Origin of the sequence: Acidovorax sp. sic0104, from assembly GCF_019219095.1 — a bacterium.
Taxonomy (GTDB): domain Bacteria; phylum Pseudomonadota; class Gammaproteobacteria; order Burkholderiales; family Burkholderiaceae_C; genus Acidovorax.
On sequence record NZ_JAHUWH010000023.1, the window covers coordinates 1 to 57,671 of the forward strand.

Annotated in this window: 47 protein-coding genes, 4 tRNA genes and 3 pseudogenes; 21 read left to right on the forward strand and 33 right to left on the reverse strand. The window is 66.1% G+C overall.

The features are described 5' to 3' along the window. The 5 genes from KW835_RS24105 to KW835_RS24125 all read right to left on the reverse strand — a co-directional run. A partial coding sequence (locus KW835_RS24105; RefSeq protein WP_229827326.1) for a GTP-binding protein occupies positions 1–123 on the reverse strand: 123 nt, incomplete at its 3' end. Positions 124–197: 74 nt separating this feature from the next. Continuing rightward, positions 198–272 (reverse strand) — tRNA-Thr (locus KW835_RS24110). Between the two features lie 63 nt (positions 273–335). Beyond that, a tRNA-Gly gene (locus tag KW835_RS24115) sits at positions 336–409 on the reverse strand. 67 nt (positions 410–476) lie between these two features. Continuing rightward, positions 477–562, reverse strand: a tRNA-Tyr gene (locus tag KW835_RS24120). Between the two features lie 378 nt (positions 563–940). Then, a complete protein-coding gene (locus tag KW835_RS24125) occupies positions 941–1,387 on the reverse strand; it encodes an EamA family transporter (RefSeq protein ID WP_218387201.1) in 447 nt (148 codons plus the stop codon). 78 nt (positions 1,388–1,465) lie between these two features. Between KW835_RS24125 and KW835_RS24130 the strand changes: the two are divergent. Beyond that, positions 1,466–2,080: pseudogene (locus tag KW835_RS24130) on the forward strand (ABC transporter permease subunit); the annotation flags it as partial. A 175-nt stretch (positions 2,081–2,255) separates the two neighbouring features. On the opposite strand, the gene KW835_RS24135 reads toward KW835_RS24130, so the two are convergent. Together KW835_RS24135 and KW835_RS24140 are read right to left on the reverse strand one after the other, a co-directional pair. After that, positions 2,256–2,331 (reverse strand) — tRNA-Arg (locus KW835_RS24135). 92 nt (positions 2,332–2,423) lie between these two features. Beyond that, positions 2,424–3,077: a TetR family transcriptional regulator gene (locus KW835_RS24140; RefSeq protein WP_218387107.1), complete on the reverse strand. Its 654-nt coding sequence runs from the start codon at positions 3,075–3,077 to the stop codon at positions 2,424–2,426. A 191-nt stretch (positions 3,078–3,268) separates the two neighbouring features. On the opposite strand from KW835_RS24140, the gene KW835_RS24145 reads away from it, so the two are divergent. The 4 genes and pseudogenes from KW835_RS24145 to KW835_RS24160 form a co-directional block, all read left to right on the forward strand. Next, positions 3,269–4,567, forward strand: coding sequence for an efflux RND transporter periplasmic adaptor subunit (locus tag KW835_RS24145; RefSeq protein ID WP_218387108.1), 1,299 nt, complete (start codon positions 3,269–3,271; stop codon positions 4,565–4,567). A 13-nt stretch (positions 4,568–4,580) separates the two neighbouring features. Beyond that, positions 4,581–7,736: an efflux RND transporter permease subunit gene (locus tag KW835_RS24150; protein ID WP_218387109.1), complete on the forward strand. Its 3,156-nt coding sequence runs from the start codon at positions 4,581–4,583 to the stop codon at positions 7,734–7,736. Next, positions 7,729–9,150, forward strand: coding sequence for an efflux transporter outer membrane subunit (locus KW835_RS24155; RefSeq protein ID WP_218387111.1), 1,422 nt, complete (start codon positions 7,729–7,731; stop codon positions 9,148–9,150). Before KW835_RS24150 ends, KW835_RS24155 begins: the two co-directional genes overlap by 8 nt. Before the next feature lie 158 nt (positions 9,151–9,308). After that, positions 9,309–9,872, forward strand: a pseudogene (locus tag KW835_RS24160) (cytochrome c5 family protein); the annotation flags it as partial. A 228-nt stretch (positions 9,873–10,100) separates the two neighbouring features. Here KW835_RS24160 and KW835_RS24165 read toward each other — a convergent pair. From KW835_RS24165 to KW835_RS24175, 3 genes are all read right to left on the reverse strand, one after another. Further along, positions 10,101–10,658, reverse strand: coding sequence for a DUF2946 family protein (locus KW835_RS24165; RefSeq protein ID WP_218387114.1), 558 nt, complete (start codon positions 10,656–10,658; stop codon positions 10,101–10,103). After that, positions 10,651–11,679, reverse strand: coding sequence for a YheT family hydrolase (locus KW835_RS24170; RefSeq protein ID WP_218387116.1), 1,029 nt, complete (start codon positions 11,677–11,679; stop codon positions 10,651–10,653). The genes KW835_RS24165 and KW835_RS24170 overlap by 8 nt, the downstream gene beginning before the upstream one ends. Positions 11,680–11,745: 66 nt before the next feature. Then, positions 11,746–12,189 (reverse strand): nuclear transport factor 2 family protein, encoded by a 444-nt coding sequence (locus tag KW835_RS24175; RefSeq protein ID WP_218387117.1) that lies wholly within the window; start codon positions 12,187–12,189, stop codon positions 11,746–11,748. 246 nt (positions 12,190–12,435) lie between these two features. On the opposite strand from KW835_RS24175, the gene KW835_RS24180 reads away from it, so the two are divergent. From KW835_RS24180 to KW835_RS24200, 5 genes are all read left to right on the forward strand, one after another. Then, positions 12,436–13,041 (forward strand): LemA family protein, encoded by a 606-nt coding sequence (locus KW835_RS24180; protein WP_218387118.1) that lies wholly within the window; start codon positions 12,436–12,438, stop codon positions 13,039–13,041. A 30-nt stretch (positions 13,042–13,071) separates the two neighbouring features. Continuing rightward, positions 13,072–13,998: a YgcG family protein gene (locus KW835_RS24185; protein WP_218387119.1), complete on the forward strand. Its 927-nt coding sequence runs from the start codon at positions 13,072–13,074 to the stop codon at positions 13,996–13,998. 1 nt (position 13,999) lies between these two features. Further along, complete coding sequence (locus KW835_RS24190) at positions 14,000–14,560, forward strand: TPM domain-containing protein (RefSeq protein WP_218387121.1); 561 nt, start codon at positions 14,000–14,002, stop codon at positions 14,558–14,560. Positions 14,561–14,854: 294 nt separating this feature from the next. Next, positions 14,855–15,142 carry a DUF4148 domain-containing protein gene (locus KW835_RS24195; RefSeq protein WP_218387123.1) on the forward strand — a complete coding sequence of 96 codons (288 nt, stop codon included), beginning with the start codon at positions 14,855–14,857 and terminating at the stop codon, positions 15,140–15,142. 83 nt (positions 15,143–15,225) lie between these two features. Then, the gene (locus tag KW835_RS24200; protein ID WP_218387125.1) at positions 15,226–15,519 is read left to right on the forward strand and encodes a DUF4148 domain-containing protein; all 294 of its coding nucleotides are present in this window, start codon (positions 15,226–15,228) and stop codon (positions 15,517–15,519) included. Positions 15,520–16,110: 591 nt separating this feature from the next. Here KW835_RS24200 and KW835_RS24205 read toward each other — a convergent pair. The 9 genes from KW835_RS24205 to KW835_RS24245 all read right to left on the reverse strand — a co-directional run bounded on the left by KW835_RS24205 (position 16,111) and on the right by KW835_RS24245 (position 23,308). Further along, complete coding sequence (locus KW835_RS24205; RefSeq protein ID WP_218387126.1) at positions 16,111–16,527, reverse strand: F0F1 ATP synthase subunit epsilon; 417 nt, start codon at positions 16,525–16,527, stop codon at positions 16,111–16,113. A gap of 99 nt (positions 16,528–16,626) precedes the next feature. Then, on the reverse strand, positions 16,627–18,033 hold the full coding sequence (gene atpD, locus KW835_RS24210; RefSeq protein ID WP_218387128.1) for a F0F1 ATP synthase subunit beta: 1,407 nt from the start codon (positions 18,031–18,033) through the stop codon (positions 16,627–16,629). 33 nt (positions 18,034–18,066) lie between these two features. Then, entirely contained in the window at positions 18,067–18,933 is an 867-nt protein-coding gene (gene atpG / locus KW835_RS24215; protein WP_218387130.1) for a F0F1 ATP synthase subunit gamma, read from the reverse strand. A gap of 18 nt (positions 18,934–18,951) precedes the next feature. Next, complete coding sequence (atpA, locus tag KW835_RS24220) at positions 18,952–20,505, reverse strand: F0F1 ATP synthase subunit alpha (RefSeq protein WP_094285961.1); 1,554 nt, start codon at positions 20,503–20,505, stop codon at positions 18,952–18,954. 42 nt (positions 20,506–20,547) lie between these two features. Further along, positions 20,548–21,090, reverse strand: a complete 543-nt coding sequence (locus KW835_RS24225) for a F0F1 ATP synthase subunit delta (RefSeq protein ID WP_218387131.1) — start codon at positions 21,088–21,090, stop codon at positions 20,548–20,550. Between the two features lie 10 nt (positions 21,091–21,100). Continuing rightward, positions 21,101–21,571 carry a F0F1 ATP synthase subunit B gene (locus KW835_RS24230; RefSeq protein ID WP_007847746.1) on the reverse strand — a complete coding sequence of 157 codons (471 nt, stop codon included), beginning with the start codon at positions 21,569–21,571 and terminating at the stop codon, positions 21,101–21,103. A 34-nt stretch (positions 21,572–21,605) separates the two neighbouring features. Then, positions 21,606–21,875, reverse strand: coding sequence for a F0F1 ATP synthase subunit C (atpE, locus tag KW835_RS24235; RefSeq protein WP_099657604.1), 270 nt, complete (start codon positions 21,873–21,875; stop codon positions 21,606–21,608). 59 nt (positions 21,876–21,934) lie between these two features. Then, entirely contained in the window at positions 21,935–22,813 is an 879-nt protein-coding gene (gene atpB / locus KW835_RS24240) for a F0F1 ATP synthase subunit A (RefSeq protein WP_218387136.1), read from the reverse strand. A gap of 21 nt (positions 22,814–22,834) precedes the next feature. Further along, a complete protein-coding gene (locus KW835_RS24245) occupies positions 22,835–23,308 on the reverse strand; it encodes an ATP synthase subunit I (RefSeq protein WP_218387137.1) in 474 nt (157 codons plus the stop codon). 276 nt (positions 23,309–23,584) lie between these two features. Here KW835_RS24245 and KW835_RS24250 point away from each other — a divergent pair, with 276 nt between their 5' ends. From KW835_RS24250 to lipA, 3 genes are read left to right on the forward strand one after another with little or no spacing between them, the layout of a single operon-like run. Further along, positions 23,585–23,905 (forward strand): YbeD family protein, encoded by a 321-nt coding sequence (locus tag KW835_RS24250; RefSeq protein ID WP_218387138.1) that lies wholly within the window; start codon positions 23,585–23,587, stop codon positions 23,903–23,905. Between the two features lie 19 nt (positions 23,906–23,924). Then, complete coding sequence (gene lipB / locus KW835_RS24255) at positions 23,925–24,617, forward strand: lipoyl(octanoyl) transferase LipB (protein WP_370633684.1); 693 nt, start codon at positions 23,925–23,927, stop codon at positions 24,615–24,617. Positions 24,618–24,641: 24 nt separating this feature from the next. Next, the gene (gene lipA / locus KW835_RS24260) at positions 24,642–25,634 is read left to right on the forward strand and encodes a lipoyl synthase (RefSeq protein ID WP_218387140.1); all 993 of its coding nucleotides are present in this window, start codon (positions 24,642–24,644) and stop codon (positions 25,632–25,634) included. Positions 25,635–25,736: 102 nt separating this feature from the next. Here lipA and KW835_RS24265 read toward each other — a convergent pair whose 3' ends face one another. Continuing rightward, positions 25,737–27,239, reverse strand: coding sequence for a TolC family outer membrane protein (locus tag KW835_RS24265; protein WP_218387142.1), 1,503 nt, complete (start codon positions 27,237–27,239; stop codon positions 25,737–25,739). A gap of 165 nt (positions 27,240–27,404) precedes the next feature. On the opposite strand from KW835_RS24265, the gene KW835_RS24270 reads away from it, so the two are divergent. Together KW835_RS24270 and KW835_RS24275 are read left to right on the forward strand one after the other, a co-directional pair. Further along, entirely contained in the window at positions 27,405–28,109 is a 705-nt protein-coding gene (locus tag KW835_RS24270) for a transglutaminase-like cysteine peptidase (RefSeq protein WP_255593901.1), read from the forward strand. Between the two features lie 27 nt (positions 28,110–28,136). Further along, positions 28,137–30,050 carry an EAL domain-containing protein gene (locus KW835_RS24275; protein ID WP_218387144.1) on the forward strand — a complete coding sequence of 638 codons (1,914 nt, stop codon included), beginning with the start codon at positions 28,137–28,139 and terminating at the stop codon, positions 30,048–30,050. Positions 30,051–30,208: 158 nt separating this feature from the next. Here KW835_RS24275 and KW835_RS24280 read toward each other — a convergent pair whose 3' ends face one another. The 5 genes from KW835_RS24280 to KW835_RS24300 form a co-directional block, all read right to left on the reverse strand. Then, positions 30,209–40,096, reverse strand: a complete 9,888-nt coding sequence (locus KW835_RS24280; RefSeq protein WP_218387152.1) for a retention module-containing protein — start codon at positions 40,094–40,096, stop codon at positions 30,209–30,211. Positions 40,097–40,237: 141 nt separating this feature from the next. Then, positions 40,238–40,468 carry a hypothetical protein gene (locus KW835_RS24285; RefSeq protein WP_218387154.1) on the reverse strand — a complete coding sequence of 77 codons (231 nt, stop codon included), beginning with the start codon at positions 40,466–40,468 and terminating at the stop codon, positions 40,238–40,240. Between the two features lie 2 nt (positions 40,469–40,470). Further along, the gene (locus KW835_RS24290; RefSeq protein ID WP_218387156.1) at positions 40,471–41,136 is read right to left on the reverse strand and encodes a response regulator transcription factor; all 666 of its coding nucleotides are present in this window, start codon (positions 41,134–41,136) and stop codon (positions 40,471–40,473) included. A 5-nt stretch (positions 41,137–41,141) separates the two neighbouring features. Then, entirely contained in the window at positions 41,142–42,557 is a 1,416-nt protein-coding gene (locus tag KW835_RS24295; RefSeq protein WP_218387158.1) for an HlyD family type I secretion periplasmic adaptor subunit, read from the reverse strand. A 9-nt stretch (positions 42,558–42,566) separates the two neighbouring features. Then, a complete protein-coding gene (locus tag KW835_RS24300) occupies positions 42,567–44,729 on the reverse strand; it encodes a type I secretion system permease/ATPase (protein WP_218387160.1) in 2,163 nt (720 codons plus the stop codon). 163 nt (positions 44,730–44,892) lie between these two features. Here KW835_RS24300 and KW835_RS24305 point away from each other — a divergent pair. After that, positions 44,893–45,604 (forward strand): annotated as a pseudogene (locus tag KW835_RS24305) (AraC family transcriptional regulator). 110 nt (positions 45,605–45,714) lie between these two features. After that, positions 45,715–46,548 carry a DMT family transporter gene (locus KW835_RS24310; protein WP_218387161.1) on the forward strand — a complete coding sequence of 278 codons (834 nt, stop codon included), beginning with the start codon at positions 45,715–45,717 and terminating at the stop codon, positions 46,546–46,548. A 40-nt stretch (positions 46,549–46,588) separates the two neighbouring features. On the opposite strand, the gene KW835_RS24315 is transcribed toward KW835_RS24310, so the two are convergent. From KW835_RS24315 to KW835_RS24340, 6 genes are all read right to left on the reverse strand, one after another. Continuing rightward, the gene (locus tag KW835_RS24315) at positions 46,589–47,824 is read right to left on the reverse strand and encodes an MFS transporter (RefSeq protein WP_218387163.1); all 1,236 of its coding nucleotides are present in this window, start codon (positions 47,822–47,824) and stop codon (positions 46,589–46,591) included. A gap of 66 nt (positions 47,825–47,890) precedes the next feature. Beyond that, the gene (ptsP, locus tag KW835_RS24320) at positions 47,891–49,660 is read right to left on the reverse strand and encodes a phosphoenolpyruvate--protein phosphotransferase (protein ID WP_218387165.1); all 1,770 of its coding nucleotides are present in this window, start codon (positions 49,658–49,660) and stop codon (positions 47,891–47,893) included. Between the two features lie 52 nt (positions 49,661–49,712). Continuing rightward, the gene (locus KW835_RS24325; RefSeq protein WP_056164752.1) at positions 49,713–49,982 is read right to left on the reverse strand and encodes an HPr family phosphocarrier protein; all 270 of its coding nucleotides are present in this window, start codon (positions 49,980–49,982) and stop codon (positions 49,713–49,715) included. Then, entirely contained in the window at positions 49,951–50,403 is a 453-nt protein-coding gene (locus KW835_RS24330; RefSeq protein ID WP_218387167.1) for a PTS sugar transporter subunit IIA, read from the reverse strand. Before KW835_RS24330 ends, KW835_RS24325 begins: the two co-directional genes overlap by 32 nt. Further along, the gene (locus KW835_RS24335) at positions 50,400–51,680 is read right to left on the reverse strand and encodes an MFS transporter (RefSeq protein WP_218387169.1); all 1,281 of its coding nucleotides are present in this window, start codon (positions 51,678–51,680) and stop codon (positions 50,400–50,402) included. The genes KW835_RS24330 and KW835_RS24335 overlap by 4 nt, the downstream gene beginning before the upstream one ends. Then, the gene (locus tag KW835_RS24340; RefSeq protein WP_218387170.1) at positions 51,677–52,225 is read right to left on the reverse strand and encodes a hypothetical protein; all 549 of its coding nucleotides are present in this window, start codon (positions 52,223–52,225) and stop codon (positions 51,677–51,679) included. Before KW835_RS24340 ends, KW835_RS24335 begins: the two co-directional genes overlap by 4 nt. Positions 52,226–52,459: 234 nt before the next feature. Between KW835_RS24340 and KW835_RS24345 the strand changes: the two genes are divergently transcribed. Next, positions 52,460–52,963, forward strand: a complete 504-nt coding sequence (locus KW835_RS24345; RefSeq protein WP_218387172.1) for a TlpA disulfide reductase family protein — start codon at positions 52,460–52,462, stop codon at positions 52,961–52,963. Positions 52,964–53,198: 235 nt separating this feature from the next. Here the strand turns inward: KW835_RS24345 and KW835_RS24350 are convergent, their stop codons facing one another. After that, positions 53,199–53,654, reverse strand: a complete 456-nt coding sequence (locus tag KW835_RS24350) for a cytochrome c (protein WP_218387174.1) — start codon at positions 53,652–53,654, stop codon at positions 53,199–53,201. A gap of 365 nt (positions 53,655–54,019) precedes the next feature. Between KW835_RS24350 and KW835_RS24355 the strand changes: the two genes are divergently transcribed. From KW835_RS24355 to KW835_RS24365, 3 genes are all read left to right on the forward strand, one after another. After that, positions 54,020–54,721, forward strand: coding sequence for a cytochrome b/b6 domain-containing protein (locus tag KW835_RS24355; protein ID WP_218387176.1), 702 nt, complete (start codon positions 54,020–54,022; stop codon positions 54,719–54,721). Positions 54,722–54,770: 49 nt separating this feature from the next. Further along, a complete protein-coding gene (locus KW835_RS24360; RefSeq protein ID WP_218387178.1) occupies positions 54,771–55,262 on the forward strand; it encodes a GNAT family N-acetyltransferase in 492 nt (163 codons plus the stop codon). 279 nt (positions 55,263–55,541) lie between these two features. Next, positions 55,542–57,107: a reverse transcriptase family protein gene (locus KW835_RS24365; protein WP_339385493.1), complete on the forward strand. Its 1,566-nt coding sequence runs from the start codon at positions 55,542–55,544 to the stop codon at positions 57,105–57,107. 6 nt (positions 57,108–57,113) lie between these two features. On the opposite strand, the gene KW835_RS24370 is transcribed toward KW835_RS24365, so the two are convergent. Next, the gene (locus tag KW835_RS24370; RefSeq protein ID WP_218387179.1) at positions 57,114–57,623 is read right to left on the reverse strand and encodes a peroxiredoxin; all 510 of its coding nucleotides are present in this window, start codon (positions 57,621–57,623) and stop codon (positions 57,114–57,116) included. Between the last annotated feature and the right edge of the window lie 48 nt (positions 57,624–57,671).

Here is a 57,671-nt window from a genome sequence, read left to right on the forward strand (position 1 = left end):
GCCGAACTTGGCGGACAGCACCGTGGCGATCGCTGCCGTCAGCGTCGTCTTGCCATGGTCCACGTGGCCGATCGTGCCCACGTTGACGTGGGGCTTGGTACGTTCGAACTTACCTTTTGCCATTTTTCCGACTCCGAAAAAAATCTATACCAACACAACAGGATCTCGGAGCGCCCAGAACCGGACGCACCCAAAAGTGGTGCCCATGGCGGGAATCGGACCCGCGACCTCTCCCTTACCAAGGGAGTGCTCTACCACTGAGCCACATGGGCAACTTGAGGCCGCTTGCGCGGCATCAAAATTTCTAACTCAACAAACCAGCAACAACCAAGCGATGGAGCGGGAGACGGGAATCGAACCCGCGTCATTAGCTTGGAAGGCTAGGGTTCTACCATTGAACTACTCCCGCATCGGCCAACTACCTTTGCGACCGCCCCACACAAGCAGGGCAGCAAACACTCTCAACACTTACTCACTGGTGGAGGGGACTGGATTCGAACCAGTGTAGGCGTAAGCCAACAGATTTACAGTCTGCCCCCTTTAGCCACTCGGGCACCCCTCCGGAGAATTTAGGATTCTAGCACCGAATTTTCACGCCGCGCAAAAGCGCACCGAAAAATTCAATTTGCGAAACCTTCCTCTGGGACCTTGCTGTGCCCCGTGCAAGCACCACGCATTGTTTCCAGAGACTTAGATTTTATGCCAGCCTCAAATGTCCTGACAGCTTGGTCGTGCATCTAGCGTCAAAAAAACATGATGTGCGTCCACGCTGAAGCGCCGAATCGGCAACGGACGCAGGTGGGCAGCTACTTGATTTATCTCGCTCCCGAGAAAGATTGCAACACTGCGGACAGATGAAAATGAGGCAGGCCGACGCAAGCTTACAACCCGCCATCCGCGCCGGGCCACACCCGGCGCCGGTCTTGCGACGCACACCAGATCATCGCTGCGGAGCCTGCGAAATGATCCGCGTCCACAGGCGTGGCCCGAGCATCACGGCGACCAAGGCTGCCACCACGCAGGCGCTTCCAGCCCACTGCAAAGCTGACATGGTTTCACCCAGCAGCAGAATGCCCGCAGCCAGGCCAATCACGGGAACCCCGAGGCTGAACGGAGCCACACTGGCCGCGGCATGGCGCTTGAGCAAGCCGGTCCACAATGCATAGGCGGCGATGGTCGCAAACCAGCCCAGGTAGGCGACCCCCAACCAACCCACTGGGCTGGCCTGCATCCATTGCCAGCGTGTGACTGCCGGCTCGCACCACCAAGCCAGGGCAGCGAATGGCCCTATGGGCACAAGGGAGCTCCAGACAACGAACTGCAGCGCGTCGTACCCTGGCTGCGCCGCCTGTGCCTTGCGCGCCACAATGTTGGACGTCGCCCACATGGTGGCGGCAAGCAGGTTCAGCACCAGGCTCAGCAGCGTGATACCGCCGGTACCGCTGCTGAAGTTCAGTGCCAGGGCCAGGGCGGCAAGCCGCTGCTGGAGCACTTCCTGTGGAGCATGGGGCGCGTGTTCGGCGCCTTCGCGCTGGCCTGTCTGACCGCCGTACCCATCGGCATCATGATGGGCGTATCGCGCCGGGTACGGGGCGTCTTCGACCCCCTGATCGAGTTCTACCGACCGCTGCCCCCGCTGGCCTATCTGCCGTTGGTGATCATCTGGTTCGGCATCGAAGAGACCTCCAAGGTCGTGCTGATCTACCTTGCTTGCTTCGCACCGCTGGCGGTGGCGGCGCGCGCAGGCGTACGGTCAGTGGGCAGTGAACAGATCAACGCCGCGCTGTCGCTGGGTGCCCGCCGCTGGCAGATTGTTCGCCATGTGATCCTGCCGGCCGCATTGCCCGAGATCCTGACCGGCATGCGCATCGCCATCGGCTTCGGCTGGACCACGCTGGTGGCCGCCGAAATGGTTGCAGCCACGGCCGGTTTGGGCCGGCTCGTGCTCAACGCCAGCAATTTTCTCCGCACCGACGTAGTCGTCATGGGGATCATCGTGATCGGCATGGTCGCCCTGCTGTTCGACATGATGATGCGCAGGACGGAAACACTGCTGGTTCCCTGGAAAGGCAGGATGTAGGTCTGCCAAGCCACTGACACCTCCTGGGATTCAGCGCTGAACATCCACCACCTTGAATCTGCGCCGAGCCTCGAGGCCTGTCTTTGCTGAAGGCGGTGCGAGTTCCCTCACCGCGCGGAGGAGGGTATGCAGGGCGCTAAGGCAATTGCCGCTTCAGGCCCTACCTAAGAGACGATGGCGCGGCTGGCGGGGATCGAACCCACGACCCTTGGCTTCGGAGGCCAATACTCTATCCACTGAGCTACAGCCGCGTGACTGCATCAATACAGCCCAGGATTATCGCACGCGCCGCAGCGGCGCCCAACAAGCCCGCCCCCGCAGGCGGCCACCGCACGCAATCCCATCAGGCCCGCGCACCGCACTCGCCGCCCCCAGCCGGCAAGGACAACCCCAGCCCCACCAGGAATGCATCGGTGCTGACTCGCCCCACCCTCACCAAGTCAAAGCCGCCTTCGCTGAGGATCCAGTTGCGGATCAAGCCGTCAAACAGTGCATGCAACCCCACGGCCGCCTCCGCAGGTGTCACAGGCAACTCCACGCCCTGGGCCAGTGCACCCAGTTCGAAGTCCCGCGCCAACTGCCGGGTGAACCCCTCGGAAGCGGCAATATGGCGCTCACGCACACCCACCATTTCACTCACGTACTCGACCTTGTACAGCGCCACCTCAAATACCCTGCGGGTGCGCTCGTCAAACGCCACCCCCTGGAGCACCATGGCCATCACGGCCCGCAGACGCTGGACCGGGTCGGGGCAGGTGCTGCTCTCGAACTCGCCATACCCCTGCTCCAGGGGCAGCGTCACACGGTCCATCATGGCGTTGAAGAGATCCACCTTGTCCTTGAAGTGCCAGTAGATGGCGCCGCGCGTGGCACCCGCAGCCTGGGCGATGTCGCTCAGCGATGCCCGCGAGACCCCCTTGTCGCCAAAGACCTGCTCGGCGGCATCGATGAGACTGTTGCGGGTGGCAATGGCATCTTCTTTGGTTCGGCGTGCCATGGTGGCTTGTCTCCTCTGTTCCTGTCCGAATGCCCCTGCAAGAACGCAAGGGCATGCAAGCCGTCAATTATACATTCATGGTTGTATGTATAATCGCGCACTTGTTTGGTCGGGATCTCCCGGGAATGTCCGTGCCAGGCCTCCCATCCCCTACAACCCCCCTTTCCTTGACGCACATCAGAAGGACTCTCATGCGCACACTGCGTGACCCATCCGTCAGCCTCTACCTCCCGCACGCCCTCTCCCTTCGCACGGCACGCACTTTCGTGGCCGTGAGCGCGGTGGCCGTGCTCCTTGCGGCCTGCGGAAAAACCGACGGCAAGGCTGCTGGCGGCGCACCGCCACAGATGCCCCCGCCTGAAGTGGGCGTGGTCACCGCCACCCCGGGAGATGTGGGGCTGGTCACCGAATTGCCAGGCCGCGTCGAGGCATCGCGCATTGCGCAGGTCCGCGCGCGTGCGGCAGGCATCCTGCAGCAGCGCCTGTTCAAGGAGGGCAGCGACGTGAAGGCGGGTCAACCACTGTTCCGCATCGACCCCGCCCCCTATGCCGCAGCAGCGGAAAGCGCTCGGGCCAGCTTGGCCAAGGCCCAGGCCAACCTGGCACAGGCCAGCGCCCAGGTCGAGCGTTATCGCCCGCTGGTGAGCGCCAATGCCATCAGCAAGCAGGACTTCGTCAACGCCGAAGCGGCAGAGAAGCAGGCGCAGGCCGATGTGGCCGCCGGCAAGGCCGCCGTACGCACGGCGGAGATCAACCTGGGCTATGCCAGCGTGACGTCCCCCATCTCCGGCCGCATCGGCCGTGCCCTCGTCACAGAGGGCGCGCTGGTCGGCCAGGGCGAGGCCACTGCGCTGGCCGTCGTGCAGCAGATCGATCCCGTCTACGTGAACTTCACGCAGTCGGCCAGCGATGTGTTCCAGCTGCGCCGCGCAATGGAAAACGGGCAGCTCAAGCGCGCCGGTGGCGAAGCCGCCAGCGTGAAGCTGGTGCTGAGCGACGGCACCGAATATGCGCAACCTGGCAAGCTGCTGTTCACCGATCTTTCGGTCGATGCCACCACCGGCCAGGTCACGCTGCGAGCCGAAGTACCCAACCCCAAGGGCGAGTTGCTGCCCGGCCTGTATCTGCGTGTGCGCATCGAGCAGGCCCAGGCCAGCAATGCCATCACGCTGCCGCAGCAGGCCGTCACGCGCACCCAGCAGGGCGACACGATCAGCGTGGTGGGCGATGACGGCAAGATCTCGCAGCGCACCATCAAGGTCAGCGCCGCGCAGAACAACCGGTGGGTGGTGCTCGACGGCCTGAAGGCCGGCGAGAAGGTCATGGTGGACGGCTTCCAGAAACTGCAGATGATGCCTCCCGGAACGCCCGTGAAGCCGGTTCCGTGGCAGGCGCCTGGCGCCGCTCCAGCGCAAGCCGGCGCAGCCGCTCCAGCGGCAAGTGCCGCCGCAGTCGCGGCTCCTGCGTCGGCCGCCGCGTCCAAGCCATAAGAGGCAGCCCAGCATGGCCAAGTTTTTTATCGACCGCCCCATCTTCGCGTGGGTGATTGCGCTGTTCATCATGGTGATGGGCGGCGTCGCCATCACGCAGTTGCCGATCGCCCAGTATCCGCCGGTGGCGCCGCCATCGATCGTGATCAACGCCGCCTACCCCGGCGCCTCCGCCCAGACGCTCGAAGACAGCGTGCTGTCGGTCATCGAACGCGAAATGAATGGCTCACCCGGCCTGATCTATATGGAATCCGTTGCCCAGGCCGACGGTTCCGGCAGCATCACGCTGAGCTTCGAGCCGGGCACCAACTCCGACCTCGCACAGGTGGATGTCCAAAACCGCCTGTCCCGTGCCACACCGCGCCTGCCGTCGGTCGTGACACAGCAGGGCGTGCGCGTCGACAAGGCGCGCAGCAACTTCCTGCTGTTCGCCATGCTCGCGTCGGACAACCCCAAGTACACCCCGGTGGAGCTGGGCGACTACGCGGCGCGCAACCTCCAGCCTGAGCTGCAGCGCGTCAAGGGCATCGGCCAGGTGCAGCTTTTCGGCAGCGAAAACGCCATGCGCGTCTGGATCGATCCGGACAAGCTGCGCGGCTTCAACCTGTCGGCCGCCGACGTGACGGCCGCCATCCGCGCGCAGAACGCGCAGGTGTCCGCTGGCGTGATGGGTGACCTGCCCAACATCACCGGCCAGGGCATTGCCGCCACGGTCGTGGTCAAAGGGCAGCTTTCCAGCGTGGAGCAGTTCGGAAACATCGTGCTGCGCGCCAACACCGACGGCTCGTCGGTCCGCTTGAAAGACGTGGCGCGCCTAGAACTGGGCGGCCAGAGCTACGCCACCTCCGCGCGCCTGAATGGCGCTCCAGCCGTCGGCCTGGGCGTTCAGCTGTCGCCCAGCGGCAACGCGCTGGAGTCGGCACGCCTGGTGCGCGAGAAGATGGACGAGCTGCAGAAGTTCTTCCCCGAAGGCGTGAAGTACTCCATCCCCTACGACAGCTCGCGCTTCGTCAAGATCTCCATCTCGCAAGTGGCCGAGACCCTGGTCGAAGCCGTGGTGCTGGTGTTCCTGGTGATGTTCCTGTTCCTGCAGAACTGGCGCTACACCATCATCCCGACCATCGTGGTGCCGATTGCCCTGCTGGGCACGTTCGGCACGCTGCTGGCCCTGGGCTTTTCGATCAACGTGCTGACCATGTTCGGCATGGTGCTCGTGATCGGCATCGTGGTGGACGACGCCATCGTGGTGGTGGAGAACGTCGAGCGCATCATGAGCGAGGAAGGCCTGTCTCCCTTGGAGGCCACGCGCAAGGCCATGCGCCAGATTTCGGGCGCCATCATCGGCGTGACCGTGGTGCTGATCTCGGTGTTCGTGCCGCTCGCGTTCTTCGCGGGCTCCACCGGCAATATCTATCGCCAGTTCTCGGCCGTGATGGTCGCATCGATCGCTTTCTCGGCCTTCATGGCGCTGTCGCTCACGCCGGCGCTGTGCGCGACGCTGCTCAAGCCGGTGGAAGCCGGCCACCACCACGAAAAGCGCGGCTTCTTCGGCTGGTTCAACCGGGGCTTCTCGCGCACGGCCAAGGGCTACGAGGGCCTGGTGTCGCGCATCTTGCGCAAGGCTGCGCGCTACCTGATCATCTACGGAGCCATCCTGGCCGTGGTGGGCCTGGTGTACACGCGCATCCCCACGGCCTTCCTGCCGCAGGAGGACCAGGGCAACATCCTGGTGAACGTGCAGTTGCCGCCCGGCGCAACGCAGGAGCGCACCCTCGAGGCGATGAAGCAGGTCGAAGGCTTCATGCTCAAACAGCCTGAAGTGCAGAGCATGGTGGGCGTGCTGGGCTTCTCGTTCTCGGGCCAAGGCCAGAACGCGGGTATCGCGTTCGTGACGCTCAAGGACTGGGACGAACGCAAGGAAGCCTCGCAGTCGGCCAGCGCCCTGGCAGGCCGCGCGTTCGGCGCACTGTCCTCCGTGCGCGATGCATTCATCTTCCCGCTCAGCCCGCCGGCCATTCCCGAGCTGGGCACCGGCAGCGGCTTCTCGTTCCGCCTGCAGGACCGCGCAGGCCTGGGTCACGACGCGCTGGTCAACGCCCGCAACCAGATGCTGGGCATGGCCATGCAAAGCAAGGTACTGACGGGCATCCGCCCCGATGGCCTGGAGGACGCTCCGCAGCTGCAGATCGACATCGACCGCGACAAGGCCCAGGCCCTGGGCGTGGGCTTCGATGCCATCAACAGCGCCATCTCCACCGCACTGGGATCGAGCTACGTGAACGACTTCCCCAACAAGGGCCGCTTGCAGCGCGTGGTGGTGCAGTCCGACGCGCCAGGGCGCATGCAGCCCGACGACTTGCTGCGCCTGAACGCGACCAACGCACAGGGCCAGCCCGTGCCACTGTCCGCATTTGCCACCACCAAGTGGGTCAAGGGCGCGCAGCAGACGGTTCGCTACAACGGCTACCCCGCCATGCGCATCAGCGGAGAGCCCGCGCCAGGCTACAGCAGCGGCGCGGCCCTGGCCGAGATGGAAAAGCTGGCCGCCCAACTGCCACCGGGCTTCGGTTTCGAGTGGACTGGCACGTCGCGCGAAGAAAAGCAGGCCGGCTCGCAAGCCATCATCCTGTACGGCTTTGCCGTGCTGGCGGTGTTCCTGTGCCTGGCGGCGCTGTATGAAAGCTGGACCATCCCGCTGGCCGTGATCCTGGTCGTGCCGCTCGGAGTGCTGGGCGTTCTGCTGGCCACGTTGCTGCGCGGGTATGCGAATGACGTGTACTTCCAGGTGGGTCTGATCACCATCATCGGCCTGTCCGCGAAGAACGCCATCCTGATCATTGAGTTCGCCAAGGACCTTCACGCCCAGGGCAAGGGGCTGGTCGAATCCGCGCTGGAAGCCGCACACCTGCGCTTCAGACCCATCGTGATGACGTCGCTCGCGTTCGGTCTGGGTGTGGTGCCGCTGTTCATCGCATCGGGCGCGGGTTCTGCCAGTCAACGCGCCATCGGCACCGGCGTGATCGGCGGCATGGTCACCGGCACGGCGCTGGCGGTGTTCTTCGTCCCCGTGTTCTTCGTGGTGGTGCGCAGCCTGTTCAAGGGCAGCGCGCGCCAGCAGGAAATGAACCGCCGCCATGCAGAAGAAGCAGGAGTTGGAACCCATGATTAATCCCCGCAGCACCCTCACTGCCGTGGCAGCGGCTGCGCTGCTGGCCGGCTGCTCGTTCATCCCTACGTACGAGCGCCCTGCGGCGCCCGTTCCGTCGGCGTACACGACGCTCGGCCCGGACAACACCGCCGTAGCACCGGGCACGGCCGCCACGGTGCCATGGCAGGACTACTTTGCCGAGCCCCGGCTGCGCCAACTCATCGAAACGGCGCTGGCCAACAACCGCGACCTGCGCGTGGCGGTGCTCAACATCGAGCAGGCCCGCGCCACCTACCAGGTGCGCCGTGCCGACATGTACCCGGGCGTGGGCGTGGCCGCCAACGCGAGCCGCGCGCCCGCCACGGGCACCGGCGACCTGACCAACTCGTTCAGCGTCGGCCTGGCCATCTCGTCCTGGGAGATCGACTTCTTCGGCCGCATCGCGAGCCTCAAGGAGCAGGCGCTGGCGCAGTACCTGGCCACCGAAGAGGGCCGCAATGCCGCGCAGGTGAGCCTGGTGGCCGCCGTGGCCAACGGCTGGCTGAACCTGCTGGCCGACGAAGAGCTGCTGGAGTTGTCGCGCCAGACCCTGGCATCGCGCGAGGAATCGGTGCGACTGACCAAGATGCGCCTGGACGCGGGCGTGGCCTCGGAGCTGGACTTCCGCCAGGCCGAGTCTCTGACGCAGGCAGCACGCGCCACGCTGGCGCAGCAGCAGCGCCAGCGCGCACTCGACGAGAATGCGCTCGTCCTGCTGCTGGGCCAGTCCCTGCCCGATGAGGTGCGCGCCGGCCTGGCGGGCAGTCGCCTGGCCAATGCCCCGTCCATGGCGACGCTGCCTGCGGGCCTTCCATCCGAGTTGCTCACGCGCCGCCCGGACATTCGCCAAGCCGAGCAACAGCTGATCGGTGCCAACGCCAACATCGGCGCCGCGCGGGCCGCCTTCTTCCCGCGCATCGCGCTGACCGCGCAGGCAGGCACGGCCAGCAACGAGCTGTCAGGGTTGTTCAAGAGCGGCTCCTGGGGCTTCTCGATCGCGCCGTCGCTGCTGCTGCCCATCTTCGACGCAGGCCGCAACCAAGCCAACCTGGAGAGTGCGCAGGCCGCCCGGGGCATCGCCATTGCCCAGTACGAAAAGGCGATCCAGACCGCCTTCCGCGAGGTATCGGACGCCCTGGCCGGACAGGCGACCCTGGGCGAGCAGGCGCTGGCCCAGCAACGCCAGGCCGAAGCCGAGAGCGCGCGCCTGCAATTGGCCGACCTGCGCTATCGCAACGGCGTGTCGAGCTACCTCGACCTGCTGGACGCCCAGCGTTCGCTGTTCGCCACACAGCAGGCCGTGGTGCAAGTGCGCTTGGCCCAGCTGCAGAATCAGGTCGCGCTGTACAAGGCCCTGGGTGGCGGCGCGCCGGCTCCTGCCGACAACCGTTCCTGACGTATCTGCCCCCCTTGCGGTCCGGCATCGGCAGCAAGGGGGCGGACTCAGGGTTCATCGGGGTGCGCATGTGACCCGTCGGGGGCCGAAGTTCATGGGGCCGCAGATATAATTTAAGGTTGATTTCATCAAAGCCCCCCGACACACCAGAGGAAGTCATGAGCGACACCCACCACGAAGAAGCGCACACCGGCCCGATCAAGAACCCCAAGCAACTGCTGCTGGCGAGTTTTTTCTCGTTTGTGGTTCCGATCTTCGCCATCATTGGCCTGGTCATGTACGTCACTTCGGCCGACAAGCCTGCCGCGGGTGCGGCCAATCCCGAGAAGGCCATCGCCGAGCGCATCCAGAAGGTGGGCATGGTCGAGGTGCGTGATGCCAACCGGCCGCTGGCCACGGGCGAAGCCGTATTCAAGGGCCAGTGCGCGGCTTGCCACGCCACGGGCGCCGCTGGCGCGCCCAAGCTGGCGGATGCAGCGGCCTGGGCAGAACGCATCAAGACCGGCTTTGACGCCCTGGTGCATTCGGCTTTGAAGGGCAAGGGTGCGATGGCTCCACAAGGTGGTGGTGACTTCAACGACACCGAGATCGCGCGCGCAGTCGCCTACATGGCCAACGCCGCCGGTGCCAAGTTCGCGGAGCCTGCCGCTCCAGCTGCTGCCGGTGCATCGGCACCTGCAGCGGACGCCGCAGCCGCTGCAGCACCTGCCTCGGCTGCATCCCAGTGATCCTGCGCGGGCCTTGCGGCCCGCGTCGTGGCTGCGGCACCGCGCTGCGATCGTGGTGAGGGGTGCTCAGACCCTGTCAATCATGAGGGGGTAAGCCGTCACCGCGCCAGCCGTACTGAAGAGAGCCGACCCGCCGGGGTCGGCTTTTTTATGGCCGCGCCGTGCGCACAGACCCTGGCATTTCGGCCATTCCCCGCTGTCCCGACGGCTCCACCCACCGCATCAGACCGGCGCTGATGCAACCGCCCCGCCAACGGCGACCCGGAGCGCACTGGGGCTCTGGATGTATCCGTACTGCGTGGCAAGATCGCCGGCACGCACCTCGCGCGGCGACCACAGCCCTCGCTCCACCGCTTCGGACGCCAGCAGCACGTCCAGGGTGTGCACCAGGCCCAGACCCTGGGTGGCTGTCAGGTAGACCCGGCCCTCTTCGTCCAGCAGGCAATCGAGCGCCATGGCGGCTTGGCCCGTGTGCGAGATCAGCGACAGGTCCGGCTGGACACGCCAGACGATGGGCGTGGCCTCCAGCTCGACGTACACCCGCTGCGGCCCGTTCTGAAAGAACCACTGGCCCTGGGCGTCGGCCTCATAGTTGCGCGCGATGAACTCGATCAGCTTTTCGTGCTGCAACAGCGCGCCCTTGGCTTCGGGGAAAGGGCCGGCGGCTTGCACCGCGTCGTCGCGCAGGTACCAATGGCCCCGCGCATCCAGCCCCAGCCAGCCGTAGCAATGGGGCACGTTGGGCCATTTGGCGATGGCTTGCTTGACGATGTCATCCATGGGCCGATTGTGCGGTGGTTGCACAGCCTCCGATGTCAGCCTGCTTCGCCAGCCAGCCGCCCACGGCGTCGGGCATGGCCCGCACGTTGCCCGGCAGCCGGCCCTGCGCAAAGCCGACGTGGCCACCATGCGCGGGCTGCCACAGCGTCACGCAGCGGCCCACCTCGTGCGCCTGCGGCAGGCTGGCGGCGGGCACGAAGGGGTCGTTGCGCGCATTGACCACCAGGGCCGGCACACGGATGCGGTGCAGCAGCGGCTTGGCCGAGGCGCGCAGCCAGTAGTCCTCGGTATTGCGAAAGCCGTGCACGGGCGCGGTGAACACATTGTCGAACGCATACAGGTCACGCGCCGCCAGCAGCGCCTGCCGGTCGAAAAGCCCCGGGTGCTGCGCCAGCTTCTGCAGCGCCTTGGGCACCAGGGTGCGCATGAACATGCGCGTGTAGACCTGCCGGTTGAAGCCGCGCCCGATGGCATGACCGCCCGCCGCCAGGTCGATCGGCGAGCACACCGCCGCGATGGCGTCCACACTGCGCGCGGCGTCTTCACCCACCTCGGCGGCCCAGCGCAGCAGCGCGTTGCCCCCCAGTGATACCCCCACCGCCATCAGCGGCCCCTTGTGCCCCGCCCGCAGGCGCTGCAGCATCCAGCCGACTTCGGCATGATCGCCCGAATGGTAGGCGCGCGGCGCTCGGTTGATCTCGCCGCTGCAGCCGCGAAAGTGCGGCAGCGCGCAGGCCCAGCCCTGCTCCCGGGCGAAGTCAGCGAACGCTTCGCAGTAGTGGCTGCGCGAAGAACCCTCCAGCCCGTGGAACACCACCAGCAGCGGCTGTGAGCCGGCATCCCCCGTGCGCGAGCTTCCACCGTCCACGAGGAAATCCGCATCGATGAAGTCGCCGTCCGGCGTATCCCAACGCTCACGCCGATACTGGGGCTCTGGGCCGAACACGCGGCGGGAGTACAGGGCGGGCCAGATGGTTTGCAGTTGTCCACCCGGCAGCCAGCGAGGCGCTACGTATTTCATAGCATACGGCGCCCACGCACCAAGCAAGAGTAGCCCAAAACACCTGAATTCATGGCCTGGTGCACCTCAGTGCAGCACCGGGCGCTGCGCATCCACCACCTGGGCATCGGGCGCGGTGCCCGGGCTTGCGTGATGAGCCACCATGCGCCAGCCTTCCGGGGTCTTGTGATAAACGTTGGTGGCCAGGACCACGGCCTGGTGAAGGCCGTCAGGCAGCATGACCTCCACCTGCTCGGCCACGCTGTGCACGGCGCTCGACAGGGCCACCACGCGATGCACCTGCACGGGCCGGGCCCGGACCGTGCCGTGCGCGAACATGGCCTCGAACGCGGCACGGATCGCCCCGGCGCCCAGCAGCCTCGGCCCGCCGGGGTGCACGCAGACGATGTCGTCGTCCTCGGACCAGCAGGCCATCAGCAGGTCGATGTCGCCGCGCTGCAATGCTTCATAGAACGCGGCCTCGATCTCATCCGAGGAACCTCCGAGGGTGGCAACGCTGGGGCGGGGCATGGTGGCTGGACGTGTCTGGCGTAGGAAGAGTCTGAGGGCCGAAAGCGCCGGGCTGCCCTGAGCGGGCCGCGCACAGGCTGCTATTGTGCGGAAGTTGTGCATTGTGGGGTCTTCGCGCAATGCCCTGCAGGCTGGGGGCTGTTGAGCGCCGCGCCGGTGCTGCAGAATCGGCCCCGTGCGCGCAACGGCTGCCGGTCCCAGCAGCACCTTCGATTTTTTCGGCCTCTCCATTGGGTGTAACACATCATGACGACGAAACGCATTCTGGCCTTGCTGGCTACCGTTCTTGCACTGACCGGCTGCGGCTACAACGACTTCCAGCGTCTGGACGAGCAATCGAAGGCCGCCTGGAGCGAGGTGCTCAACCAGTACCAGCGCCGCGCGGACCTGGTGCCCAACATCGTCGCGACGGTCAAGGGCGAGGCGAACTTCGAGCAGGAAACCCTCACCCGCGTGGTCGAGGCCCGCGCCAAAGCCACTTCCATCCAGGTCACGCCCGAAACGCTGAACAACCCCGAGGCCTTCAGCAAGTTCCAGCAGGCCCAGGGCGAACTCTCCAGTGCGCTGTCGCGCCTCATCGCCGTGTCCGAGCGCTACCCCACGCTGCAGGCCAACCAGGCCTTCCGCGACCTGCGCGTGACGCTGGAAGGCACCGAAAACCGCATCACCGTGGCGCGCAACCGGTACATCGAGACGGTGCAGAACTACAACGTGCTCGCACGCAGCTTTCCGACCAACCTCACGGCCATGGCGTTCAGCTACACGCCCAAGCCCAGCTTCACGGTGGCGAACGAAGCACAGATCTCCACCCCGCCGACGGTGGACTTCTCGGCCTCCCAACCCAAGCGCTGACCCAGCTTGTAGACCCGTTGTGAGCAAAAAATGCTGCTACCGCTCGTCCGTCGTGCGCTGACAGCTATTTTTTTGATAGCACATTTCGGCGCCTGGGCGCAGACCGGCACCGGCCTGCTGCCCGTTCCCGCCCTCACCCGCGCCGTGATCGACCAGACCGGCACGCTCAGCCCCGCCGACACGGCCACGCTGGAAGCTCAGTTGCAGGCCGTGGAGCGCACGCGGGGCGCGCAAATCGTGGTGCTGATGGTGGCGAGCACCGCCCCCGAGGACATCGCCGCATTTGCCAACCGGGTGGGCAACGACTGGAAGATCGGCCGCCGGGAGGTGGGCGACGGTGTGCTGATCCTGGTGGCCAAGAACGACCGCAAAATGCGCATCGAGGTTGCCAAGGCGCTGGAAGGCGCCATTCCGGACATTGCAGCAGCGCGCATCATCGACGGCGCGATGAAGCCCCGTTTCCAGCAAGGCGACTACGCCGGCGGCCTGCATGCCGCTGTGACCGAACTGGGCGCACGCATCGCCGGCGAGGCACTGCCCGCGCCGGGCACCGACCGCCCACCCCAGCGCGGCAGCAGCACGGGCTTTGACTGGACGGACCTGGCCATCTTCCTGTTCTTCGGCGTGATCGTTGCAGGCCCCATTGCCCGCAGCCTGCTGGGCGGTGGCCTGGGCGGCCTCGTCATGGGCGGCGGCGTGGGCGGCGTCGCATTTCTCATCACCTCCAGCCTGCTGCTGGCTGCGGGTGCCGGCTTGATCGCGCTGCTCTACACCTGGCTCTTCAGCGGCCGCGGCGGACCCGTGCTGCAGGGCGGCAGCCATGGCGGGTGGAGCACCGGCGCGGGATCGTGGGGCGGCGGCAGCAGCCGCGGCGGTGGCGGGTTGGGCTCCGGCGGCGGTTTCAGCTCGGGGGGCGGTGGCAATTTTGGCGGCGGCGGCGCCTCGGGAGGTTGGTGACATGGCGGCGCATCGACCACCCCGCGCACAGGCTGATTCGCCAACTGGGTCCATAGGACGTCGCCTTCTGCGGCTGGCCCGCCACCGCTGGGCCGAAGGGGTGCTTCGCCGCTCTTTCACACCAGCCCTGTTGGGGCGGTTGACCGACCGGGTGGCCGCCAGCGAGCGGCTTCACACCGGGCAGATCCGCATCTGCGTGGAGGCCGGGCTGCCCTCGTCGTACCTTTGGCGCGACGCCAGTGCGCGGGAGCGCGCAGTGGCCCAGTTCGGCAAGCTCCGGGTGTGGGATACCGAGCGCAACAACGGCGTGCTGATCTACCTGCTGCAGGCAGAGCACGCCATCGAGATCGTGGCCGATCGGGGCCTGGCTCGCGTCGTGACTCCGCAGGAATGGCGCGCGGTCATCGACCAGATGTCCCTGCGCTTTCGCGGCCTCCAGTACGAGGACGGGCTGATCGAAGCCATCGACGCCGTGTCTTCACGCCTGGTGCGACATTTCCCGGCAGCGGCGGATGCACCCGGTCACCCCAACGAATTGCCTGACGCGCCGGTGGTCGACTGACCCACCCATTGTCCCAAAGGGATGCGCGGGTTTTCCCTTGCATGCGACTACAAGGCGTGCTGGTTGACCCCCAAGCGACCCACTCTTGGACAGATGGCTGTCTCATTGTTTCCATTACTGGAACAGTCAGTTCGCGACCCGGTAGTTTTTCGCAGCGCTCATGCGGCGTACAGTTCAACCCATCGATGAGCCGAACCCGCAAGGCGACTCACCGAACCCGGTCAGAAGCGGTTTCACCTGTTTGTCTTCTCTCCGGCTTTTTTGAGACGCTTTTTAACTTCAAAGGAAATCATCATGAACAAGACCGCACGCTTCCTCTCCATCGCCGCCGTGTCCGCTTTCGCAGCTTTTGGCGCCCACGCCGACGAAGCCGACGCTTCGCAATTCGCCACGAAGTTCGAAACCAACCGCACCCGCGCCGAAGTGGCTGCCGAGGCATCGAGCGTTGCCCAGACCCGCAGCATCGAGCCTGCAGGTTCGCGCGTCGTGACCTACAAGTCCACCGCCGACCGCGCTGCCGTGCGTGCCCAGGCCGCCGACGCCGTGCGCACCGGCCAGATCCCTTCGGGTGAGCAAGGCTGATCTGGATCCAAAGGATTCAGCTCCCCTGACCTCTCACTAGACGAACACACCTGATTCACAAAAAAATTCACAGGATTTCCATCATGAACAAGACCGCACGCTTCCTCTCCATCGCCGCTGTGTCCGCTTTCGCTGCCTTTGGTGCCCACGCCGATGAAGCCGACGCTTCGCAATTCGCCACGAAGTTCGAAACCAACCGCACCCGCGCCGAAGTCGCTGCCGAAGCATCGAGCGTTGCCCAGACCCGCAGCATCGAGCCCGCAGGTTCGCGCGTCGTGACCTACAAGTCCACCGCCGACCGCGCCGCCGTGCGTGCCCAGGCTGCGGAAGCCGTGCGCACCGGCCAGATTCCTTCGGGCGAAATCAGCGCGTTCTGATCCACACGCTGTTTTGAACGATTGACACAGTTGCGGGCCTTCCCATGGTGGCGGCGTTTCGCGGGTCTTCTGCGGGGGCTGCTGCCATGGGGAGTGTTTTGATCCTTCCAACTGCTCCAAGCAAACTGGGCTCCCCACAAGGGAGCCTTTTTTGTTGATGGTGAGCCCTTTCCGGCCTGGTGTAGAGCCGGCGATAGCACAGCGCCTCGACACCCACGCCGAGCGGGACAGCCGAGATCCGTCCTGCTGAGCTGTTTCGCCAACGGGCGGGCTATGCCTCCTGGCACGCTGGCTCAGAAGATTCTCCGGTGGTGATGAACCTGCCCCAATCAGGTCCGCAGGCCAATGCACGAGTGGGAGAGGAATGTCCCCAGCGTGGCGTGGGAAACGATGGCTTCGTCGCGCAAACTCCGTCGTGCCAGCTCCAAGCGCATGGCTCTCACCCCTGCCCCCAATCACCTATCCCATTCATTCATCGACCCCGTCCTTCCGGTAACAAGCTCCGAACCGCCCGCCATCCAGGCCAGGCATAAAAAAACCCGGCAAAGCCGGGTTTCTTCATGGTTGCCGGGATGCGGCCTTGCGACACTGTCACTTCTTCTGGCGGAACTTGCGCAGGGCTGCGACCTGGGCCGCCAACACGGCCAGCTCGGACTGCGCCTTTGCCAGATCGATCTCGCTCTTGGCATTCTTGAGCGCTTCTTCGGCGGATGCCTTGGCCGCGTTGGCCTTTTCGTCGTCCAGATCCTTGCCACGGATGGCGGTGTCGGACAGCACGGTCACGCGGTTGGGCTGCACTTCCAGAATGCCGCCGGCGACGAACACGAACTCTTCGCGGCCGTCGGCCATTTCGATGCGCACCGAGCCCGGCTTGATGCGCGTGATCAGCGGGGTGTGGCGGGGAAAGATGCCCAGTTCGCCGGCTTCGCCAGGCAGCGCGACAAAGCGCGCTTCACCGGAGAAGATGGACTCTTCGGCACTGACCACATCAACGTGGATGGTGTTCATCATTGCTCCTAGGAAAAGGGATGGGTTGCTTGACTGCGTTGGTAGGCCGAGCTGCTGCTGTCTGTGGTGTACAGCCGCAGCCGCTCAGCCGCCGGGCAATCAGGCCACCTTCTTGGCCTTTTCGAAGGCTTCGTCGATGGTGCCGACCATGTAGAACGCTTGTTCCGGCAGGTGGTCGCATTCACCGTTCACGATCATCTTGAAGCCACGGATGGTCTCAGACAGCGGAACGTACTTGCCTGGCGAGCCCGTGAACACTTCGGCCACGTGGAAAGGCTGCGACAGGAAACGCTGGATCTTGCGAGCGCGGGCCACGGCCAGCTTGTCTTCAGGAGCCAGTTCGTCCATGCCCAGAATGGCGATGATGTCGCGCAGTTCCTTGTAGCGCTGCAGCGTGCCTTGCACCGCGCGGGCCGTGGCGTAGTGGTCTTCGCCCACGACGTTCGGGTCCAGCTGGCGGCTGGTGGAGTCCAGAGGATCCACAGCAGGGTAGATGCCCAGCGAGGCGATGTCACGCGACAGCACCACGGTGGAATCCAAGTGAGCGAAGGTCGTGGCAGGCGAGGGGTCGGTCAAGTCATCCGCTGGCACGTACACGGCCTGGATGGAGGTGATCGAGCCGACCTTCGTCGAGGTGATGCGCTCTTGCAGGCGACCCATTTCCTCGGCCAGCGTAGGCTGGTAGCCCACGGCGGAAGGCATGCGGCCCAGCAGAGCGGACACTTCGGTACCGGCCAGCGTGTAGCGGTAGATGTTGTCCACGAAGAACAGCACATCACGGCCTTCGTCACGGAAGGACTCGGCGATGGTCAGGCCGGTCAGCGCCACGCGCAGACGGTTGCCTGGAGGCTCGTTCATCTGGCCGTAGACCATGGCGACCTTGGACTCTTCGAGCTTCTCGAGGTTCACCACGCCGGAATCGGCCATTTCATGGTAGAAGTCGTTCCCTTCGCGGGTACGCTCGCCCACACCAGCGAACACCGACAGACCCGAGTGGGCCTTGGCGATGTTGTTGATGAGTTCCATCATGTTCACGGTCTTGCCCACGCCGGCGCCACCGAACAGACCCACCTTGCCGCCCTTGGCGAACGGGCAGACCAGGTCGATCACCTTGATGCCGGTCTCCAGCAACTCTTGCGAAGGCGACAGTTCGTCGTACGCAGGGGCCTTGCGGTGGATGGAAGCCGTCAGTTCCTGGCTCACGGGACCGCGTTCATCAATGGGGTTGCCCAGCACGTCCATGATGCGGCCCAGCGTGGCCTTGCCCACGGGCACGGTGATGGCATTGGCGGTGTTGGTGACCATCAGGCCACGACGCAGGCCGTCCGACGAGCCGAGGGCAATGGTACGCACCACGCCGTCGCCCAGCTGCTGCTGCACTTCCAGCGTCAGGGCAGAACCCTCGAGCTTGAGGGCGTCATACACCTTGGGCATCTGGTCGCGCGGGAACTCAACGTCCACCACAGCGCCGATACATTGAACAATCTTGCCTTGCACTTGAGCCATTTTTCGCTCCAATTTAGATGTTGGTTGAGCTGCTTACACAGCAGCGGCGCCAGCCACGATCTCGGACAGTTCCTTCGTGATCGCTGCCTGGCGCGTCTTGTTGTAGACCAGCTTCAACTCGCCAATGACGCTGCCGGCGTTGTCGGTGGCGGCCTTCATGGCCACCATGCGTGCCGACTGCTCGGACGCCATGTTTTCCGCAACCGCCTGATAGATCAGGGACTCGACGTAACGGACCAGCAGTTCGTCGATCACGGTCTGGGCATCGGGTTCGTAGATGTAGTCCCAGCCATGCTCGGTCTTCTCGGCCTGCATTTGCTCGGACGACAGGGGGAGCAACTGCTCCACCACCGATTCCTGGCGCATGGTGTTGATGAACTTGGTGTAGCTCAGGTACACCGCGTTGATCTTGCCTTCCGCATATGCGTCGAGCAGCACCTTGACCGGACCGATGAGCTTGTCCAGATGGGGCGTGTCGCCCAGGCCCGTCACGTGCGAGACCACCTTGGCACCGACACGGTTCAGAAAACCCAGGCCCTTGTTGCCAATTGCCACGGCTTCCGTAGACACGCCAGCATTCTGCAGCTCACGCAGCTTGGTCGTCACGGCACGCAACACATTGGTGTTCATGCCGCCGCACAGGCCCTTGTCGGTCGTCACCACGATCACGCCTGCCACCTTGGCATCGTTCACCTTCATGAAGGGGTGCACGTACTCAGGATTGGCGTGGCCGAGGTTGGCTGCGATGTTGCGGATTTTCTCGCTGTAGGGACGGGCAGCGCGCATCCGGTCCTGCGCCTTGCGCATTTTGGATGCAGCCACCATCTCCATGGCCTTGGTGATCTTCTTGGTGTTCTCCACCGATTTGATCTTGCCGCGTATTTCCTTGCCTGCTGCCATGATGGCTCCTCGTCCGGTTTAAGCGAACGACTTCTTGAACGCGCCGATGGCAGCGGTCAGTTCGGCTTCAGCGTCCTTGTCCATGGCCTTGGCCTGCTCCAGCTTGGCCAGCAGTGCGGCATGGCTGGTCTTCAGGAACTGATGCAGGCCGTGTTCGAAGTCGAGCACCTTCTTGACGTCGATGTCGTCCATGAAGCCCTTGTTCACAGCGAACAGCGTCGCGCCCATCAGCGAGATGGACAGGGGGCTGTACTGTGCCTGCTTGAGCAGTTCGGTCACGCGGGCACCGCGGTCCAGCTGCTTGCGGGTGGCTTCGTCCAGGTCGGAAGCGAACTGCGCAAACGCTGCCAGTTCACGGTACTGGGCCAGGTCGGTACGGATACCGCCGGACAGGTTCTTCACCAGCTTGGTCTGGGCAGCGCCACCCACACGCGACACCGAGATACCGGCGTTGATGGCGGGGCGGATACCGGCGTTGAACAGGCTGGTTTCCAGGAAGATCTGGCCGTCGGTGATCGAGATCACGTTGGTAGGAACGAAGGCGGACACGTCGCCGGCTTGCGTCTCGATGATGGGCAGTGCGGTCAGCGAACCGGTCTTGCCCTTGACTTCACCCTTGGTGAATGCTTCGACGTAGTCGGCGTTCACGCGGGCTGCGCGCTCGAGCAGGCGGCTGTGGAGATAGAACACGTCGCCGGGATAGGCTTCGCGGCCTGGTGGGCGGCGCAGCAGCAGCGAGACCTGGCGGTAGGCCACGGCTTGCTTGGACAGGTCGTCATAAACGATCAGGGCGTCCTGGCCGCGGTCGCGGAAATACTCGCCCATCGTGCAGCCGGAGTAGGCCGACACGTACTGCATGGCAGCCGATTCGGAAGCCGATGCGGCCACCACGATCGTGTATTCCATGGCGCCGGCTTGTTCCAGTGCGCGCACCACGTTCTTGATCGACGAAGCCTTCTGGCCGATGGCGACGTAGATACAGGTCACGCCCTGGCCCTTCTGGGCGATGATGGCGTCGATGGCGACGGCGGTCTTGCCGGTCTGGCGGTCACCGATGATCAGCTCGCGCTGGCCACGGCCCACAGGCACCATGGAGTCGATGGACTTCAGGCCGGTCTGCAGGGGCTGGTCCACCGATTTACGGGCGATAACGCCCGGAGCGACCTTTTCGATCACGTCGGTGAGCTTGGCGTTGATGGGACCCTTGCCGTCGATGGGCTGGCCCAGCGCGTTCACCACGCGGCCGACCAGCTCGGGGCCCACGGGCACTTCCAGAATGCGGCCCGTGCACTTGACGGTATCGCCTTCGGAGATGTGCTCGTACTCACCCAGAATCACGGCGCCGACGGAGTCGCGCTCGAGGTTCAGGGCCAGGCCGAAGGAGGGCTGGCCGTCCTTGGTGGCAGGGAACTCGAGCATTTCGCCGGCCATCACGTCCGACAGGCCGTGCACGCGCACGATACCGTCGGACACGGACACCACGGTACCCTGATTGCGGATATCGCTGCTGGCGGCCAGACCTTCGATGCGGCTCTTGATGAGTTCAGAAATTTCTGCGGGATTGAGTTGCATGACTCTTTCCTTCTTTCTTTGGTTCGCTGTCCTCGCCGCGCGTTACGCGGTGAGGGCCGCTTTCATTTGTTCAAGACGGGCCTTGACCGAAGTGTCCAGCACCTCGTCACCCACCACTACGCGAATGCCACCGATCAGGGACTCGTCCAGCTGAACGGTGAGGTTGAGCTTGCGGCCAAAGCGCTTTTCCAGGGCAGCGCTGACGTCAGCCAGCGCTGCGGCATCCATGGGAAAGGCGCTGTGCACCACGGCATCCGAAGAGCCGCTGCGGCCATTCACGAGGGCACGGAACTGCACGGCGACTTCCGGCAGCGCAGCAAGGCGCCCGTTGTCGATGACCGTGCGCAGGAAATTCTGGGCCGTATCGGACAATGCCGAACGCGCGACACCCGTGAAGACGGCAAACACCTGGTCTGCCGTCACCTTGGGGTTGTCGGCCAGCTGGCGCAACTGGGGGTTGGCGGCAATGGCCGCCAGTTCATCGACCCAGTCAGCAGTGCTGGCCAGGTCCATGCCCGCACCCGCAGTAGCGGCCTTGAACAGGGCTTCGGCGTAAGGGCGGGCAATGGTGGCGAGTTCAGCCATGTGTGTCCCCTTACAGCTCGGTCTTCAGGCGGTTGAGCAGGTCGGCGTGAACGCCGGCATTGACTTCCTTGCGGAGAATCTGCTCTGCACCCTTGACGGCCAGCGCGGCGACCTGCTCACGCAGGGCTTCGCGGGCTTGCACCGTTTGCTGTTCGGCTTCGGCACGTGCGGATGCAACGATCTTGTTGCCTTCCTCCGTAGCGCGTGCCTTGGCTTCTTCGATGATGGCCTGGGCACGGCGGTCGGCGTCCGCAAGACGCGAGGCCGTTTCGTTGCGCGCCTGTGACAGTTCCTTCTCGACGCGCTGGTTTGCAGCGGTCAGTTCGGACTTGGCACGGTCGGCAGCAGCGAGGCCTTCGGCGATTTTCTGGGCTCGTTCATCCAACGCCTTCGCGATCGGGGGCCACACGAATTTCATCGTGAACCACACCAGGATCAGGAAGACGATGGCCTGAATGAACAGGGTCGCGTTGATACTCACGGCAACACCTTTCTAGAGTGGCGTTGAACGGGAATTACTTGGGCAGGTTGACCAAGAACGTGGAGACGAAGGGGTTTGCGAAAGCGAACAGCAGAGCGATAGCAACGCCGATCAGGAACGCAGCGTCGATCAGACCGGCCAAGATGAACATCTTGGTTTGCAGTTCGTTGATCAGCTCAGGCTGACGTGCCGACGATTCGAGGAACTTGCCACCCATCAGTGCGATACCGATGGAAGCGCCGATAGCGCCCAGACCAACGATCAGACCACAAGCCAGAGCGACGAGACCGAGAATGTTTTCCATGATGACTCCTGAGTTAAAAAAGAAAAGTTGAAAAGGAAAGAGAAACGAAAGGGAACCGTTTAGTGCGCGTTGTGCGCCTGACCGAGGTAGATCAGCGCAAGCATCATGAAGATGAAGGCTTGCAGCGAGATCACCAGAATGTGGAACAGCGTCCAGATGGTGCCAGCGATGACGTGGCCCACAGGCAGCAGCACACCCGACAGCGACAGCGCAGCCGCACCACCCATCAGGGCGATCAGCATGAACACCAGTTCGCCAGCGTACATGTTGCCGAACAACCGCATGCCATGCGAGACGGTGTTGGCGACATATTCAATGACCTGCATCAGCAGGTTCACCACGCCCAGGATCAGGGCGAAGATGGGATTCTTGCTGGTGCCGAACGGAGCCGACACGAGTTCGTGGGCCCAGCCGCCGGCGCCCTTGATCTTGACGCTGTACCAGAAGCGCAGGATCAGGATGGCAAAGGCCAGGCCGAGGGTGGTGGACAGATCGGCAGTGGGCACGACGCGCAGGTAGGCGTGGTGGGGATCATGGCCGGCGGCACCGTAGATCTTGGCCCAGATGGCGGGCAGCAGGTCCACGGGCAGCATGTCCATGAAGTTCATCAGGAAGATCCAGACGAACACCGTGAGGCCCAAGGGGGCGATGAACTTGCGGCTTTCGGCGTTGTGGATATTGGCCTTGGCCTGGTTGTCCACCATCTCGACCAGCATCTCGACCGCAGCCTGGAAGCGGCCGGGCACACCGGACGTTGCCTTACGGGCGGCTGACCACAGGATCAACAGCGTGAGGGCACCCAGAACCAAACCCACGATGATGGAGTCGTAGTTGATGACCGTGAAATCGACGATCTTGGTCTGGTTGACGTTCTGAAGATGCTGCAGGTGGTGAACGATGTATTCACTTGCAGTCGGAGCGTGCGCTTCTGCGGCCATCGGACAACTCTCTTGTAACTATCAATCGGTTTTTTGAACACCGGGTCGCACCAACAGCGCCACCCAGTACGTTTTCATTGTGATCACCATGCCCGTCAGCAAAGCAATCCAGCTCAAGCCCGGCACAAGCCGGGGCGCCGCTGCGAGCAGCGACACCGTCAACACAATCTTGGCGATCTCCCAGCCAAAGAACCCCAGCATGGCGGCGCGCGGATTGGCGGACGCCTTGTGGCGCAACACCCCCCGGGCAAACAATGCTGCCGGGACCACCACCGCCACAGCGCCGTAGGCCGCAGACCAGCCCACTTGCGCCCGCCCCGTCAAAAGCCATGCCACCAGGGCCACCAGCATCCCGACGAACGCCTGACCTGCCACGACCTTCCACACCGAAATGGGAGGATTGCGACTGCGCCACAGCTCGGCCTCTTGGGCAGTCAGGGGCTTGAAGTCAGAGCCTTCAGCCTCAGTTTCCGTTTCAGGGGCGATTGTTTTCATTGTTGAATGACGCCCGCGTTACAGACCGAAACTTTCACAAAGCCTCTAATTATAAGTAAAAACCCATGGCGGTCGGCAAAAACCCGCAAGGCTGCGCCAAAACCAACGTGTGCGCGGCATGCAGCCAACGCTGGACTGCGGTTTTTTCTGCACGCTGCGGGTGCCTGATTGCACCGATCCGGAGCACCTGCGGCAGGCTTTGCGCCAAGCGCCGTCACCACTTTGGCGCACAATGAAAAAGACTTTCCCGCTATTGAAACCGAAGCACTGCCTACCATGACCTCATCCTCCCAGCCGCCCATGGACGGCGCCGATACCCCCCAGCCTAACGATCCGCGCAAGGACTCCCTGATCGAATACCCCTCGAGCTTCCCGATCAAGGTGATGGGCGCCAAGGTGGAGGGGTTCATTCATGCCGTCACCGAACTGGCCCGTCAGTTCGACCCCACATTCGACGCTGCCACCATTGAACTGCGCGACAGCAGCAAGGGCAATTACCTCGGAGTAACCATCACCATCACCGCGACCAGCCGGGAGCAGCTGGACGGCCTGTATACGGCTTTGTCCTCGCACCCGCTCGTGAAGATCGTGCTCTGAGCACCACGTCCCCATGACCATGGAGACGCGCGTCCTGGGCAGGGTGGACTATGCCGCCACCGTGCAGGCCATGCAGGACTACACCGCAACGCGCCCGGACGACGCCCCGGATATGCTATGGATTTGTGAGCATGCACCGTTGTATACACAAGGCATAGCAGGCAAGAGCGACCACGTGCTGCAGCCCGGTGAAATCCCGGTCGTCGCCACCAATCGGGGTGGGCAGGTCACCTTCCATGGGCCCGGCCAGGTGGTCGCATACCCCCTGATCGATCTGCGCCGCGCAGGCTATTTCGTCAAGGAATACGTATACCGGGTAGAAGAAGCGGTGATCCGCACGCTGGCGCATTTCGGCGTCACGGGCCACCGCGTGGCCGGCGCACCAGGCATCTACGTGCGCCTGGACGATCCGCACAGCCACGCCATGCTGCCCCAGCGCCCTCAGAAACGCGGCGCCGGCGATGCGCCGTCCGAGCCGGATTTCGAGGGCCTGGGCAAGATCGCCGCACTGGGTATCAAGGTCAGCCGCCACTGCACCTACCACGGCGTGGCGCTCAACGTGGCGATGGACCTGGAACCCTTCGGCCGCATCAACCCTTGCGGTTACGCAGGATTGCAAACGGTGGACCTTTCTACAATCGGGGTCCACACCACCTGGGACGAAGCGGCGCAGGTACTGGGCCAGCAGCTCAGCATCCGTCTCGCGCCCTGAGCCCCACCACGCTGCCTACACGCCATGAGCACCCCTGAAGTCGTCCGCGAAGCGCAATCCACCGAAGCCTACAACCCGCTGGCCAAGCAAAAGGCCGCAGCCAAGCTGTCGCGCATTCCCATCAAGGTGGAACAGGGCGAAGTGCTCAAGAAGCCTGACTGGATCCGGGTCAAGGCGGGCAGCCCGACCACGCGCTTCTACGAGATCAAGGAAATCCTGCGCGAGCACAAGCTGCACACGGTCTGCGAAGAAGCCTCCTGCCCCAACATCGGCGAATGCTTCGGCAAGGGCACGGCCACCTTCATGATCATGGGCGACAAGTGCACGCGGCGCTGCCCGTTCTGCGATGTGGGCCATGGCCGCCCCGATCCTCTGGACAAGGACGAGCCGCTGAACCTGGCCAAGACCATCGCGGCATTGCGCCTGAAGTACGTGGTGATCACCAGCGTGGACCGCGACGACCTGCGCGACGGCGGCAGCGGCCACTTCGTGGAATGCATCAAGAACATTCGCGAACTCTCGCCCTCCACCCAGATCGAGATCCTGGTGCCCGACTTCCGCGGCCGTGACGACCGCGCGCTTGAGATCCTGAAGGCCGCGCCGCCCGACGTGATGAACCACAACCTGGAGACTGCACCCCGCCTGTACAAGGAAGCGCGCCCCGGTTCCGATTACCAGTTCAGCCTGAACCTGCTCAAGAAGTTCAAGGCCCTGCACCCCAACGTACCGACCAAGAGCGGCATCATGGTGGGCCTGGGCGAGACCGACGAAGAGATTCTGCAGGTGATGCGCGACATGCGCGCGCACGACATCGACATGCTGACCATCGGCCAGTACCTGTCGCCCAGCAACAGCCACCTGCCCGTGCGGCGCTACGTGCACCCCGACACCTTCAAGATGTTCGAGGAAGAGGCCTACAAGATGGGCTTCAGCCATGCCGCAGTCGGCGCCATGGTGCGCAGCAGCTACCACGCCGACCAGCAGGCGCACGCAGCCGGCGTCACCGCCGTCGCCTGACTGCCCGGGCGGCCCGTCGCTTCACGGCACCGGCCAGCTCACCCCGCAGAGCTGCCGCGCCATCGTCGCAGGCAGCGGTTGTGCAATCCCGACAACATCCACTCAGCGGCTTGGGGCCGGCCTTGGCGCGCCCGGCATGCTGCTGTTCGTCGCTGCCGGCTGTGCAGGCAGCGCCGCGCGCGGGCGCACCGGCGTGTCTGCCACGGCCTGGGCCTTGTCCACGGTCACCACGACGGGAAACTCCGCCGGGCACAGGTCTGCCGGATCGATGCCGCTGCGCTGCTGGCCGGCATCGGCGGCGGAAGGCATGTCGGCGCGCGAGACATTGAGTGCCGGCAGCAGCTGGCCCATGGCGCTCAGGGTCCGGGCCTGGGCCACCAGCTGGTCGTAACGCGCGTTGACATACGCGCGGCTGGCCTGGAAGGCTTCGTTCTGCGTGTCCAGCAGATCCAGCAGCGTCCGCTGCCCCAAATCGAACTGCTGGCGGTAGGCCTCGCGCGCCTTCTCGGTGGACAGGCGGTGCTGGTCCAGGTACGTCATCTGCTCCACCAGCCGCCGCGAGTCGTTGAACGCGATGGCCGTGGTCTGGCGCACGTCGCGGCACGCCTTCTCCTTGAGCTCGCGGGCCTGGAACTTGTTCTCCACCGCCTGCTGCTCGCGGGCCTGGTCCGCGCCGCCGCGAAAGAAGTTGTAGGTGAGCACCAGTTCCACCGTGCTGTCGCGCGAGCGGCCCTGCTCGCCGATCAGGTTGCGGTCCCAGGACTGGCGTGCGCGGAAGTCCAGGCGTGGAAAGAAGCCCGCCTTCTGCGACGCGATACCGGCCTCGCTGGCCAGCATGTTCTCCAGCGCTGCGTTGACGGTGGGGCTGTTGTTCAGCGCCTGGGTCATGGCGTCCTGCGCGTTCTGGGGCAGCGCGGCAAACCGGAAGTTCTCGGGCAGTGGCGCAGCCATGGCAGGCGGCAGCTCACCGACCAGGCGCTGGTACCTAGCGCTCACGTCATGCAGGTTCGACACCTCGGTGAGCAAATTGGACTCGGCCAGTGCCAGCCGGCCTGTCGCCTGCTCAAGGTCGACGCGACGGCCCACGCCTGCCGTCGTGCGCTCGTCGATCTGGTTGGTCGTGAGCTTGTGCTCCACGTAGTTCTGCTTGGCCTGCTCGACCAACTCGCGGTAGCGCACGACATCGGCATAGGCGCGCACGGCTTCGAGGGCCGCTGTCTCCGAGGCCTCGACGAGTTCGTAGTAGCGCGTGAGCTTGGCATGCCCCAGGCGCTTGACCTCGCTGCTGGTGAAGAAGCCGTCGAACAGCATCTGGTTGAGCGTCAGTGCCGCCCCCGAGTGGTGGTACGAGCCCGTGGTGCCCGAGGGCCGCACGCGGTTCTCGCGGCCCGTGCTGGCCACGGCATCGAGCTGCGGCAAGAAGCCCGCGCGGGCCACGCTGCGCTCAGAGTCGGCAGCTCTGAAACCGAACCATCGCGCCTGGACGTCGGGATTGCTCACGACGGCTTTTCGCGCCGCATCCACGAGCGCGTCGGGTAACGCCTGGGCCACAGCCTGGGTACTCGCCAGGGTGGCCACCGCCATCAGGGTAAGGGACAGTTTCATATCAACTCCGGATCGTTGGTGATGCAGAATCGAAAAAGTAACGTTTTCCTTGAAACTCGCACAGTTTTTTTTTACAAAGTGGAAACCTCTGGTCAAACCCGGTTACGCATTCCCCAGCGTCGAGCCCCACGCCCCCACACCAGGTAGCCGCTTCGCGCGCGTTCCATGCCCTCCCTTCCCTTGATTCGCCTGCAGGTGCCTTGCCGCGCCACCGCACGGTGGTGCGCGGTGCTGGCGCTGGCGGCTTGCGCGTTGCTGATGAGCGCGGCGTTCAGCGCGCCCGACTTCGACAAGACCCAGGCCCTGGCCCTCAAGCGCTATGGCGCGCAGGGCGCAGCGCTCGTCACCGCGTGGCGCAAGCTGCTGCAGGACGCAGAGTCGCTGAGCGAGCCCGAGAAACTCGTGCAGGTGAACAATTTCTTCAACCGGCGCATGCTGTTCGAGAACGATACGGTCGTCTGGCAGCAGAACGACTACTGGGCCACGCCGCTGGAGTTCATGGGCAAGGGCGCCGGAGACTGCGAGGATTTCTCCATCGCCAAGTACGTCACCCTGCTGCACATGGGCGTGCCCAACGCAAAGCTGCGCATGATCTATGTCCGCGCGCGCCTCGGCGGTCCGGGCAGCGACAAGAGCGAAGCGCACATGGTGCTGGGCTACTACGCAACCCCTTCCGGCGAGCCCATGGTGCTGGACAACCTCATCACCACCATACGCCCCGCGTCGGCCCGCTCGGACCTGTCGCCGGTGTTCAGCTTCAACAGCGAAGGGCTGTGGGTCGCGGGTGCGAACGCGCCCTCCGCAGACCCCACGGCACGGCTGTCGCGCTGGCGCGATGTGCTCGAACGCATGCAACAAGAGGGCTTCTGAGGCCCCACACCACCGGAGAAGATCACCATGTCACTCATCAAACAACTCTGGATCGCCATCGGGCTTGTCATGGCGCTGGCCTTCGGCGGGAGCATGCTGGTCAGCGTGCTGTCGGCACGGCACTACCTGCAGCAGCAGCTGCAGGTCAAGAACATAGACAACGCAACGTCGCTGGCGCTCGCGTTGTCGCAGCTCGACAAGGACCCCGTCACGGTGGAGCTGCAGGTGGCCGCACAGTTCGACGCCGGCCACTACCGCTTCATCCGCATCGTGTCGCCCACGGGCGAGCTGCTGGTGGAGCGCACGTTCAGCGGCCAGATGCAAGGTGCACCCGACTGGTTCGCACGGCTCATTCCCGTGAAGGCCGAGCCGGGAAAGGCGCTGATCCAGGACGGCTGGAAGCAGTACGGCGCGCTCACCCTGGCCAGCCATGACCAGTACGTCTACAAGAGCCTGTGGGAGGGCACGCTGGAGCTTCTGGCCTGGTTCATCCTTGGCGGCCTGGTGGCCGGGGGCATGGGCACGCTGCTGGTGCGCCGCATCACGCAACCGCTGCGCGACGTGGTGGCGCAGGCCGAGGCGATTGCCGAGCGGCGCTTCGTCAAGATCGCCGAGCCCCGCACGCCCGAGCTGCGCAGTGTCGCGCGCGGCATGAACGACATGGTCTCGCGCCTGAAGTCCATGTTCCGCGAAGAGGCCGCGCGGCTGGAGGACCTGCGCAAGAAGGTCACGCGCGATGCGGTCACGGGCCTGTCCAGCCGCGAGTACTTCATCTCGCACCTGCGCGAAGTGCTGGAGGGCGAGCAGTTCCAGTCCACGGGCAGCCTGGTCATCGTTCGCCTGCTGGATCTGGATCAGCTCAACCAGCACCTGGGCCATCAGAAGGCCGACGCCCTGCTCAAGCACCTGGGCACGGTGCTCCACCAGAGCGGCGACGGCCGGCCGGGCCAGCGCGCCGGCCGGCTCAAGGGCGCCGAGTTCGGCGTGCTGTGCCCGTCAACGCCTTCGCCTTCCGAGGCGGCGCAGGACATCTTCGCGCGCATCTCGTCACAGTGGCTGCCGCACTGGTCGCACGTCGCTCCCGAGCTGTTTCACGTCTGCGCCGTGGGCTACCGCCGCCGCGAACCCCTGGGCGAGCTGTTCAGCCGCGCCGACGAGGCGCTGGCGCGCGCGGGTGCCGTGGGCCCCAACAGCATGTACGTTGAAGAGAACGCGCATGGTGCGGATGCCCGCCCCGCCGAGCAGTGGCGCACGCTGCTCACCGAGGCCGTCGACGGTGGCCGGTTGCAGCTGGCGTTCTACCCGGTCGTGGACGGCAGCGGCGACGGCGCCATCCACCAGGAGGGCCTGATCCGGCTGGTGTCCGACGCCTCGGGTGCGCTGCTGTCGGCCGGTGACTTCATGCCCATGGCGGCCCACCTGAACCTCACTGCGCCCATCGACCTGCACGTGGTGCGCCTGGCCATCGGGCACCTGCGCAGCGCCGAGGGAGACATCGCCGTCAATCTTTCGGCCGAGACCATCGCAGACTTTCGCTTTCGCAACGAGCTCACCCAGCTGCTGCGCGCCTACCCCGACATTTGCCCGCGCCTGCTGTTCGAGGTGCCCGAATACGGCGTGTTCCGCGCATTCGATGCCTTCAAGGAACTGGCCCACACGCTGCAGGAGCTGGGCTGCCGCGTGGGCATCGAGTACTTCGGCCAGCGCTTCACCGAGGGCAACAAGCTCGCGGACCTGGGCCTGGATTACATCAAGGTGCACCCCAGCTACGTGCGCGGCATCGCGGACAACCTGGGCAACCAGGAGTTCCTCAAAGGCCTGTGCAACATCGCGCACGCCATCGGCATCCAGGTCATCGCCCTGGGGGTGGAGTCGCGCGACGACCTGCCGCTGCTCGCATCGCTGGGCTTCGACGGTGCCACGGGGCCAGGCATCCGCTGATGCCCCGGACGATTCCGCCACTATCAAATACATAGCTACTCGCGCCCTACCCACAAGCGGCAGAGCCCATTTTTATCCTGAAATAGCGCAAAGGCCCTTGCATCCGAAGCATGCAAGGGCCTTTTGCCTGGGCCGCCGAGGTGCGGCGGCACAGCAGCTCAGTCGTCGTTCGGCTTGATGGTCACGATGTCGGGCGTCGCCGTGTGCATCGCAACCGACACCTCCAGGGCAGCCGGAGTGACGTCCTCCACCACCACGGTCTGCGTCGCGCCGCCTGCGGTTGGGCCGTTGCTGTCCAGCGTCACCTGCGTGTCGCCGGCAGCGCCTGGGGCCGGTGCCAGGCTGGCGAGCAGGTCGTCATTGCCGCCGTCGTCCGGCAGCAGGTCCGCCACCTCGATCTTGTCGTCCGCACCCAGGTCCTTGACCACGTCTTTGTCGGTCCCGTCCGGAGTACTGTCCGCGAGGTTGATCTTGATGGTGTCGTCGTCATCGCCACCCACCAGCGTGTCGCTGCCGGCACCACCGACCAGCGTGTCGTCACCCTTGCCGCCGTCGAGCTTGTCGTCGCCGTCGCCGCCCTTGACAAGGTCGTTGCCCTTGCCTGCCTGGATGGTGTCGTCACCCGCGCTGCCCACGATGGTTTCGGAGGCATCGCCTCCCTTGATGGCCAGTCCGCCGGTAGCGGTGTCGGACAGGGCCACCTTGTCGCCGTCCAGCGTGTTGTCGGTATCGATCACGACCTTGACGTCAATGGGCTGGGCCAGCTTGTCGCCATCGCCATCGACGATCACGGCCTGGAAGTCGATCCACATCTGGTCGGCATAGACCGGCTTGGTCACCGGTGGCGTGGTCACGGTTTCGGTGTAGGTCAGCGTGGCGGCATCGGTCACGCGGTAGTCGGTGCAGTCCTCGGCAGCGAAGTGCACGGTGTTGAACGTGGTGCTGCCCGCAGGGTCCACCTTGACGGAGGTCTCTACGCTCGCCGTACCGCCGCTGGTGTTGCCTCCCGAGGTCGTGCCATCCTTCAGGATCGTGCTGCCGACCGCCGTGGTGGTAGACACGCCACCGCTGGTGGTGGTGTTGCCGGCGTTGATGATGGCGGTCTCTTCCTTGCCAAGGTGATCGAGCTTGAAGTCCGCAGAAATCACGTTCAGGCGTGTACCGTCGGCCTTGTAGAACTCCACCACCAGCCGCTCGCCGGCGCCGTCGCCCGCCTCCACGGCATCGCTCTTGTCGGAGTCCCGCACCCCTTCCGACGACGCGTTGTCGATGAAGTTGTCGCCCACACCGAAACCGCCGCCCCCATTGCCATTGCCGGTGGAGGACCAGTTGACCTTGGGATCGTTGGCCTGGTTCGCGTCGGTCTGGAAGAGCACGTCATCGTGGGTGACCTCCCACTTGTTGCCGTCCTTCGCCACCGCGTTGGACACCGTCTCGTCCTTGTCGGCGGTGACCACCATGTAGATGCCGGTGGTGGAGTCCACGTACTTTGCCGTCATCTCCGTTCCACCCGAGGAGGACTGGCCGGAGGGCTTGTAGACGTCGTCGCTCCTGCTGTCGCCGAAGACCACGGTCTTCTCCACCGTCGTCGTGCTGCCCGGCTTGACCACCTCGGTGCCCACCTGCACTTTGTCCGCTACCGCCACCATGTTGGTCACATAGCTGGTGGTGCCGTCAGCGTTCACCATGCCGCTCACGGTAAAGGCCGTCTTGATCACGCCGCAGTCGTCGTACACCGCCTTGATGGTGCCGTCCGTGGTGGCCTGGTAGTACACCATGTTGCCGCCCACCGTCATCACCGTGGAGGCAACGACGTCCCCCTGCTGATAGGACATGGACACATAGCGCACGGACGACGAACCCACGGTCGCAGCCGACGTGGCCGTGAGGTTCACATCGGCCCCCACCACGTCCGCGCCCACCCGAGCCCCCAGGTCGGCCACCACCTCGCCCACGCCGCCGTTGGCGACCAGCGTGTCCTGCGTGCCGCCCACATAGACCGGGGCATCGTCCTGGATCTTGATGTTGAAGCCCTGGACCTCGGTCTCGCCCGCCACCGTCTTCTCGGCCACCAGCTGCAGGTACAGGTTTTCCTCACCACTTTCGGTGTACGCGTGGTCCACCTGGCCCTTGAGCTCAAGCTTGTATTGCCCGCTGTCGTCGATGGTTGCCACCGCCACGGTGCGCGCTTCGGCGCCCTCGCCTGCCGTGCCGGTCAAGGTCTTGCCGTCGGCCGATGTGCTCCAGCGTACCTCGTCGCCCGCCGAGGTGATCTTTTGAACGGGTGCCACCAGCGCGTAGGTGGCGCCGCCCATGCCCAGGTTGCCGGTGGTGTCGGTGGTGTGCGGGCTGCTGTCCACATTGCCCGTGGCCAGACCGTCTTCATAGACCATGCCCAGGCCCTGCGTGCTCAGTTGGTGGCCGGTGTCGATGGTCAAGGTGGCGCTGTCGGTATCGCCGTCGCCGTCCTTCACCTGATAGCTGAACTGGTCCTTGCTGCCGTCCTGCACGTACTCCTCGAAGCTCACGGCCTTCACGAAGTAGTCCGAGCTGTCGCTGCCCTTGTCGCCGGCCAGGTAATCCACCCCCGAGAAGACCACGTTCTGGAACGCGATGGGGTTGCCATCGGCGCCCAGCACCTCGATCTCCACCTGGCCCTGATGCACCGGGTCGCCGCCGCCCGCGCCGCCCTGGAACAGTGCGCCGCCGATCATCCCCTCGCCCACCTTGTTGCCCGCGGCATCGAAGGCTTCCCAGCGGCCGGTCTCACCCTGGTTGCCGGTCTGGCCCGATTCGTTCTGGAACAGGTTGGAGATATCCACCACGGCGCGCACCGCCATCTTGCCCAGGTCCACCGACAGCGCTTCCGTGCCCTGGCTGGGCGAGTAGCCCACCTGCTCGGGCGTGCTGGCCCCCACGTCGCCCGGCACGGGTTCGGTGGGGTCGTCCACACCTGCGCCGTTGCCCTGGCTGGTGACCACGCCCCCGCCGGTCTGCGCGGGCGTGGGATTGGTGATCAGTTGCTCGCCCAGGTTCGTGGTGTAGGGCTTGCCGTAGTCGAAAGCATCGGTGCCGGCCGGCACGCCAGCGCCTGCGCCAAGCTGCACCGTGGTCTGGTGCCCGGTGTAGGTGTAGTCGCCATCGGACTCCATGGTGAGCGACCCGTACTGGCCTGCCACCGTGGCGCTGCCGCCGCTGGCCACTGCGGTGCCAGGTGTCCACACGGCGCCTTCGGCACCGGCGCGCACCTGCACGACCTCGGCCTTGGCACCGTCCTGCATGCCCTCATGGACGTCCTTGCCGGCCATACCCGTGGTGGTGCCATCGCCGGTGATCACGTTGCCGGTGGCCACCGAGCGGTCCACCACCCACTGCGTGCCGTCGGTGTCGTCCTTCGCGACCGGGCCGTCGTCGGCAATGAACAGCATGCGGCCCACATCGATGCTGGCGTTGACATGGTCTCCATCACCATCGGTGGCCGTGAGCTGCAGGCCGATCTTGCCGGCCAGTGCAGACTGCACCTCGTTGGAGTCGCCCGGCGTGGAGTGCACGACGGTGCGCTGCTGGTCGAAGGTGACCTCGCCGGTCGCCGCATCGACGGACAGCTTGAACACCGTCTTTTCCACGCCGTCCACCACCACGTAGCCGACGACCGTGCCGCCAGGGCCGCTCTTGAGCAGCACATCGGCGGGCTGGCCATTGGAGTACTGGGCCGTGTCCTTGAAGCCCGACGGCGCGCCCTCGCCACCCGTGAGCAGCAGCCCGTAGGCCTTGCTCTGCAAGGTGGCGGCGCCGTCCGCGCCGTAGCTCACCGTGAAGCGCGTGGAGCCCACGTCGGACTCGGCATCGACATCGAGGAAGCTGTCGTCCACCAGGAGCGGCATGGTGACGTTCAGCAGCACATCGTTGTAGTCGCGGTCTCCGCCGCCTGCGATGTCTTCCCAGTTCTGGTTGCCCGACACCGGCCCCACGGCCACCGTGTTCACGTGCGACAGCCCATCCAGGTTGAGCGCGCTGTTGTCGAACAGCGCTGCGGCGCCTTCGCCCGCAAGGGGAGACCCCCCGGCACTCGCCACCCACTGGCCGTTGCCGTCCTTGGTGAAGGTGACGGACGTGTTGTTGCCCAAAGCGCCGTTGAGGCTGTCGCCGTTGGGGATCATGAAGAAGCCCACCTGCCCCGGCAGCACGCCGGGCGGCAAGGTGACGCTGGTCACCGGCTGGTTCTTCACGTTGTCCCACACCACCACGCCCTCGGTGGGGTTGCCGCTTGCGTCCTTGATGTAGTAGCCCCAGGTGTTGTTGTAGCCCGCGTCGCTGCCCACCAGCTGCACGGTGATGCCGGGCACGGGCTCCGGCTCCACGGTGGTGATGACGGGGATGTCGTCCTTCACGCTCGCCGCCAGTTCCACGCCGATGGCATCGCCGTCGCGGTCTTCGCCGACGATGCTCACGCGGCCCAGGTTCAGCACGTCCTCACCCTGCCCGGAGTGCGTGAGCGCACCCGTCACGGTGAGCGTGTATTCGCCGTTGGCCTTGACCTCCAGCACCGCAGCAGCCCCTGCCGCGCCGCTCTGCGGCTGGCCCGTCGCGCTGAAGTACACCTTCCCGCCCGTAGCCACATCCACGGCCACAGTGGTCCCGCCGAACTGCACGCCGGTGACCTTGCCAAAGCCATCGGCGCCCCACTGCACGGCACCGGTCATGACCTGGGTGCCCGTGCCGGCCTCCAGCTGCGAGCCGCCGACCAAGTCGCTCGCGTCGCGCTCGTCGTTGCCGATCTTGCTGCCGTCGCGCACCGCGGATTCCTCCTCCAGCGTGGCCGTCAGAACCACTGCGGCACCGTCCACGATCTTCGCGACCGGGGCATCGTCCTCCAGCGACACCTTGAGCGCCATGGCGTCCGTGAGGCCGGTGGCCGGGTTGGACGGCCGGTCGTTCGCGACCAGCGTGAAGTTCAGCTCCTTCACATCGCCGTCGGTGCTCACACCGGGCGCGGGAGGCGCATGGTCCACGGGGCCCAGCAGGACGACGTTGCTGGTGTAGCCGCTGTCGTAGGTGCCACCGATGGTCACCTTGATGATCTCGGTGTTGCCCACCTTGCCGACCAGCTCAGTGCCGGCGGCATTCGGCGTCCAGGTGATGACGATGCCGCCGGAGGTCAGCACGGGCAGCGCGGCCGTGGGATCGAACCGCACGGCCACGGTGTCGCCGATGTCCGGGTCGGCCACGCCGAAGCTCGCGGCCCCCGTGGTGCTCTGGCCCGGGTTCTCGCGGTTGCCGTTCGACAGGGCGTCTTCCTGCACGTTCACGGCAATCTGGTCCGTGTTGGCCTCGGAGTAGCGCGATACCTCGTCGCTGTCCTTCGTGCCGTCGCCGTCCTTGTCTATCCAGATCTGCGTGGTCTGGTCGTTGCCGGTGACGAACTCCGGCGCATCGTTCACGCCGCGCACGGTCACCCGCACATTGGCCACATCGGTGTCGCCGTCGGCGTCTTTCATCTGGTAGTTGAAGCTGTCGGTGTGCGACGCGCCCGCCCCCAGCGCCATGGCCTTGAGGTTGTCGAGCGTGTACGTGGCCGTGCCGTCCGTGCCGACCTTGAGCGCGCCCAGCGTGCCTCCTGCATCGTGCGACGGGCCGGTGAGGTCGGTGGCGTTGTACGAGCGGTCGCCGCCCGCGCGCACGAAGACCACACTGGCGCTGCCACCATCGGCCTTGGCTTCGTAGGCATCGTTGGAGAGCAGGTTGCCCACCGAATGCACCGTCGTCCCCGTAGCCCCGGCCGTGGCCGTGAGGTTGGGCGCATCGTCGGCCGCTGCCGGCCCGGTGTCCTGGAAGTTGATCTGCCGGCCGATGTCGTAGGTGGCAACGTTGGACTTGTCGCCGTCACCGTCCTTGGCCTGCGCCGTGAGCTGGATCACGCCGCCGCCCATGTTGACGATCTCGTGCGGGTCGTTGCTCGGGTGCACCACGGCGCGCATCTGCTCGACGGTCACCTCGCCGTCGCCGGCCACGGAGACCTTGAACACCTCCCTGTAAGAAGCGCCGCTGCCGATGTACCCCACCGCCACGCCGCCCACCATCTTCACCAGCACGGTGTCGCCCGTGGCCGTGTCCTTGAGCGTGGACGTGGAAGACGACACGCTCAGGCCGAACACCTTGCTGCCGCTGGCCGCCGCGCCGTCCGCTCCGAAGTGGAACTGGAAGCTGCCCGACAGCGCCTTGCCGTCCGTGTCGGTGCTGGTGCCTGCATCGGCCTGCGCATCCTTCACGATCAACGGCGCATTCCACAGCAGGTTCAGGTTCACATCGTCATAGTCCTTGTCCGAACTGGTGGATGTGATCTTGAGGTCTTCCCAGTTGAAGTTGCCCTTGCTGCCCTGCCCGGCCGAGGTGCCTGACGGCGTCTGCTGCACGTGGGATTGCCCGTCGCTGTTGAGCCGCTGGTCCGAGAAGTACACCGACGCTCCGTCGCCCGACAGCTGCATGCCGCCGGCAAACGCCACCCACTGCCCGTTCACCTGCTGAAAGGTCACGGCCTGGTTGTCGCCCAGCGTGCCATTGCGGCTGTCGCCGTTGGGGATGATGAAGAAGCCGATCTGGTCGGCCGTCACACCCGTGGGCAGGGTCACGCCCGCATTGCCTTCGGTCTTGACGTTGTCCCACAGCAGGAACCCGCCCTTGGTGGTGTCGATGCTGCCGTCGGCGTTCTTGAAGTAGTAGCCGAAGCTGTTGTTGTAGCCGGCCTCGCCGCCCTTGTACTCGACCGTGAAGCCCTGCTGCACCAGCGCAGCGGGGTCGGACACGGTGACCACGGGCACGTCGTCCTGGATGGACGCATTGAGCTCCACGCCTATGGTGTCGCCATCGCCGTCCTGGCCCACGAAGGTGATCTTGGGCAGGTTCAGCCAGTCTTCGCCCGCGCCCTTGTGGGTCAGGTTGCTCAGCACCTCGAACTTGTAGCCGCCCTGCGCATCCACCGTCAGCACGGCCGCGCCGCTGCTGGAGCCGGCGGGCAGGGCCTTGCCGTTCTGGTCGAAGTACACCGTCACAACGCCCGCGACGGGGCTGTAGCTGTTCTCGGTGAAGAGGCCCGTCTGCACCTTGATGCCGGTGATGCCGCCGAACTGGTCAGCACCCCATTTCACCGCGCCCTGGAAGCCGGTGGCGTCGCTCTGCACATGGGCCAGGCCGTCCGCGGTTTCATTGTTGCCCAGCGTGCCGCCGCCCGAAGGCACGGACTCTTCCTCGACCTGCACGCTGAGCTTGACGACCTTGCCGTCTGCCTGGGCGTGTTCGGGCACATCGTCCTGGATCTTGGTGTACAGGTCCACGCCGATGCGGTCGCCGTCGCCGTCAATGCCCACGAACGTGACGGTGGGCAGCACCATGAAGTTCTCGCCCCAGCCAGCGTCGTGGTCCAGCGGGCCGACGACGGTGACGCGGTATTCGCCGGTGGCGCCGTCGATCTCGAGCGCCACGGAGCGGGGCGTGGTGGTGTCGCCCTCGGCGATGGGCTGGCCACTGCGGTCCATGTAGACCGTGGCGGACGCATTGCCCACGGCATATTCATGCCCCGCGATCCGCACGGCGACCACGCCGCCGAACTGATCGGAGCCCCAGCGCACCACGCCGGTCATCGACTGGTCGCCCGAAGAGGCGCTCAGCGGGTCGAAGAAGCCCGTTTCGTCGTTCCCGATGACGCCGCCCTGGCCATTGGAGGCCGACTCCTCTTCCAGAACCGCCAGCAGCGGCACCGGGACACCCAGCACCTTGACGTGCACGGGAATGTCGTCCTGCACGCGCGTCTCCAGCGCCACGGAAATGGAGTCGCCATCGCCGTCCTCGCCCACCAGGCGCACGGTTTCCAGGTTCAGCCAGTCCTCGCCCTGCACCACGCTGCCGCCGGCGGCGTGGTCCATGGCGCCCAGCACGGTGAGCGTGTAGCTGCCCGAAGCCTGCACCAGCAGGCTGGCGGCAGCGCCTTCGGGCTGCGCGCCGCCAGGACCCGAGGCAATCACCGCGCCAGCGGCATTGAACCAGACGGTCTGGCCCACCGGCACGACGCTGGCGCCCTCGCCGCTGCCCACGCGCACACCGGTGAGCTGGCCGAAGCCGTCCGCGCCCCAGTTGATCGCGCCGTTGATCTGGGTGATGCCACCGCCTGCGGTGGAAGCAAGCGGCAGGTCATTCTCGTCGTTGCCGATCTTGTGGCCGCCCTGGCGCACGGACTCTTCCTCGGCTTCCAGGGACAGCTTGGGTTCGGGCGAATGCGGATACTGCGCGCCCTCGCCTTCGCCGGACTGCTCTCCTTCACCATCGCCCTTGCCATACCGGTACACCGGCACGTCGTCGCCGATAAGCAGACGCCCGCCCAGGTCCAGTTGGGCCGTGACCGTGTCGTCGTCGTTGTCGGTGGCGTCCAGCACCACGCTCAGCACGCCCTTTGCCAGGGACTGCAGCTCGTCGGCCCCGCCCTCCTGCCCGTCGGGTGCGCCGTGGCGGATGGCGCCGGTCTGCGTCATCACGACAGCCCCGGTCTGCGGGTCGATCCGCAGGGTCAGGATGACGTTGCCGCTGCCATCGCGGCCCACCACCTCGCCGGGGGTCTGCGTGGCGCTCAGCATGATTTCAGAGTTGGTGCCCGTGGCGTAGAGCCCCGTGGCCCCGCCATTGCCGATGACGAACGAGAACGCGTGGCCATCGGGAATGCCTGCGTCGCCACCCTCGCCTTCGCTGCCGCCCGGGCGCAGCTTGGGCCCGTCCGCACCGAACGACACCACGAACGCGGTCCCGTTCAGGTCTCCGGTCGCTGTGTCTGAGTCGCCATTGCCCGTGTTCTCGGTGCCCTCGGCGCCCGTGTTGGTGGCTTCGTTCACCCCCTTGTCGGACGTGATCAGCAGCGGAACATCCTCGCTGCTGGCAGAGATCACCGGGATATCGTCCTGCACGGACAGGCTGACATCGGCCGCGAACTCGCCGCCTTCACCCGTGACCCCGTTGAAGACGATGGAAGGCAGGGCCAGCAAGTTCTCGCCCCCGCCAGGCGCGTGGTGCAGCGGCCCGATCACGGCCAGCGTGAAGTTGCCGTTGGGAAGGATCACCAGCAGAACCGCAGGCGATGCACTGGGGTCGCCATACGTGATGGGCTGGCCCAGCGCGTCGAAGTAGATGGTCAGGCCTTCCTGCGTGACGGGCACGGTGGCAAAGCCGGGGATGCTGACCGACTGGATCAGTCCGCCGCCGAGTTCGAACGTGCCATGCCGTGTGCTCGACAGTCCGTCGTCCTCGTCGTTGCCGATCACATTGCCACCCGTGAGGTTGCGCGCGCCGCCGCCGGCACTGACGGACTCCTCTTCCAGCAGCACCGCCAGGCTGACACGCACCGGAGCGGGTGGCGGAGGGGGAGGTGGTGGAGGGGGTGGTGGGGGAGGCGGCGGGGGCAGCCCGGGTGGGGGCGGCGCCGGCACCGGTGGGTTGGGTGCTGGCGGTGGTGCCGGGGGCACGGGAGCGGGAGGAGGCACCACGGCTGGTGCAGGCGCCGGTGCGGGCGCCGCCGCCACGTTCAGCACCGCGAGCGGGTTGAATTCCGCCGTGGGCGCCGACTGGGGCGTGAAGCCGTACTGGTAGGCCAGCGGGTCCACCCCTTCAAAGATGCGCAGCAATTGAACGAAGCTGCTGCCCTCGCCTTCGCCACCGCCACCACCGCCCAGGCCTGCGGCCGTGGCGTCCAGTTGTTCATTGAGGTCCCCGCCACGCTGCAGCGTCTGGATGACGGTCTCGATGGTGCCCTGCCCCACGCTGGCATCCTGCGCCGTGGGGCGCTCCGCGGTCTGCGTGACGCTGTCATCGAGCTTGACGCTGCGCTCCGGCGCCACGGCAAGGACCTGGCCGTCGTCGAGCAGCAGTTCCACCCGCCCCCCGGCGGTGGTCTGCACGATCTCGCCCTTTTGCAAGGTGTCTCCGGCCTGGAGGGGGCGGCGATTGCCATTGGCATCGACCGCGAAAGCGGTGCCGGTGACGGCAACCACGGTAGCTATCTGGGACATGGTCTGGCTCCGGTGGGCCGTACTCGATGCGCTGTGGCAAAAAGTAACGGCATGTGACTGATGTCAGTGAAGGCTACTGACAGCACCCCGGATCCACCATTGGACTTAGGTCCACTTTTGGGGTTTGGGGCCCCCGAACGCTCAAATGGTTTCGTTGCCCGGATCGTCGCCCAATAGGTCCAGGCTATTGCTCAGGCGGGCACGGGTTTCCTTGCGCTCAAGCAGCTTGTTCTGCGCGGGCAGCGGCAGGTCGGTGAAACGGATCACACCGCGCGCGATCAGCAGCTCGATCAGATCTTCCGTGACGCGCGCAAGCCCCGCATCGGAGGAGCTCAGCGGGTTGTCGTGGGAGGGCAGGCTTTTTTCAGGCATGGTCAGGCATGGGAGGTCGGCCCCTGTGAGTACTGCGGCCCCTGGTTCATGCGCAGGACCAGCTGCACGCGGTCGCGCACCCCAAGCTTCTCGAAAGCGGCCCCCAGGTGCGCCTTGACGGTGCGCTCCGAAATGAACAGCAGGTCCGCGATCTCCTTGTTGGAAAACCCCTTGGCCACCGCGCGCGCCACCTCCAGCTCCCGCGAGGACAGCAGCTGCTGCAGGTCCTGCTGCGCCTGGGGAGACGCCAGCGGCGCCGTCAGGCCTGCCGTGGCGGCGGCCAGGCGGGCCACGAGGGATGAGCCCATCCACACGCCACCGTGCTGCACCACCAGCGCCACCTCCCTGAGCATCTCGGGCACGGCGAACAGGTGGCAGTAGGCGCGTGCGCCTTCGTTGATGGCCCTGAGGGCTTCGCGCTCGTCCGGCACGCCGGACGCCACGACCACGCGCGCGCGCTTGTCCGAGCGGACCAGCTCGGAGAGCAGCGCCGGCCACTCGGGGTACTCGGTGCTCAGCCACACGATGGCCGAGCGCCCGCCCCCGGCACCGCGCAGGACTTCCACCAGCGCGGGCCACTGCTGCCTGTCCACGCGCGTCCCCTGCGGGAACGCGGCACCCCAGCGGTCCAGGGACTGCGCCACTTCGCTGGCCAGGTAATGGTTCATCGCATTCACCTCTCGGACAGTGCATTCGCCTTGGCGCGCAGCACCGGCTTGAGCAGATAGGACAGCACCGTCTTCTTGCCCGTCATGATGTCCACCTGCGCCACCATGCCGGGGATGATGGGCAGGCTCGGGCCCAGGCTGGCCTTGCGCGTGCGCACGCGCACCAGGTAGTTGGCGTTGCCTTTTTCATCGACCACGGAGTCCGCGCTGATGTTCACCACCTCGGCCGCGAGGCCGCCATAGATCGAGAAGTCGTAGGCCGTGAACTTGACCATGGCCTCCTGCCCCGGGTGCAGGAAGGCGATGTCGCGCGGGCTGACCTGCGCCTCCAGGATGAGCGCATCGTCCAGCGGCACGATCTCCACCACCTCCTTGCCCGGCTGCACCACGCCGCCCACGGTGTTGACCAGGAGGCGCTTGACCGTGCCGCGCACCGGTGAGCGGATGTCCGCGTGCTTGACCTTGTCGGCCAGCGCCCGGCCGCCTTCGGAAAGGCTTGAGAGCTTGCTCATGGTCTCGGACAGCTCGGCGCTCATCTGATTGCGGGCGGTGAGCTGCACCTCCTCGATGCGCCGCGAGGCCTCCTGGATCGCCGCGTGCACACGCGAGATCTGGGCATCGGCCTGCTCGCGGTCGCCGCGCAGGCGCGCCACCTCGCGGTCCAGCCTCAGCACCTCCACCTCGGACACCGCTCCGGTGGCCACCATGGGCTTGGTCGCGTTCAGCTCCTTGAGCATCAGCTCGAGCCCCCGCTCGGCCTGCTCCTTGCGAGCGCGCACCTCGTTGAGCTCCTGCTGGCGCTGAGCGAGCTGGTTCTGCGAGATGGAAACCTGCGCGCTGATCTCCTCGCGCCGCGATCGGTACAACCGCATCTCCTGCGCCACGATGTCGGGCGCGTCGCGCAGCAAATCGGGCGGCGGGATGAAACTGCCCCCCTGCGTGAGCGCCTGCAGGCGCAGCGCCTTGGCCTGCAGCGCGAGCAGGCTGGCGCGGCTTTCGAGCATGGTGGACAGAAAACGCGTGGAGTCCACGCGCAGCAGCAGTTGCCCCGGCTCCACGATCTGTCCCTCGCGCACGGCCAGCGTCTCCACCACGCCGCCGTCCACGCTCTGGATCACCTGCACCTGGCTCGTTGGCACGACCTTGCCGTCGCCGCGCGTCACCTCGTCCAGCTCCGCATACGCTGCCCACACCAGCAGAAGCAGCAGGAACAGCACCGCCAGTCGCAGCAGGATGCGCGCGCGCAGCGGCTCCTGCTGTAGGCGCGCCCAGTCGGCGTCGCCCGCCCAGTCCAGCGCATCGCTCCCACCTGCGGGGGCCAGCCGTCGCAGGGCGCGGCCGAACACCGAGTCGCTGGCAGCGCCCCCGGTCTTGACGACCTTGCCGATCTGCTCGAAGGCTTTCTGGTTGAGTTCAGCCATGGCGATCCTCTACACGGCCTTGCCGATGCGGCCTTGCCGCAGCGCCTGCACGACCTGCTCCTTGGGCCCGTCCGCCACCACACGGCCCGCATCCATGACGATGATCCGGTCGACCAGCGTGAGCAGCGAGGTGCGGTGGCTGATGAGCACCATCGTGCGCCCTGCCGCGAACTCGGCCAGGCGGCGCTTGATGTCTTCTTCGCTGGAGTGGTCCATGGACGAGGTGGGCTCGTCCAGCAGCAGCACGGCCGGGTCGTTGATGACCGCGCGCGCGATGGACACCCCTTGCCGCTGCCCGCCCGACAGCGACTCGCCGCGCTCGCCCACCAGCATGTCGAAGCCCTGCGGGTGCGCGTTGACGAGCGGCAGGATGCCGCCGATCTCGGCCGCCCTGACCACCGCCGCGTCGTCGGCCAGCGGCGCGCCCAGCGTGATGTTCTCGCGCAGCGAGCCGTAGAACAGCATCACGTCCTGCTGCACGTAGCCCACCTGGCGGCGCAGCTCGGCCGGGTCGAGCTGGCGCTGGTCTATGCCGTCGATGAGCACCGCGCCGGAGCTGGGCCGGTACAGCCCCAGCATGAGCTTTTGCAGCGTGGTCTTGCCCGAGCCGATGCGCCCCAGGATGGCCACTCGCTCGCCGGGCTTGATGGACAGCGTGACGTTGCGCAGCGATGCAACCTGCTGGCCCGGGTAGCTGAAGCTCACGTCGCGCAGTTCGATGGCGCCCTGCAGCCGCCCCCGGCTGATGAAGCTCGCGCCCTCGGGGCGGTCCACCTCGCGCTTCATCATCTCGTTGAGCGATGTCAATGCGGTGGACGCCGTGTGGTACTGCACCAGCAGGCCCGACACCTGCCCGACCGGCGCCATGGCGCGCGATGCGAGCATGGTGCACGCGATGAGCCCGCCCATGGTGAGCTGCCGCTCGCCGATCATGTACACGCCCAGGATCACGATCACCAGGTTGATCAGCTGCTGCAGGAACGCGGAGCTGTTGCTGGCCGTGGCCGAGAGAAGGCGCAGCTGCACGCCCACGCGCGCCAGCAGCGCGGTGCTGCGCTCCCACTTGCGCTGCAGCGGCGCCTCGGCACCCAGGGCCTTCACCGTCTCGAAACCCACCAACGCCTCCACCAGCGTGGCGTTGCGCTGTGCGCCCGCGCGGTAGGTGGTCTCGGACAGCTCGTGCATCCGGCCCTGCACCGCCAGCGCATACAGCAGCATGATGGCCGCACCGATCAGCAAGGGGATCAGCATCGGCCAGGAGATCCAGCCGATCACCACGATGAAGATCAGGCCGAACGGCAGGTCGATGAAGGCCACGACAGAGGCCGAGCTGATGAAGTCGCGCACGGACTCGAACGAGCGCAGGTTGGAGGCAAACGAACCCGCCGACGCGGGCCGCTGCTCCATGCGCGTGCCCAGCACCTTTTCCATGATGTGCGCCGACAGCTTCACGTCCGCACGGCTGCTGGCCAGGTCCACGAAACGACCGCGCAACGTGCGCAACACCATGTCGCCCACCAGCATGATGGACAGCCCCAGCGCCAGCACCCACAGGGTATCGACGGCGTTGTTGGGCACCACGCGGTCGTACACGTTCATCGTGAAGATGGGCATGCCCAGCGCGAACAGATTGGCCAGCAGCGCGGCCAGCAGCACGTCGCGGTACAGGCCGTGGTTTTCCTTGAGCACCGACCAGAACCAGTGCCCATGGCGGCCCGTGCGCACCTGCGGCGCGCGGGCATCGAAGCGCTGCGCGGGGCGCACGTAGATGGCTGTCCCCAGGTAGTCGGCCTCCAGCGCCGCGCGCGACACGGTGATGGGCGCATCGCCCAGCTCGGGCAGCACGATGCGGGCTTCTGCGCGCCGGGCGTCCCAGGCCAGCAGCACGCAGGCACGCTCGCCCTGCAGCAACAGCACGGCGGGCAGCAGCGCGTCCTTGATGAGCAACAAAGGCTCGCGCACCAGCCGGCTGCTCATGTGGGCCCGTCGCGCCGCGCGCTCGAACAGGCTGGGCGTGAGCCGGTGCTGCTCCGCCGGCAGGCCCGCCATGACCGCATCCGCCGTGGACGCAAGCCCATGTGCCTTGGCGACGATGAGCAGGCACGAAAGAAGCTCATCATTCCCGTGTGCCGCCGTGTCCGCAGGTGGCGCCACACCTGCATGTGAAACCATATGAAGTCCTTGTTGCAAATTGTCAAAATGACTCTACGCCCATAAATCCAAAGCGCGAAGCATTTAATGGCAGGCCATTTGCCCCCAAAAAGGCCACCGAACCGGGCCGTTGTGTGCGGTTGCAGCAAAATAGGTGAATTTCCCAGCCTCCAACACCAAACCCATGGTTTTCACAGAGCAGATTTCGCTGCGCCGCTATGGCGCCTCGCCAGGCAGCCACAGCCACGACCACTTCCAGGTCCTGCTCGGACTGTCGGGCGCGCTGGAGCTGGAAGTCGAAGGACGCGGCATGCTCGTGGCGCCTGGCAACGGCTGCGTGATCGCACCGGGCGACCGGCACGACTTCGCATCGGCACGCGGCAGCCTGTGCCTGGTGCTCGACAGCGGGCACGCCGCGTGGGGCCGCTGCCTGCAGGAGGGCGGCGGCACCCTGGCCCCGCCCGCTCAGGCGCTGCCGCTGGCGCAGTACCTGGCCGGCGCCCTGCAGCAGCAGCGCCCGCTCGCGCAGGCGCAGGCCCGCGCTGCTGCGCGAGGCCTGGCTGTCGGCGGCGGACGCCCCGGTCGCAACGGCGGCAAAGGACTCCCGCCGCCGCGCCATCGACTGGCCGCAACTGCAGCGATGGGCCGCGCAACAGGGGGACGCGCACCTGAGGGTGGCCGACCTGGCCGAACGCGTGCATCTGAGCCCCAGTCAGTTCGCGGCACGCTGCCGGGACGATCTGGGTGTGAGCGCCATGGCCTGGCTGCGCGGGCTGCGCCTGGCGCAAGCGCGCCTGCTGCGGGACGGCGGCATGGCGGTGGCGGAGGTGGCACGGCGCACGGGCTACCGCTCGCCGTCGGCGCTCACGGCGGCGCTGCGGCGCGCCGGGCAGTAAGACCCTGTTTGCGGTCCAGGCCGCAGCCTTCCTGTCCGGTCCCTTCTTGCGCGACGACACGCCGCAGTTGCGCGACGATGCCGGTCAGGAGAGGCCGCTAAGCTTGGACCATGCAAGCCAATCTCTATGCCCTGGGCGCCATCGCGCTGTGGGCCTCGCTCGCGTCGCTGGGAGTGTCGCTCACCCATGTGCCCCCGTTCCTTCTCACGGGCATCGCGCTGATCATCGGCAGCGTGCCGGCCTGGCCGTTCGTGCTGCGCGATCCGTCGCAGTGGCGCATTCCGCTGCGCACGCTGGCGCTGGGCGTGTACGGCCTGTTCGCGTACCACTTTCTGCTGTTCATCGCGCTGCGCCACGCCCCGCCGGTGGAGGCGAACCTCGTCAACTACCTGTGGCCGCTGTTCATCGTGGTGCTCGCGCCCGTGGTGCTGCCGGGCGTGTCGCTGCGCCTGCCGCACGTGCTGGCGGCGCTGCTGGGCTTTGGTGGCGCGGCCATCGCCATCGCGGGCGGCCGCGAGTTGAGCGGCACGCTGGCCTGGGGCTACCTGCCCGCGGTGGCTGCCGCCTTCATCTGGTCCACGTACTCGCTGCTGACCAAGCGCGTGGCAGCGTTCCCGACGACGGCCATTGGCCTGTTCGGGCTGGTGTCGGGGGTGCTGTCGCTGCTGTGCCATGTGGCCATGGAGCCTGCGGCCAGCCTGCAACCGCGCGACTGGGCGCTGCTGACCCTGCTCGGACTGGGGCCGCTCGGGGCGTCGTTCTTTCTGTGGGACAAGGCGCTCAAGCTGGGCGATGCGCGGCACATCGGCATCCTGAGCTACATCACGCCGCTGGCCTCGACGGCTTTGCTCATCGTGGTGAGCGGGCGTACCTTCAGCTGGAGCATTGCGCTGGCGACGGCGATGATCATCGCTGCGGCCATCATAGGAATGAAAGCAAAATAGGTCTCTGGCGCTTATCCAGCGAGCGCGAGCAGCTATCAATTCAGGAGTTCTTGCGCAATCGCAGGAACAGCCAGCCGGTGATGGACAGGTTCAGCAGGTTCCAGCCGATGCCGTTCAAGAAGGCGGCGTGGTAGCTGCCGGTGATGTCGAAGACCCAGCCGGACATCCAGCCGCCCAGCGCCATGCCGACCAGGGTGGCCATGATCACGGCGCCCACGCGCACGCTGGCTTCGGCGGGCGGGAAGTACTCGCGCACGATGATGGCGTAGGTGGGCACGATACCGCCCTGAAACAAGCCGAACAGCGCCGAGATGACGTACAACGGCACCAGTCCGTCATACGGCAGAAAGAGCAGGAGCGCCACGCCCTGCAGGGCCGAGCCCAGCAACAGCGTGCGGATGCCGCCGATGCGGTCGCAGATCAGGCCGAACACGAGCCGGCTGACAATGCCGCAGGCCAGCATGAGCGACAGCATTCGGGCGCCCTGGGCGGCGCCGAAGCCCAGGTCCGTGCAGTAGGCCACGATGTGCACCTGCGGCATCGCCATGGCCACGCAGCAGGCGACGCCGGCCACGCACAGCAGCGCCATGGCCGTGCCCGGCGCCAGGCCGAAGGGGCGGGCGCGGTCGATGGCGCCGGCGCCGGTGCCCGCTGCTGCTGCCGCCTGGATGGCCGGGGGGCGCTGGCGCATGCACAGCGACAGCGCGAGCATGCCCGCGCCGCAGACGACGCCCAGCGCCATATAGGTGGGCCGCCAGCCAATGGTGTCGATGCCGTACTGCACGATGGGCGGCCACAAGGCGCCCGCGATGTAGTTGCCGCTGGCGCACACCGCCACCGCGATACCGCGCCGCCGGTTCCACCACAGCGCCGTATCGGCCAGCAGCGGCGCAAAGGTGGCCGAGCTGCCGATGAACCCCATCACCGCGTGCGCCAGGCCGAAGGCCCAGATGCTGCCGGACAACGCCGCCCCCACAAAGCCGCCCAGCACGGCCAGCGCGCCCAGCCACAGCACGGGCGGGAGGCCGTGGCGGTCCGCCAGCTTGCCCGTGAGCAGGCCGCCCAGGCCCAGGCAGACCATCATCAGCGTGTAGGGCAGCGAAGCACTGGCGCGACCCACGCCGAACTCGCTTTGCACGGCCGGCAGCACCACCGACACCACGTACATGCTGCTGTTGCCCAGCACGACAAGGCCCAGCGTGGCCAGAAGGCGCTGCAAGGCTTGCCGCGAGTCGATGAGGGATGCGTCTGCCGGGATCTCGGGGGCAAGAGCCAAATCAACCTCCAGCGCTTTTCCAGCAAGCGCTGGCAGCTATGAATTCAGGAATATCTCAGGCAGCGTTCATGACGCCAGCAAGGTGCCCGGCTCGTCGCCCTCGAGCACCTGCTGCGCCCACGGCGCGAGCTTGCGGATGTCGGCGCGCAGCACTTCCTGCTTGATCGCGAGGATCTGCGCGGGGTGCATGGAAAAGCTGCGCAGGCCCAGGCCCAGCAGCAGGCGCGTCATCGTCACGTCGCCGGCGGTCTCGCCGCACACGCACACGCTCTTGCCCTGGCGGTGGCCTTCGGCGATCACATCGGCCACCAGGCGCAGCACCGCGGGGTGCAGCGGGTCGTACAGGTGCGCCACGGCCTCGTCGGCGCGGTCGATGGCCAGGGTGTACTGGATCAGGTCGTTGGTGCCGATGGACAGGAAGTCGAAGTACTTGAGGAAGGTGCGCACCATGAGCGCTGCCGCCGGCACCTCGATCATCGCGCCCAGCTCCACATGGCCATAGGGCTCGCCGCGCGCGTCCAGCTCGGCGCGGGCCAGCTCGACCTGAGCCAGCGTCTGCTGTATCTCGTGCGTGTGGGCCAGCATGGGAAACAGCAGGTTGACCTTGCCCCGCGCAGCGGCCCGCAGCACGGCGCGCAACTGGGTGCGGAACATGCTCGGGTCGGCCAGGCTCCAGCGGATGGCACGCAGGCCGAGCGCGGGGTTGAGGTAGCTGTCCTTGTGGGCCTTGTTGTCCAGCGGCTTGTCGGCGCCCACGTCGATGGTGCGGATGGTGACGGGCAGGCCCTGCATGCCGTCGATGGCCTCGCAGTAGGCGCGGTACTGCTCGTCTTCGCCGGGCAGGTTGCCTGTCTTGCCCATGAACAAAAATTCGCTGCGGAACAGCCCCACACCCACGGCTCCGGCACGCACGGCGGCGGCGGCGTCGCCGGGCTGCTCGATGTTGGCCAGGAGTTCGATCTTGTGGCCGTCCAGCGTGACGGCGGGCGTGTGGCGCAGGCGGGCCAGGCGCTCGCGTTCGAGCTCGACCTGGCGCTGACGAAAGCCGTACTCGGCCAGGATGATGGGCGAGGGGTCCACGATGACCACGCCCGCATCGCCATCGATGATGACCCAGTCATCCTGGCGCACCAGCTGGCTGGCCGCGCGCGCCCCCACCACGGCAGGGATGTCCATGCTGCGCGCCACGATGGCTGTGTGCGACGTCTTGCCGCCCACGTCGGTCACGAAGCCGGCGAACACGCTCTGCTTGAACTGCAGCATGTCAGCGGGCGACAGGTCGTGCGCGACGAGCACCAGCGGCACATCCACCGTGCCATCGAGCAGCAGGTCCTGCTGAAGGCCGAGCTGCTTGTGCCGGCGCGGGCCGCTGGGCGGCGGCGCCACCGGGCTGGCCACGCCTTTCATATAGCGCAGGATGCGCTCGACCACCTGCTCCAGGTCGGCCTTTCGCTCGCGCAGGTACTCGTCCTCCATCTCGTCGAACTGGCGCGCGATCACCTCAAGCTGCGTGGTGAGCGCCCACTCGGCGTTGTACAGCCGCTCGGTGATCCAGTGCTTGACGCCACCCGTCAGCGCCTCGTCCTGCAGCAGCATGAGGTGCACGTCGAGCAGCGCCGTGAGCTCGTGCGGCGCATCGGCGGGCATGTCGGTCTGCAGGCGCTGCAGTTCCTCGACCACCGCGTTGCGGCCCTGGCGCACGCGCTCGATCTCGGCCGGGATCTGTTCGGCTTCGATGAAGTAATGGGCCACGTCCACGCGGCTCGATGCCACCAGCACCGCGCGGCCGATGGCAATGCCGCGGGCGACTGCGAGACCGTGGACGGAGAAGGTCATGGTGGTGGGGCTACAGGTTCAACAGGGTGACGAAAATGGGCAGCCGAACAGTTCACTCACCCTCGCCGAACTTGTCGGCGATGAGCGCCAGCAGCGCGTCCATGGCTTCCTGCTCGCGGTCGCCGCTGGTCTCGACCTCGACCTCGGTGCCCATGCCGGCGGCCAGCATCATCACGCCCATGATGCTCTTGGCGTTGATGCGGCGGTCACCGCGACTCATGAACACGTCGCAGGGAAAGCTGCCTGCCAGCTTGGTCAGCTTGGCCGAGGCGCGGGCATGCAGGCCCAATTTATTGCTGATGGTCGTACGTGTCTTGATCATGGGAATTACGGCGGTTCTGGTTCTGCGGCGCGGAGATCGCCACCTGCATCACACCCTGCGTGCCCCCCACCACCGCGCGGTTCACCACCGAGTCGAGCGGCTCGCTGCGGTAGCTGACTGCGCGCAGCAGCATGGGCAGGTTGGCGCCCGTCACCAGGCGCGATCGCACGCCGTCCGTCAGACGCTGCGCAATGTTGCACGGGGTGGCGCCGAACACATCGGTGAGCACCAGGGTGGAATCGGTGCCCAGCTGGTCCAGCAGGATGCGCGCCTGGGCCAGCGACTCTTCGGGCGGCTGGTTGGGCGGTACATCCAGCGCGACCACGCTGTCCCCGCAGTCCGGAAACACGTGCAAGGCGCATTCGCGCAGCGCATGGGCCAGGGGGGCGTGGGCGATAAGGAGGATGCTGGTGGTGCTCATGGCGCGGAGGTTTGCAACGCATTATGGCGCCGCCCCTGCAGCATGAACCACGCATAGGCCGACACGTTGCACGCGAGGAACACCCCCATGGCGGCCTGAAAGGACGCAACGGTACCCAGCCCCAGCGCGGCGAACGCATCCACCGCGAGGCCGATGCCCCACTGCACCACGAACACGCCCGCGAAGATCACGAGGTTGTAGGCCGACAGCGCACGGCCCGCCAGCGACTGCGAGAACGCCATGCCCACGGCAGGCTGCGACAGCGACACGAAGGTGCACGACACGCAAAACAGCGCCCAGGCCCCGCCGCCCGCCTGCGGCCCTGCCACGATGATGGCCAGCAGGATCAGCAGCGAGAACGGAAGGCCCGCCGCCATCAGCCGGTCCGGCCCCAGGCCCTTGCGCAGCAGCCATGGGTTGACCATGCCCCAGGTCCAGAACGTGCACAGCATGGACACGTTGATCCAGAACAGTCCGGTGGCCGACTCCAGCGGTGTGTAGCCCGCCACACGCTGCATCCACGGGCCGGCCCAGAGCGTCTGCACGGCCACCATCCCGCCATAGACGAAGAACCCGAGCGGCGCCAACCGCTGGAAGTACGCGTGGCCCCAGACCACCGCGTAGCCCGGCGCTGCCGACTTTGCGGCGCTGCCGTCGCCCGCCTGCGGTCCCTGTGCGGCCCCCTGTGCCGCGCCGGCCCAGCCGGGCACCCAGATGGCGATCACCACCATCGACACCGCGATCAGCGCAGCCAGGCCCCAGAAGAGCGGCCGCCAGCCCACCAACGGCAGCGCCCACTGCACCGGCAGCGTGGAAGCGACCATGCCGAGCGAGCCGGTCATGAGCATCCAGGAATTGGCGCGCATCTGCGCCGTGGGCTCGTACCAGCGGCGATAGCCGGTGAGCGGCGCCATCAGGCAGGCACTGACACCCGCGCCGCACAGCACGCGTCCGGCCAGCAGGCCCGAGAAGCCCGTGGCCACAGAGAACACCAGGCTGCCGACTACCGCGATGCCCAAAAAGCCCAGTGCGACCTTGCGCGGACCATGCTTGTCCAGCCAGGCGCCCAGTGGCAGCTGCGTGGCGGAAAAACCCAGGAAGTACCCGCCAGCCAGCAGCCCCAGGTCGCTGGCATGCAGCGAAAACTCCTGCGCCAGCGTCGGCGCCAGCGTGGCCGTGACCGCCCGCACCAGCGCGGAGAGAAAGTAGGCGAATGCAAAGGCCAGGAAGACGATGACGGCCGCCCGGCGCGGCAGCAACGGGTGCGCGAGCGTCATTGGAAGGTCAGCCCGGCAAAGAACGTGTCGGCCACCTCGGGGCGTGGCTTGGGCGTGTAGACCACTGCGTGGTACAGCCGCACCTGCGGCCCCACGGCCCGAGCAAACCACACGGCCTGCGCGCTGACGGCGCTGCCATCGGCGCGTTGGCCCTGCGCCACCGTGCGCACCGACTGCGGCAGCGGCAGCACGCCGGCCGGGGCATAGGGCGTGTCGGTGGCCGAAGCCGCCGCACCCGACCCGAGGTTGGCCAGAACCGCCGCACGCCAGTGCGTGAGCGCAGCGCCCGCCTGGGACGGATCGGCCAGCGCCGCGTGAGACACGGCCAGCGTGGCACCGTCCGCATCGCAGCCGGTCATGGCCAGCTCCACAGGCGCGCCGGCCAGCTCCACCGTGCGGGTGGCCTGGTCGGGCTTGCAGGGCAAGGTGACGGTGATCGCGGCCTCGGGCAAAGGCACGCTGCGCCAGTTCAGCGCCGGGCTGCAGCCCGCCAGCAACGACAAACCTAGGGTCAGGGCCGCGGCCCCGGTCAGTGTCCAGTTCATCGGGCCATTATCCGCAGAGCCCCCGGTATTGCGCCAGATCATGCTGCGAGCACTTCCTGCGCAGAACTTTTGACTGTTTTGTGGCTCCATCCGGGCGCTGACCGCAGGTTTTCAAGCCCGTGGCCAGTGCCATAGCGCCCCGTTTGGCACAATCTGTTCGGGTGGCGCTCGGGCAGGCAAGCCCGGCGGCTGGCGGGTTCAGCATGTACGTACGGATCGACGAAGGCAAGGGTTATGGCAATCAAGCATTGGGCGGCAGGTGTGGCGGTGGCGGCGTTCGCGGCCGTAGGCGCTTACGTGTACCTGGACACGGGCCGCTCCGCCGCGCCGGAATCGACCTTCGTGCTGCTGGACGGCACGAGCAAGTCCACCAGCGACCTCAAGGGCAAGGTCACCCTGGTGAACTTCTGGGCCACGAGCTGCACAACCTGCGTGGCCGAGATGCCCGAGATCGTCTCCACCTACCAGAAGTACAGCACCCAGGGCTTCGACACCCTCGCGGTGGCCATGAGCTACGACCCACCCAGCTACGTGGTGAACTTCGCCGAAACCCGCAAACTGCCCTTCAAGGTCGCCATCGACAACACGGGCAACGTCGCCAAGGCCTGGGGCGACGTGCGCCTGACCCCTTCGACCTTCATCGTGAACAAGCGCGGCGAGATCGTGAAAACGTATGTCGGCGCCCCCAACTTCCCCGAGCTGCACCAGCTGATCGAGAAACTGCTGGCAGAGACCTGAGGCACGAGCACACATCCAAAGACAAAGGCCGATTTCAAACGAAATCGGCCTTTGTCGCTTATGGAATCTGCGCGAAGAGCTACCATTTTGATAGCATAACGCATCCAGCTGGCGCTGCCCAACCCAGTGACACCGTGGAACTGGCTTTGCCAGGCCACTGGTGTCGTCCCCCTTCCCGAATCGCGCAAGCGATTCGGGAAGGGGGAAGCGGCGAAGCCGCTCAGGGGGAAGTACCTTATTTAGCGCGATAGTTGTCGTGGCAAGCCTTGCAGGTGCCCGCCGTGGCGCCGAAGGCGGCCTTGAGGTTGTCCAGATTGCCCGTCTTGGCCGCAGCAGCCAGCTTCACCGACTCGGCTTCCAGTTTCTCGGCATGTTCCTTGAACTTGGCTTGCTCCGTCCAGATTTCCGGCAGCGCCTTGGTAGGCGCGCCCTTGTCGGTGCCCGCACCGAAGCCCGCCCAGGGCAGCTTGGCCATCTGGGCCACCACATCGGCGTTCTCCTGCGCGGCCTTCGCGTCGAAGGGAATGCGGCCATTGGCCATGGCGCCCAGGCGGCCGAAATGCTGGCCCATCACGAAGAGTGCGCTCTGGCGGTACTTGATGGCGTCTTCCGCCTTGGCGAACTGGGCCGAGGCCGGTGCCGACAGGGTCAAGGTGGCAGCTGCCAGGGCTAGCGCGGCGATTGCTTTCATGGAAACTTCCTTTTTGTCGTGGGGTTGGAATGAGAATCCGGCGCCTGGAACCCATCCTGCTATCTGCACGGCCCATGGCAGTGGCACATGCTCCGCAAATCGCGAACGGATTCCCAGCGCAGGCAGTATGCCGGTTTGGCGTTGCTTTCGCTGCCGTGCCTTGCGCGCAGCAGGCCAGATCACGCGCTTGCGACTTCCGGCACGGCCCTGTCTCCCGCACAATGCGGCCATTGCGCCGGTCCAGGGATCCGCTGCACGAATCATCGCGCCGTGTTCGTTTGCGGTCCCTTGGCAACTCGATTCGTGCAGAGAATCCCTGGCGGCCGGCCCCCGCCCCGTTCATCCACCACGCCGCAGCAGCCACCATGACGCAGCCATCGCCCCACCCCAAGCAACACACCGTCCGCGTCTGGGATCTGCCGGTCCGCCTGTTCCACTGGGCGCTGGCCGCATGCGTGATCGCGCTGGTCGTCACGGCCAAGGTGGGTGGCAACGCCATGGAATGGCATTTCCGCCTGGGCTATGTCGTACTGGCGCTGCTGGTGTTCCGCGTCTTGTGGGGCCTGGTCGGCGGGCGCTGGTCGCGCTTTGCCACGTTCATCTACTCGCCCGCGCGGCTGGTGCGCTATCTGCGAGGTGCAGCCCATGCCGATGATGGCGTCGGCCACAGCCCGCTGGGCGCATTGTCCGTGTTCGGCCTGCTTGCCGTGCTGGTGGCCCAGGTGGCCACGGGCCTTCTCAGCGACGACGAGATCGCGTTCGCCGGGCCGTTGACGCGTTTCGTGTCCAACGCCGTCGTCGGACAGGCCACCAGCTACCACAAGGAGATCGGCCAGTACCTCGTCATCGGCCTCGTCGTGCTGCACCTGCTGGCCATCGTGTTCTATGTGGCCGTGCGGCGCCAGCGCCTCGTCGGACCCATGGTGCACGGCGACAAGGTGCTGCCCGCCCCCGCAGCGCCATCACGGGACGACTGGGCGAGCCGTGCGCTGGCCTTGGCACTGCTGGCAGGCAGTGCGGCGCTGGCCTGGTGGGTCTCCACGCTCGCGGGCGCTCCATCCTTCTGACAGGGACTCGCTACACTGCCCCTTCCGCCGTTTTTGCAGAATCTGCGTTGTGGACAAGCCCTCCGTCACCCTGCTGACCCCCGCCTCGGACGCCGAGATGAACGAGGTCCGCGACATCTTTCGGGAATACGCCAGCACCCTGGGCGTGGACCTGTGTTTCCAGGATTTCGAGAATGAGCTGGTTCAGTTGCCCGGCGACTATGCCGAGCCGCGTGGCGCGCTGCTGCTGGCCAAGGTGGATGGTGCGGTGGCCGGCTGCTGCGCCCTGCGGCCCCTGGATACCGCCGACTACCCCAACGCCAGCGAAATGAAACGACTGTACGTGCGAAAGGCCTTCCGCGGCTTCGGCCTGGGCCGCGAACTGGCCGACGCCATGCTCGACCGTGCGCGGCAGGCGGGCTATGCCTGTGTGCTGCTCGACACGCTGGACGACATGGAGTCGGCCCGCGCCCTGTACACGGACCTCGGGTTCGAGGAAATCCCGCCGTACTACCACAACCCGATCGCGGGGGCTCACTACCTCAAGGTGGATATTTCCTGATGCTGCCGGGGCATGCGTAGTGCAGCACCTACCTCGGGCCGACGCTTTGGCTGCGACGCACACCCGCGCTGAATACATGACCATGTCGCACAGCGCGCCGCTAGAATCGCTGCGGCCTGGCGCCAAGCATCTCGAACTCTCACCGGTTCGAACCGTGGGGTAGCCCCACGGTGTCTCACTGCAAGCGCCCATTGTGGCGCGCGAACCTCCAAGCCATCCTGGCAAGCGTGTTCGCGCCCAACCCGCCGGTTGGTGCCAGGCCCCTATACCTCGCCCCCTGTGAAAAACTCCGCCCGCGCCCGCGTGCTGGCCAAGGCCTTGGCCATGGCTGTGCTGACCGATGCACAGGGTGGGCCCGAACGCCGCACGCCCCATGCGCTGGCCGCCCGCGCGATGGCCTGCCTGGGCACACCGGCTGCGCAAGATGCCATCCTGCCGGACAGCCTGACTGAACAGATCCGTCGCTTGAGCCTGGTGTCGGCGCTGGAATGGGCGCGCCTGGAGCTCGACGACGTGGCCACGTGGCTTTGCTGGGGTCGCTGGTGGCGCAAGGCGGGAGTGCGCAACCCACACGCCGTGCACTCAGAGCCCGAAATCGATGACGACGCAACCTTTCTGTTCGATATGAGCGAGGATGAGGAGGCGCATGAGCAGGGGTCTGCGGACGTGCCGCTGGCACTGTGGGCACCGCAGGATCTTGCCCGGGCTTTCCGCGAATGGGCCGCGAGTCCGCGCTCAGGCGCGCATCTACGCTGGTTGCTGCGGCCCGCCACCACAGGCCCGCAGCCCGCATGGATGGACCACGCGCCGGGCTTTGCACTGCTGGCTACGGCTGCCGACGTCACCCAGGCCCTCACCCTGTCGCGGGAAGACCTGCAGTGGCTGGCGCCTGAACACGCGCATTGGCGCGAACACCACAACAGCGGGCTCGCCCTCCCACCCTCTCACTATCGGTATCGTCTGTTGGCCAAGCCCAGCGGCGGCCTGCGCCTGCTGGAAGCACCGCGCCCGCGACTGGCGCAGGCCCAACGGCGAATTTTGGACAAATTGCTCGCGTCCGTGCCCGTGCATGAAGCAGCGCACGGCTTCGTGCGGGGCCGCGGAGTCGGCAGCCACGCCGTGGCTCACGCACACCAGGCCGTCGTGATCCGCTTCGACCTGGCTGATTTCTTCACGTCGATCAACGCGACCAGGGTGCAAGCTCTCTGGAAGGCCCTGGGGCACGGACGATCGGCTGCGCAGTTGCTGACACGCCTGACCACGGCACGCACGCCATCGGCCGTGCGCGAGCGGCTGCTGGAGGCGTTGGGGTCCTCGTCGGCCCACCTCGCCCAACGCCGCGCGTTGAACCAAAGGCTGTCGCGGGCCCATCTGCCACAGGGTGCACCCACGTCGCCAGCATTGGCCAACTTGTGCGCATTTAGGCTTGATGTGAGGTTGCAAGCGTTGGCGCAGCGCTTTGGCGCAAATTACACGCGATACGCCGACGATATGGTGTTCTCTGGCCCGCGAGCGCTGCGGGGCCAGTTCGCCGCCCTGCAGTCCTGGGTGTCTGCAATTGCCCAGGACGAGGGCTTCACCCTGCGTGCCGACAAGACACGCGTGATGCCGGCGCACCAGCGGCAGTACGTTACCGGCTTGGTGGTCAACGAGCGCGTCAACTACAGCCGCGCGCAGTTCGACAAGCTCAAGGCCCAGTTGCACCGCTTGTCGCAGCAACCCCGGGTGGCCGCAAGCGAACGCTCTCGCGTTGCGGGGGAGATTCAGTGGGCCAGCCAGTGGCTGGCGACAACACGCGCCGCCAAGTTGAAGCGGCTGTTCGACACCATCCGCTTCAGCCCCTGAACTCCGTCAGGCCTTTTGGGCTTGCTGGAGCAGCGTGTCTGCGTCGCTCACTTCGAACTTGCCCGGCGCTTCCACGTTCAGCGTGAGCACCTTGCCGTCCTTGACCAGCATGGAGTAGCGATTGCTGCGCAGGCCCAGGCCCTTGCCGTTCAGATCCAGCGTGAGGCCAGTGGCCTTGGCGAACACCGCGTCGCCATCAGCCAGCATGCGCACCTTGCCGTCGGTCTTCTGATCGCGTGCCCAGGCGCCCATCACGAAGGCGTCATTGACGCTCACGCACCAGATTTCATCCACGCCGGCCGCCTTGAACTCCTCGACCTTGTCGCGGTAGCCGGGCACATGCTTGGCCGAGCAGGTGGGCGTGAAGGCGCCTGGCAGGGCGAACAGTGCAATGGTCTTGCCGGCCGTGGCCTTGTCGACCGGCACGGCGTTCGGGCCGATGCTGCAACCTTCGCCTTCGACTTCGGAATACTCCATCAGCGTGCTTGCGGGCAGGGTGTCGCCAACTTTGATCATGTGTCTATCTCCTTGGGTGAATGGGAAACGCCGAGGGCCCCAGGTGCC

Coding starts and splice junctions, on each gene's coding strand:
- KW835_RS24300 (WP_218387160.1), bottom strand. CDS start 44,729: ATGGTTTCACATGCAGGTGTGGCGCCACCTGCGGACACGGCGGCACAC.
- KW835_RS24330 (WP_218387167.1), bottom strand. CDS start 50,403: ATGAGCACCACCAGCATCCTCCTTATCGCCCACGCCCCCCTGGCCCAT.
- KW835_RS24335 (WP_218387169.1), bottom strand. CDS start 51,680: ATGACGCTCGCGCACCCGTTGCTGCCGCGCCGGGCGGCCGTCATCGTC.
- KW835_RS24285 (WP_218387154.1), bottom strand. CDS start 40,468: ATGCCTGAAAAAAGCCTGCCCTCCCACGACAACCCGCTGAGCTCCTCC.
- KW835_RS24290 (WP_218387156.1), bottom strand. CDS start 41,136: ATGAACCATTACCTGGCCAGCGAAGTGGCGCAGTCCCTGGACCGCTGG.
- atpE (WP_099657604.1), bottom strand. CDS start 21,875: ATGGAAAACATTCTCGGTCTCGTCGCTCTGGCTTGTGGTCTGATCGTT.
- KW835_RS24155 (WP_218387111.1), top strand. CDS start 7,729: ATGATTAATCCCCGCAGCACCCTCACTGCCGTGGCAGCGGCTGCGCTG.
- KW835_RS24370 (WP_218387179.1), bottom strand. CDS start 57,623: ATGATCAAAGTTGGCGACACCCTGCCCGCAAGCACGCTGATGGAGTAT.
- atpD (WP_218387128.1), bottom strand. CDS start 18,033: ATGGCTCAAGTGCAAGGCAAGATTGTTCAATGTATCGGCGCTGTGGTG.
- lipB (WP_370633684.1), top strand. CDS start 23,925: ATGGAGACGCGCGTCCTGGGCAGGGTGGACTATGCCGCCACCGTGCAG.
- KW835_RS24245 (WP_218387137.1), bottom strand. CDS start 23,308: ATGAAAACAATCGCCCCTGAAACGGAAACTGAGGCTGAAGGCTCTGAC.
- KW835_RS24265 (WP_218387142.1), bottom strand. CDS start 27,239: ATGAAACTGTCCCTTACCCTGATGGCGGTGGCCACCCTGGCGAGTACC.
- KW835_RS24205 (WP_218387126.1), bottom strand. CDS start 16,527: ATGAACACCATCCACGTTGATGTGGTCAGTGCCGAAGAGTCCATCTTC.
- atpA (WP_094285961.1), bottom strand. CDS start 20,505: ATGCAACTCAATCCCGCAGAAATTTCTGAACTCATCAAGAGCCGCATC.
- KW835_RS24175 (WP_218387117.1), bottom strand. CDS start 12,189: ATGCCCCGCCCCAGCGTTGCCACCCTCGGAGGTTCCTCGGATGAGATC.
- KW835_RS24280 (WP_218387152.1), bottom strand. CDS start 40,096: ATGTCCCAGATAGCTACCGTGGTTGCCGTCACCGGCACCGCTTTCGCG.
- KW835_RS24185 (WP_218387119.1), top strand. CDS start 13,072: ATGCTGCTACCGCTCGTCCGTCGTGCGCTGACAGCTATTTTTTTGATA.
- KW835_RS24270 (WP_255593901.1), top strand. CDS start 27,405: ATGCCCTCCCTTCCCTTGATTCGCCTGCAGGTGCCTTGCCGCGCCACC.
- KW835_RS24225 (WP_218387131.1), bottom strand. CDS start 21,090: ATGGCTGAACTCGCCACCATTGCCCGCCCTTACGCCGAAGCCCTGTTC.
- KW835_RS24165 (WP_218387114.1), bottom strand. CDS start 10,658: ATGGATGACATCGTCAAGCAAGCCATCGCCAAATGGCCCAACGTGCCC.
- KW835_RS24345 (WP_218387172.1), top strand. CDS start 52,460: ATGGCAATCAAGCATTGGGCGGCAGGTGTGGCGGTGGCGGCGTTCGCG.
- KW835_RS24295 (WP_218387158.1), bottom strand. CDS start 42,557: ATGGCTGAACTCAACCAGAAAGCCTTCGAGCAGATCGGCAAGGTCGTC.
- KW835_RS24140 (WP_218387107.1), bottom strand. CDS start 3,077: ATGGCACGCCGAACCAAAGAAGATGCCATTGCCACCCGCAACAGTCTC.
- KW835_RS24170 (WP_218387116.1), bottom strand. CDS start 11,679: ATGAAATACGTAGCGCCTCGCTGGCTGCCGGGTGGACAACTGCAAACC.
- KW835_RS24275 (WP_218387144.1), top strand. CDS start 28,137: ATGTCACTCATCAAACAACTCTGGATCGCCATCGGGCTTGTCATGGCG.
- KW835_RS24310 (WP_218387161.1), top strand. CDS start 45,715: ATGCAAGCCAATCTCTATGCCCTGGGCGCCATCGCGCTGTGGGCCTCG.
- KW835_RS24195 (WP_218387123.1), top strand. CDS start 14,855: ATGAACAAGACCGCACGCTTCCTCTCCATCGCCGCCGTGTCCGCTTTC.
- ptsP (WP_218387165.1), bottom strand. CDS start 49,660: ATGACCTTCTCCGTCCACGGTCTCGCAGTCGCCCGCGGCATTGCCATC.
- lipA (WP_218387140.1), top strand. CDS start 24,642: ATGAGCACCCCTGAAGTCGTCCGCGAAGCGCAATCCACCGAAGCCTAC.
- KW835_RS24190 (WP_218387121.1), top strand. CDS start 14,000: ATGGCGGCGCATCGACCACCCCGCGCACAGGCTGATTCGCCAACTGGG.
- KW835_RS24200 (WP_218387125.1), top strand. CDS start 15,226: ATGAACAAGACCGCACGCTTCCTCTCCATCGCCGCTGTGTCCGCTTTC.
- atpB (WP_218387136.1), bottom strand. CDS start 22,813: ATGGCCGCAGAAGCGCACGCTCCGACTGCAAGTGAATACATCGTTCAC.
- KW835_RS24355 (WP_218387176.1), top strand. CDS start 54,020: ATGACGCAGCCATCGCCCCACCCCAAGCAACACACCGTCCGCGTCTGG.
- KW835_RS24325 (WP_056164752.1), bottom strand. CDS start 49,982: ATGATCAAGACACGTACGACCATCAGCAATAAATTGGGCCTGCATGCC.
- KW835_RS24125 (WP_218387201.1), bottom strand. CDS start 1,387: ATGTGGGCGACGTCCAACATTGTGGCGCGCAAGGCACAGGCGGCGCAG.
- KW835_RS24250 (WP_218387138.1), top strand. CDS start 23,585: ATGACCTCATCCTCCCAGCCGCCCATGGACGGCGCCGATACCCCCCAG.
- KW835_RS24350 (WP_218387174.1), bottom strand. CDS start 53,654: ATGAAAGCAATCGCCGCGCTAGCCCTGGCAGCTGCCACCTTGACCCTG.
- atpG (WP_218387130.1), bottom strand. CDS start 18,933: ATGGCAGCAGGCAAGGAAATACGCGGCAAGATCAAATCGGTGGAGAAC.
- KW835_RS24340 (WP_218387170.1), bottom strand. CDS start 52,225: ATGAACTGGACACTGACCGGGGCCGCGGCCCTGACCCTAGGTTTGTCG.
- KW835_RS24180 (WP_218387118.1), top strand. CDS start 12,436: ATGACGACGAAACGCATTCTGGCCTTGCTGGCTACCGTTCTTGCACTG.
- KW835_RS24150 (WP_218387109.1), top strand. CDS start 4,581: ATGGCCAAGTTTTTTATCGACCGCCCCATCTTCGCGTGGGTGATTGCG.
- KW835_RS24145 (WP_218387108.1), top strand. CDS start 3,269: ATGCGCACACTGCGTGACCCATCCGTCAGCCTCTACCTCCCGCACGCC.